The following is a 42,774-nucleotide window of genomic DNA, read 5'->3' on the forward strand; positions in this document are numbered from 1 at the left end:
TAAAAACGCCTTGTCTTTCTCGATATGCTCTAACACTTCCAGCAAAACAAAAACATTGTATTTTTGCAGCATCCGGACGATCGCCTCGTCATATACATTCCCTTCGATGAAAGTAAACGAGGGATTATACCTTTTGGCTTCTTCAAGCATTCCTTTGGAAAAATCGATGCCTAAATATTTTCTGTATCCTTTGTCATATAAAAGCTTTGCGAATCTCCCTGTGCCGCAGCCAATATCAACAATCGTTTCATCTTTGGACTCCGGCAATAGACGTGCAGCTTCTTCATACACCTTTTTCCAAGGGCTTTTTTCAAGCGGAATCAGATGTCGGTCAATAAATTGATCATAAAATTCAGCGGGCATTTCCGTTCCCATGTTTTTCACCTCGAAATCTTTTAAATCATCAGTAATAGAAATATATGTCCGAAAAGAAAATGCGTGCGGGAACAATCCCGCCGGATAAGAAAAATGGATCCATTCATCACCGTTTCCGCTGCTCCAAAAAATCTATTATCGCGTCTGCTATTTCTTGTGCGCGCGCATGATAGGTATGCCGCGAATGAACGAGACGGTAGCCGTTGTCTGTGATACGCTGCCTTTCTTTTTCGTTTTGAAGATAGTATTTTGCCTTATCATAAAAGTCTTCAACTTCACAAGCAATGAAATGGGTGCCGTCTTTAAAACCAAGATCGTAAATATCTTGATTTGGTTCCGCCAGCAACAACGTTCTGCAGGCAGGAGCTTCAAAAAATTTCAACAACGGATAGCGAAGGGTGCTTCCGCACGTGAAAAATATCTTGGCCCTGTTCAGTTCCTGGGCATACTTTTCATTCAAAAAAGCCTGCTTGATTTCTTCTTCATCAGTTATGACATTGCCGGGATGGGGGTGGTGAACAAACCCTTTTTCATGCTTCATGGTCTGCAGTACAGCTTCCCTAAAAAGGTACTTTCCTTTTGGAGGGTATCTTTTGTTTCCTTCATGCACGAGCCCCATGAGCAAATAGTCTATCGTTTTTTTCAACTTCCAGTCCTTGAATATTTCTGGATCAACTGCCCATGGAACCCATCTGAATTTTTCTTCATACTGGGGATATTCATTTAAAAAATGCTCTTTTGTCACTGAAAAAATTAAATCAATTTGGTTTTCTTCGAAATAGCTGCTTCTGATCTGTTGATTAAAATGAGAATCGATCACAAACGCGCCGGTGGGGATGTTTGTATCCTTGAGCCCCCTTATGTTTGGGGATAATGAGAAGCCGTAGGCAATGTCGTAGTGGAAAATGAAATCAGGGCGAAATTGGATTTTGTCCAAAATATCCGGAAGATAGCCGTCTGTATGCCAGTACATGACTTCGGCAAACTCCTCCAGAGATTTCATCATTTTATACTTTACTTCATGTTTGGGCATGGTCTTCCAAAACGTTTTAATCAGAACTAATATTTTCAAGCATCTCCGCATTTCTTTCTCCTCTCAGGAAGTAATCTTTCCCTATTTAATATATGAGGATTAAAAATTGATGTTCAGGCAAGCATGAAAAAGGCGGGGATCTGAAAAATATGCGGAATAAAACGGCAAAACAAAAAGGCGATGCACCTGAGATGCACGCCTTTTTTAATGATTTTCCCGTTCATTGGCGCCGTCCGGATCGATCCATTCCTGCGACCATTTTTCCATTCCTTTAAGGACCGATTCGAGCGCCTGTCCTTTTTCAGTCAGGGAGTATTCGATCCGCACCGGAGTTTCTGGATACACGTGCCGGTGGATGATGCCTTCGTGTTCGAGTTCTTTTAATCTTTCGGATAACAGCCTTCCGCTGATGGGAAGGGAAGATTCTATATGGCAAAACCGCTGCGGGCCGTTAAGAAGCTGGTGAATGATGAATCCATTCCAGCGCTGACTTATCATTTTCATTCCTTTTTCGAATTTCGGACATAAAGATGATAGGCTCATATTTCTCACCTCTCTAGGTCTATTATAACGGTATATCAATGAATGAGCAAAGCTCATAAAATGTCTTGACGTAAGTTTCTTATTTATATATACTAACTTACACAAAGTAAGTAACGAACGAAAAAAGGAGGACACTGCAGACTTCTTATGCGGATGATATGTTGATAGATGGATAAAGTTGGTGTACGTCATTGGTCTTTTAAATAAAAAATAAACTAGAGGAGAAAATAATGAACAACAAATACGAATTAGGTGCATTTATTTTACGTTTGGTTACCGGTCTTACATTTTTGCTTCACGGTCTTTCAAAATTTCAAGGCGGGATTGAAAATACTGTAGGATTTTTCAGCAGTGTCGGAATTCCGGGCTTTCTCGCCTATATCGTAGCGATTATCGAATTGGCCGGAGGGGCTTTAATGATTCTCGGGCTCGGTACGCGTGTGATTGGCCTTTTATTTGCGATTGTCATGCTGGGGGCCATTTTCACTGTTAAGCTATCCGCCGGATTCATGGGAACGGATGGAGGCGCAGGCTATGAATTTGATGTAGCGCTTCTTGCAATGTCTGTATACTTGGGCTTGAGCGGAAGCCGCATGCTGTCTCTTGATGGTTTATTCCGTTCCAAAGGGCAGGAGAAACCAAGGAAAGAAGGAAAAACAGATGACGCAGCAAATCCACCCGGGCACTGAGCTCGGATATGTGAAGCTGAAGGTGAGCAGTCTTGAAAGATCGGTTTCTTTTTACAGGGATGTGATCGGTTTTCAAGTATTAAAACGTGACGGAAAAACGGCGGAGTTCACAGTTGACGGGAAAAATCCGCTTCTGATTATTGAGGAAATTCCAAATGCTGTTGTGCTGCCTGAAAGATCGGCAGCAGGCCTTTATCATTTTGCCATTTTGCTTCCAAATCGCAAGCAGCTCGGCATGGCTGTGAAGCATTTGCTCCGCTCCGGCATTGAACTCGGCCAGGGAGATCACCTTGTCAGCGAGGCGCTTTACTTGTCAGATCCTGATCAAAACGGAATTGAAATCTACCGGGACCGCCCGTGCGAGGGCTGGAAGCGTGATGAACAGGGGAACTACGTGATGGGTACGGAGCCGGTTGATGTCCAAGGTCTTCTTGAAGAAGCCGATGGTCACGAATGGAAAGGTCTTCCCCCTGAAACAAAAATCGGACACGTCCATTTTCATGTCAAGGATTTAAAGCTGGCGAAAGAATTTTACCACTCTGTGCTGGGATTTGATATTACAGGAGATTATCAACACATGTCAGCGCTTTTCGTCTCTGCCGGAGGCTACCATCACCATATCGGCTTAAACATCTGGGCCGGACAACATGCGCCATTTGCTCCACTTAATGCGGCAGGCATGGCATATTACACGGTTCTTCTCCCGAGTCAGGCGGAATTGGACTGCATCGTGAAAAAACTGAAAAGCTCAGGTTATGCCGTTGAGCATCAAGAAAACGCATGGTTTGTTAAAGACCCGGCTTCAGGCATTGATATCAGGTTGACTGCTTGAAAAGGCGAAACTTTAGTTTCGCCTTTTTTTTATGCCATTCAATCAAAGGACAACAATAGCAAAGAATGAGAATAAACAGACATTAATAACAAAGATTCAGGGGCGGCAGCTGTGCTAACATGAATTTGAAAAATTGGAAATGAAACAGGGGTGAAGGTTGATGGCAAAAAGCCTGACTGGCAAGGCGAAACATCCGCCTGTCTGGAATCCGAATGTTGACGGCGGGCGGTTTTGCAATCCCGTTCTTTTCATGGACTACTCAGATCCCGATGTCGTTCGGAAAGGCAGCGACTTTTTTATGGCGGCCTCGAGTTTTTCCTGTTTTCCCGGAATTCCCGTTTTGCACTCGACAGATTTGGTGAATTGGTCTTTGATCAGCCATGTGTTTGACGAGCTCCCCTTCGGCGAATACGAGGCCCCTGCTCACGGCAAAGGAGCATGGGCGCCGAGCATTCGGTACCATAACGGGGAATTCCTGGTGTATTTCGCTACGCCTGATGAGGGAATCTTTATGAGCAAAACATCAGATCCGTTTAAAGGATGGGAGCCTCTCATACATGTCAAAAAGACAAAGGGCTGGATTGATCCTTGTCCATTTTGGGATGACGACGGAAATGCCTATTTGATCCACGCCTATGCCAACAGCAGAATCGGAATCAAGAGCAAGCTGAATCTCTGCCGAATGAAAAAAGACGGAACGGCATTGGAAGACGATGGCGAGATCGTCTTTGACGGTACGCTGAACCACCCTACCATTGAAGGGCCGAAACTGTATAAAAAAGACGGCTATTATTATATCTTTGCCCCGGCTGGAGGGGTGAAGACAGGCTGGCAGACGGTTTTGCGGAGCAAGCAGATTTACGGTCCCTATGAAGATAAGGTTGTCCTCCACCAAGGAAATACAGCGATTAACGGTCCGCACCAGGGAGGCTGGATTGAGCTTGATTCTGAAGAATCATGGTTTATCCACTTTCAAGATCGCGGAGCATTCGGCAGAGTAGTACACCTTCAACCTGTCCGCTGGATCGACGGCTGGCCGTTGATGGGCGAAGACATAGACGGCGACGGGATCGGCGAACCTGTTTTGCAATGGGAAAAGCCGAAGACAAACGCCAAAGAAGTGAAACAGCCCTTTGACCATGCCAATGATGATTTTTCTTCAGATCGCCTTGCGCTTCATTGGCAATGGGAAGCGAATCCGAAGCAAGACTGGTACTCTCTCAGCGCCACTCCCGGCCGGCTTCGCTTGTACAGCCGCGGCATCCCGCATCCGTTCAAACTGAGCCGTCTGCCGAACCTTCTGATGCAGAAATTTTCGGGCCCAAGCTTTACAGCAACAGTCAAATTGTCGCTAAACGCCTTCTCGGACACTATGCTGGCCGGCTTGGCTGTAATGGGAAGGGAATACGCCTATCTCGGCTTTTCGAAATCGGAAAACGGCTATCGGCTTTCTGTATACAAAGGCCGTATGGAAGGTGAGCAGGAAGATGTCAAAACAGAAGAGCACGGTGTACAGGCGGAAACGGTCTATTTGCGCGTGACTGTTGATGAACAGGCGGTGTGCCGTTTCAGCTACAGCATGGATCAGCGTCATTTCACACAGATTGGGGATTCGTTTCAGGCTGTTCCCGGGCGATGGACGGGTGCCAAGGCAGGTGTATATTGCACGGATACCGGAGGAGCAGACGGACAGGACGGCTGGTGCGATATCGATTGGTTCAGGGTCGAACCGGCAGGAGGGGAATGTCATGAATGGTGAACACACATATACGAACCCGGTGTTGACCGGTTTTCACCCAGATCCTTCAATTATCAGAGTCGGGGAAGATTTTTACATGGTGAACTCAACGTTTCAGTATTTCCCGGCAATCGTTATTTCCCACTCTAAAGATTTAGTCCATTGGAAGATCATCGGCCACGGAATTACGGAGAATGACGGATTGGATCTGTCTGATATCAATGATTCACACGGCATTTGGGCGCCCGATATCTCGTATCATGACGGAACCTTCTACATTTTCGCGACACACAGGCTGAACGGACCGACCGTCATCAATGGACGAGAGCTGATCCGCAGACAGATCATGATCAAGTCCAGCCGTCCTGAAGGCCCTTATTCAAAGCCCGTTTTCATTGATGAAGGAAGCGGCATCGATCCGTCTCACTTTGTTGATGACGACGGGAAACACTATATGCTGCTCAGTCCTGCTTGCACGCTCTTTCCTTTAAATGACGAGTGCACAGAAGTTTCCGGCGAGCCGGTTCAGATTTGGGAAGGGACCGGGAGAAGGGCGCCTGAAGGGCCGCATGTGCTGAAAAAAGACGGGTATTACTACGCGATATTGGCGGAAGGAGGCACCGGATATTCCCACTCGATCACGACAGCCCGCTCGACGCATTTGTACGGTCCTTATGAGCCCTGCCCGTATAACCCGATATTAACGCAGACAGACCCGGATGCTCCGATTCAAAGAGCGGGGCACGGCAAGCTCGTTGAAACCCAGAATGGAGAATGGTGGGCGGTGTATCTATGCGGGCGGCCCAATGAGGGAAACTATACAACGGTTGGCAGAGAGACCGCTTTGGATCCCGTCGAATGGAAGGATGACGGCTGGTTTGTCATCAACGGCTTGAACGGCCCGAGTCTGATCCAGCGCGCTCCCAACCTTCCTCCGGTCAAATGGGATGAAAAGACTTTCGACGATTTTGACGATGATACGCTCGGTCTTGACTGGCAGTTTGTCAGAAATCCCGACCATTCAGGCTGGTCTTTGACCGAAAGACCGGGATATCTCAGGCTATGGACAGGTGATTGGGATTTACACGACATCCGCGCAAAAAATACGGTCGTCAGAAGGGAAAAGCACCACCAATACAGCGCCGGCGTGAAACTCGACTTTTCACCTGCGGCGTCCGGCGAGCAAGCGGGGATCGTCTGCTACTACAGCACGCATAATTATTTGAAATGCTGTCTGACCTATGAAGAAGGATTAAAGATCAAGGTCATGGAAAATCGCTCCGGCTTCCAAAAAACGCTTGGGGAAAAACATGCCGAAGCCGGCCCGCTGTATTTAAAAGCCGTCATCAATAAGCAAAAGAGGGATTTTTACTACAGTTATGAAGGGAAGCATTGGCATCACGCAGGCGGTACTTATGATGCCCGTTTCTTAAGCGATGAGGGGTCGCGTGACGCAAAAGGACATACAGGAACGATGGTGGGGGTATTCGCCAATAATGGCGGAAGCGGCAGAAAGGCCGCCGCTGATTTTGACTGGTTCCGTTATACCGCATATTAAATGTCTCTGCTTTTTTTCCTGTATTGAAGCGGCGGGATGCCGACGATTTCTTTAAATACTTTATTAAAGTGGCTGATATGCTTAAAACCGGTATCCGCGGCGATGTCCAATATTTTCTCGTCTGTATCACGAAGCCGTTTTTTCGCTTCGCGGATTCTGATATGCCGGATATACTCCTGAAGATGAAAGCCGGTCACTTTTTTAAACACTCTGCTTAAATATGATGGGCTGATATAAAATTGTCCGGCCAGCCCGTTTAATGTCATCGTTTCTTGAAAGCTGCCATTGATATATGAAGCGATTTCCGAGATTTTTTCATCCATCGGGTGAAGCGGCCGTGTTTGATTGCGTCCGCCGCCCGCAAGGCTCCGGTAAATGGTAAAAAGCAGCTGAAACAATAGCGCCCTCACGACATCTTCGTGTCCTTCTTTTTTCAGCTTGCACTCCTTCTTCATCTCCATCAGCAGGTGTTCGACTGCCGCCTGTTCACGGAGGGAAAATGCGATGAAATTTTGATGTTCCGGAAACGGAAGCAGCCGATAATGGCTGCACTCAAGCAATGGTTCAATGAAATTGTGCGAGAAATTAATCAGGATGCGTTCGAACTCTTGAACTTCCGTGCTTGACGTTCGGTGGAGGTCGTGGGGGTTGATGATGATCATCGAGCCTTTTTCCGCGGTATAGACGCTTTGGTTAATAAAATACGTGCGTTCTCCGCTGAGCAGATAATACAGTTCATAGCCTTCATGAACATGCGGCGCGTTCATCTCGGTAAATCCTTTTCTCTGCATATATTGAATCGAAAAAGAATGCTCGGCTATGAAATATTTAGGATGGAGCATGTCGGGCATTCCTCCTTGAAAACGTTTTCTTATCAAGCGGGAGGGATCATATGAAAAAGTTATGTTGCCTGATCTTGATCTTGGTTTTTTCAGCGGGCTGCACGCAGCAAAAGGCGTCAACAGAAGAGGGCGGGGCGCTTGAAATCGATTGGCTCGTACCGCTCCACACGCCGCAGCCTCCGAAGGAGAAGGCGCTTGATATCATTGAAGACAAAACGAATACAAAGCTGAAGCTCATTTGGGTTCCGGATTCAACAAAAGAAGAGCGGATCAATACAACGCTTGCTGGCGGAAGCATGCCTAAAGTGATGACATTGCCTGATCTTGAAGATTCAGCGGTTGTCAGCGCGCTGCGTTCGGGAATGTTCTGGGAAATCGGTCCGTATTTAAAAGACTATCCGAATTTAAGAACGCTTGATAAAACCATTTTAAAAAATATCTCGGTTGATGGCAAAGTTTACGGGATTTATAGAGAAAGGCCGATGGCCAGACAGGGAGTCGTGATTCGGAAAGATTGGCTCGACAATCTCGGCTTGGAAATGCCGGAAACCGTTGATGACCTTTATAAAATAGCAAAAGCGTTCACAGAACAGGACCCCGATCAAAACGGAAAAGACGATACGATCGGTCTTGCCGACCGCAATGATCTCACCTTCGGAGCGTTTAAAACCTTGGCTTCGTACTTTGGCGCACCGAATGAATGGGGGACCGACGAAGACGAAAATCTGTTTCCTTATTTTAAGCATGAGGCCTATAAAGACACAATGGCATATATGAAAAAGTTTTATGAAGAAGGCCTGATGAACCGGGACTTCGCGGTGACAAGCAAAACGCAGCAGCAGGATTTAGTGATTCAGGGAAAAGCGGGAATCTACATCGGCGCAATGAGCGATGCCATGAACTTGCGTGATCAGGGACTCGCTTTGAATCCCGAATTTCAGCTTGAGATCGCAAACCGGATCAAAGGCCCCGACGGCAAGGAGCGCACATGGGCGCTCGGCGGCCATGGCGGGATGTTCGCCATTTCGAAATCAAGCGTCAAGACTGAAGAAGAGGTCAAAAAAATTCTCGCATTTTTTGACAGAATCGCTGAAGAAGACCTCAACAATTTAATGCTGTATGGAATAGAAGGCGTACACTATGAAAAGAAAGGCGACAGCGGCTATTTTCGAAAACAGGAATACTACCATCTGTGGGAAGCGGAAATTCAGCCGTTAAACCAGCTGATCGGCATCAATAAACAAGCTTTAAAAAGCGCTGAAGATCCACTGCGCGCCAAAAATGAAAAGCTTGAGGAGGACAACCGGGCAATCGCAGTCCAGAATCCGGCCGAACCGCTGTATTCCGCCGCACAGATGGACAGGGGAACAGAATTGAAGAAAATCATCGATGACGCCACATTCAAATTTATTCTCGGGGAAATCAATGAAAAAAGCTTTGACAAGGCAGTCGTAAAATGGGAGAAGCATGGCGGCGGAACGATTATGAAAGAGCTGAATGAAGATCTGAAAAAGGCAAACTAAACAGAAAAACCCTTTCCGTTTTTTCAAAAGGAAAGGGTTTTTCATCATATTTGCTCCAAGTTCATTTTCTTTAAATTCTGCAAAATAAACAATATAATTCCATCAAAGGACGAAAAGGAGGAAGCGATATGCAGACTGCCGTTATATATGCACACCCAAATCCAAACAGTTTCAACGGAGCCATTTTAAATCAAGTCATAAAGGCGCTTGAGGACGGTAAGCATTCTTATGATGTCATCGATTTGTACAAAGACCGGTTTGATCCCGTTCTTTTATTTGATGAAAAGAAGAGGCGCTCTGATATGAAGCGCGACCCGGAAACCGCCGAATATCGAAGAATTGTCAAAAACGCCGACCATCTGATTTTCATTTATCCGCTTTGGTGGGGCGGGATGCCGGCGATCATGAAAGGATTTATTGACCGCGTTTTTGCAGCCGGAGAAGCTTATACATATCAAGGAAAGCTGCCAAAAGGCCTGCTGAAGGCGCCTACGGCTTCGGTTTACTACACGGCTGACGCCCCATCATGGTATTTGCGGTTTTGGCGGCGGGATGCCGACTGGGTGACGGTTAAAGATGTGATGTTGAAGTTTTGCGGCGTACGGCGGGTAAGGCGACTGCTGTTTGCCGGTGTGAAAGACAGCTCCGACGGAAAACGAACGCAATGGCTTGACCGTGTCTACCGGTCTATAGCTCCTGCAGATCGGGGGATCAGCGAATGAAAAAGGATCTGAAATGGCTGGATTGGGCGAAGGAAATTCAAGCCATCGCCCAGGCGGGGCTTGCCTATACAAAAGATGACTTTGATCGTGAACGTTTTGAGCGGCTTCGCGAGTTGAGCTGTGAAATTATCGCCGATTATGCGGAAACCGATTTCTCAAAAGTGAAAGAGCTTTTTGCCGGAGAATCGGGCTATCAAACACCTAAAGTCGATGTGAGAGCCGTGATTTTTAAAGATCATAAGCTCCTCCTTGTCCAGGAAAAAGCAGACGGTAAATGGGCGCTGCCAGGCGGATGGGCAGACATCGGCTTTACGCCGAAAGAAATTGCGGTTAAAGAAACGCTTGAAGAGACAGGTTTGAAAGTCAAGGCGCACAAACTTTTGGCGGTCATTGATAAAAAGCGCCATAACCACCCTCCTTCCGCCTTCCACATCTATAAGCTGTTTATTGCCTGTCAAATTGTCGGAGGCAAGGCGGAAGCGGGGATGGAAACGCAAAACCTTGGTTTTTTCCCATTGGAGAATCTGCCTGAATTATCTGAAGCAAGGAATACGTATGAACAGATCGAATACCTTTTTGGAAAGCATGATGCAGTGTATTGCGACTAGGGGAGGAACAGACAATGGATCAGTTGAAATATCCGATCGGCACTTTTTCAAAACCGCTTGAAGCGGAAGAAAGGGAACGGAAAAAATGGATCGGGGATCTGAAGCAAGCGCCGCATCTCCTGAGTAGCGCGGTGGCGGGACTAAATGAAGAACAGCTTGATACGCCGTACCGGACCGGAGGCTGGACTGTCCGGCAAGTCGTTCACCATCTTGCCGACAGCCATATGAACGGCTATATTCGAAGCAAATTGGCACTGACTGAGGAGGCGCCTTTGATCCGCACGTTTGACGAACAGAATTGGGCCGGACTTACCGATGCCAGAACGCTCGATCCGGCTTTGTCGCTGGCGCTTTTGAACACGCTGCATCTGCGCTGGACCGCTTTTTTTGAATCTTTAACAGAAGCGGATTGAAAAAGCGTACATTTATCCTGACACAGGAGAGGAAATGAAGCTGTATCAAGCGCTCGCTCTCTATGTGTGGCACTCACACCACCATATTGCCCATATTACAGAGCTTCGAAAAAGAATGGGTTGGAACTGAAAAAACGCGCCGCTGCGCGTTTTTTGTTTACCGTTTGTTTTCAGGGGGGATGGTTAACACTAACATAACAGCAGAATCGTTGGTTTTTGCTTTTTCTAGCCGGTAAATTAAGGTAAGATATATGAGTTATCACTCAAAACGTGATGGATTTATCCTGTGATTAGAGAGAAGTGGTTTTTCATGAAAAAAAATGCGCTGGCGATTTTAAGGATTGTAATTCCGGCGGCTGTTCTTTTGTTTGTCTTTTTTCAAGCGAAAAAAGAACTGGCCGGGCTGTCTTTTAAAGCAACATTTTTGATTATCGATCAAATTAATCGGGTTGACCTGTTTATCCTTGTTTTTCTCGGACTTGCCGCCATTTTGGCGATGACATTATACGATTTTGTTCTGGTTCGCTCCCTCGGAATGAAGGTTTCGAAATGGAAGACGATCAAGGTGTCCTGGATCGCTAACTCGCTTAACAATGTTCTCGGGTTCGGCGGATTGTCCGGTGCAGGATTGAGAACGATCCTTTACAAAGAGCATGTTGATGATGTGAAGAAGCTGATCAGGGGGATCGCATGGCTTGCGTCTTCGATTCTTCTCGGGCTGTCTGTCCTCTGCCTTCTCGTCCTTGCCGGGATTCTGCCTGCCGGAGATCTGTTTACAGAAAAAGCGTGGGTGCTGCTGGCTGTTACCGGTACGGCGATAATCGCTCCCGGTGCGGCCATCATTTTAATGATCAAAAAGAGGAGAAGCGCAGGAGCCGAAAAAGGCATGCGGCTTTCGGTCTTCTTTTCGTATTTGGGTGCATCTGTGATCGAGTGGTTTGCCGCTGCAGCGGTTATGTATTATTCCCTTGTAACGATGGGGGTCGATTTAGATGCGAAAACCGTTCTCGGCGTTTTTACAATTGCATCTGTAGCCGGAATGATCAGTCTCGTTCCCGGCGGATTCGGTTCGTTCGACCTGCTTTTTTTGGTGGGGATGAGCAAGCTTGGGGTTGATCAGGAAATCACTCTGACGGCGATTGTGCTTTACAGGCTTGCCTATTCGTTTATCCCTTTTGTATTCGGCCTTATTTTTGCAGCAGCCGATTTGACTGGGAATACAATGAAGAAGCTCGAAGAAAAGCCGATTATTGCCCCGGCAATAGAAACGACCAATATTCTGTTGATTTTACACAGAGCGCTGTTATTCAGACTGCTGAACGGTTCGCTTTCAGTCATCGCGTTTTGCAGCGGAGCGATTGTGATCGCATCCGTGGCGCTGCCGATTGACAGGATTACATTGATACCGAATATTCCGAAGTACATGCTGGTGTTTTTTAACGGCTTGGCCCTCAGTTTCGGCTTGATTTTGCTGATCCTGCCGCTGGAGCTTTATCGGAGGACAAAGAGATCTTATTATATGACGCTGACCGCTTTGGTTCTTGCCTTTCTGTTCACGCTTTTTAAAGGTTTTAATATTAGCGCGGTCTTCATGATTCCTGTGGTATTTGTCCTGTTTGTCCTGCTGAGGGGGCAGTTTACAAGGGAGCGGGCTGTCTACACATTTGGGCAAATCGCATGGGGAGCTTTTATCTTTCTCTTTACTTTGCTGAATTACAATATTATCGCTTCAAACATTTGGGAGGCGCTCGGCCATATTCTCGTAAAAGATTATTTCATTCACAGTGAACGCCATGTCGACTTCGCGACGTTTTTTGCATTATTTTTCGTTCCGCTGTATTTCGTTGTTTTCATCTGGACGTTTAACAGGAAAACGAAAGAGGTCGGTGAAGCTCCTGACCCGGAGAAACTGGAGGCATTCTTAAAAGAAAAAGGCGGAAACGCTTTGAGTCATTTGGGTTTTTTAGGTGACAAGCGGTTTTTTTATTCAAGCGACGGGAATGCGCTGATTCAATTCGCCAAAGTCGGCCAGCGTCTCGTTGTGCTCGGCGACCCGTCCGGCCTGGAAGGCTCGTTTCCGCTCGTGATCAAAGAATTTCTTCATACGGCTGACCAAAAAGGGTATCTTGTCATTTTCTATCAGATCGAACGAGAAGACATGGGGCTCTATCATGATTTCGGATACCGTTTTTTCAAGCTTGGAGAAGAGGCGATTGTCGACCTTGACACCTTTACAATCACCGGAAAAAAGCGGGCCGGGTTAAGGGCGATTCACAACCGCTTTGAACGGGAAGGGTATACATTTCATGTCGAACAGCCGCCGTTTTCGGCAGAATTCCTCAACGAGTTGAGGCAGGTATCTGATGAATGGCTCGGCCGAAAAAAAGAAAAAGGCTTTTCGCTCGGGTTTTTTCATGAAGATTATTTGCAGAAAGCGCCGATTGCCGTTTTAAAAAGCGAAGAAGGCGAGATCGTCGCGTTTATGAATATCATGCCGATGTACCGCGAAGGGGAAATATCCATCGATCTGATGCGCTATTCGAAGAAAGCGCCGAAAGGAATCATGGATGCGCTGTTCATCTATTTATTTCAATGGGGAAAAGAACAGGGCTACACGGCCTTCAATATGGGAATGGCCCCTTTATCGAATGTAGGGACATCGTTTCAGTCATTCTGGACGGAGCGATTAGCCGCTGTGATTTTCAACAATGTCAGCTACATGTACAGTTTTAGCGGACTGCGGTCTTTTAAAGAAAAATATAAACCGGTTTGGCGGGGAAAATATTTAGCCTACCGGAAAAACCGATCTCTCCCGGTGACGATGATCCTTGTGACGAGGCTGATCGGAAGGAGAACGAAGTGAGGCCGTTTTTTAAAACGGTCTTTTTTAGATTGCCATTGTAAGAAGCAATGAAAGGCGGTATACTGCAAATGATTGGAAGGAAAGGATCGAACTCGACAAATGGGGGATCAAAATGAAGCAAATTGAAGTATTAAGATATGATGCATTTTCAAAGACGGCGGGTCTGGGAAACCCGGCGGGCATCGTGCTTGAAGCAGACGGATTGACCGATCGTGAAATGCAGAAGATCGCTGAACAGGCAGGCTATAACGAAACGTCTTTCCTGCTGCCGAGCGAGTCGGCCGACATAAGGATCCGCTACTTTACGCCGGGCCATGAAATGAATCTATGCGGACATGCGACTGTTGCTTCACTTTATGCGCTTCTGGAAAAAGGCGCGATCGAAGCCGGGGCGGAGTTGAAGGTCGAAACAAAAGCGGGTGTTCTTTCCGTGTATACCGCTTCTGACGGCAATCAGCGGTTTTTGGTGACGTTGGAGCAGGCGCCACCGAGTTTTCAGTCATTCACAGGAAGCAGAAGCCAACTGGCGGAAACGCTGGGAATCAGCGAAGCGGACTTTCATGAAGCATTGCCTGTTGTTTACGGCAGCACAGGGATATGGACATTGCTTGTGCCGGTGAGAGATTTGGCCGCAATCCGCAGGATGAAGCCCGTTCAAGCTGAATTCCCCAACATTTTAACCGAAATGCCGCGGGCGTCAGTCCACCCGTTTTGCCTGGAGACGATTCATCGGGATTGCCAGCTTCACGGCAGGCATTTTTCATCGCCTTATTCCGGAACGAGTGAAGATCCTGTCACAGGAACAGCATCAGGAGTGATGGGCGCTTATATGAAAACGTACGGAAAGGAATTCTGTGAAGAGGGCCGGACTGATTTTCTAATCGAACAGGGCCAGGAAATGGGAAAAGACGGAAAAGTGAAAATCGAAGTTGCGGAACAAAACGGCATCATGAAAGTGCGGATGACAGGAACCGCTGTATTTGCTGAAAAGCAGAGCTTCGAGGTGTAAAACAGATACCGCCTTTTTTTAACGAGTGATGATCATTGCAAACGCCAGCGGTAAACATTATAATCAACAATGATAATCATTTTCATTTGAGGGGGCGGCCACATGAACGACACGCTGGAAATTCAAAGTATTCGCGATTGTGTCAGAAATAGAAGAACGATTCGAAAGTTTAAACAGGATCCGGTGGCGAAAGAAGTGGTGCTGGAACTCTTGGAAGATGCGGTTTATGCGCCGAACCACAAGCTGACAGAACCGTGGCGGTTCATTTATATCGGGACGGAAAGCGGGAAAAAAAAGCATGCCGACAATTTAAAAGCGGCGTTTAAAGAGCTCAAGCCGAATATGCAGGAAGAACAAATCAATAAGTTCAGAGAGCATATTCTCAGCGTTCCGGCTTTTCTCTTCGTTATTATGAAAGAAGACGAAAACGAACGGGTCAGAAGAGATGATTTTGCAGCCGTCAGCTGTTTGATCCAGAATCTTCAGCTTCTCGCTTGGGAAAAAGGCATCGGCATGGTATGGAAGAGCGGGGAAGTTCTTTCTCATGAAACATTGCACAGGTTAATGGGGCTGAAGCGCGATGAGCGGGTAGCAGCTCTCTTGCAGATCGGATATCCTGCGGAAATTCCTGAAGCGAAGCACAGGACCCCGGCAGCACAGCTACTGACCGAATTAACTTAAAGAATGAGGCCCGGGAATCCCGGGCCTCGATTATTATTTTGACTGCCGCTTTTCCGCGCGCTTATCAGCCGCCTGCATGCGGGCTTGTGCTTCGCGGTCATCCTGATCGGCGAGTTCAGCAGAATATTCCTCGTATACTCCGTCAGCTTCTCTCTTATACTGATCAGGAACTTGAGGGAGCTTTTGCTTGTTTTTGTCACGGTTTTTGTGGATTGCATTTCTGCCCATATGATCACTCCTCATCAATAATCGGCCGGTCAAGCTTTATTGTTCGCTGATCAGGCTCCCGCTATGCATTACGATTTTTCCCTTGCGGCGCGCTCAGCCCTTTTAAATTCGCGCGAATATCTGACTTCCTGCGTCTTGTTCAGAGAGGATTTAAAATGCTCTCGTTTTTTCTTGTCAGCCATCTTTTCAAGCCTCCTCAAAACCTCAGTTATTCACAGGCTGTCCGTTTCAACGGCATTTATACAAGTTTTAAGCTTCTTTTAACCGGCGGTTTTCCTCTTCGAATGTTCTCATGCTGTACAGCGTGTACATATCTTTCGGAATTTCATAAAGGTGAAATGTATCGCTGCCGGCCCAGTCAAGATCAGTCTTGACGGCATAGGGGAGCTTTTCCGCCGCTTTGAGGGAGCGCATATTTGTTTTTCTGATTTTCATAAAAACGGCTTCGATTTGCTTTTCATAAAAAAGCTCGCAAAAAAACGTGTCTTTCGCCCGTTGATTCAAGCCTTTTCCATGATAAGGTTTGCCGAGCCATGTGCCAAGGAAGCCTTTTTGATCTTCGATTTCATACAAGCTGATGCAGCCGACAGGGTTTTCCCATTCATCAAGTATCGTTCGCGATATCAGCTTTCCCTGTTCTTCCTCTTCGATCATGTTTTTGACATGAAACATATACTCTTCAATCGTCTCCGCTTTATTTCTGACAAAAGGGAAGACATCCGGATGAATCATCAGTTCAAAAAGTGCATAGCAGTCGGTCAGTTCCCGTTTCTTCAGCATGGCAGCCCCTCCTTAGTTTGAGGGCGGCTTTTACAGCAGAACGGGACGCATAAATCCACCCTCGGAATTTTTTAATTTGCGGAAACAGTTGTCCGCGTATCTTGCACATCCATTAAAAAATTCGGGGTGGGAATCGAACCCACTAAAACCAGAGACCTGGTGGCGCACCATTTGCCTTCCCTGTATTGTATGCTGCTAAAAAGATACTTACATTTTACGCAGCTGGGAAAGGAAAAGCTACAAGGCTTTTGTTGGGAAAACAGCTTTTATGTCAAAAGGTGTTGCAGGGCATCTTCCAGTTCGGGATATATGAAATGATAGCCGTTCTGAAGCGCTTTTTTCGGGAGGACGCGCTGCCCTTTCAGCACGAGCATGCTCATTTCTCCGAGGATGCCTTTTATTACAAATTCGGGAACCGGAAGCCAGTGGGGGCGCTTTTCTACTTTCGCGACGGTTTGTCCGAAGGTTTCCATCTGAACGGGATTCGGTGCCGTGACATTGACAGGGCCGGACAGCTGAGGCTGCTCAATCGCTGATAATATCATGCCGACGACGTCTTCGATATGAATCCACGGCACCCATTGCTGCCCTGAGCCGACGCGTCCGCCTGCAAACAATTGATAGGGGAACACCATTTTTGGGAGCGCCCCTCCGTCTTTTCCAAGCACCATGCCAAAACGCATCCAGACGGTGCGGATGCCAAGCGTTTCAATTGGTTCGGCTGCTTTTTCCCACGAAGCTGTCGTTCTGCTTAAAAAATCCTCAGCTGAGACGGGAGATTCCTCTGTGAATGTCTGTTCAAGACTCGTTCCGTAAATGCCGACTGCGCTCGCCTGAATGAAGGTGTTCGGCTTCTTCCGAAGACTTTGTATGATGCGGGCCGACTCCTGCACGGAGCGGAGGCGGCTTGCCGCGATTTCCGCCTTCGTTTTTTCATTCCAACGGCCGAAAAGTGATTTTCCGGCTAAATTGATCCAAACATCGATATCGGTCAGCTCTGTTTCAGGGCGGGTGCCGTTTTTTTGCCAGAGAACGTAAGAAGTGTTTTTTTGTTCGGTTTCAGCCGGTTTTCTTGTTAAAATATAGACGTGATGTCCCCGGGCGGTTAAGGCGTTTGTCAAATGCCTGCCGATAAAACCCGTCCCGCCGGAAATCGCAATCTTCATCATGATTCCTCCCTTTCATGATCATTAACCTTATTGTAAAAGAAGAAAACAAAAGAAGGGAGTTATTTATGCCATATATTACAAAGATTTCTGCCCAGAAAAACAATGAAGAACGGGTCAATATTTTTCTGGATGAAAAGTATGCGTTCAGCGTCGACCTGGACGTGCTCGTCAAGTTTGACCTGCGAAAAGGCAAAGAGCTTGATGAGCTTGATATCATTGAGATTCAGTACGGAGACGACGTTAAAAAAGGGTTCAAAAAAGCGCTCGATTATTTGTCATACCGGATGCGCTCGACAAAGGAAGTCAAAGACCATCTCAAGAAAAAAGACGTCGCAGATTCCGCGATCACAGAAATCCTGCATATGCTTAAAGGTTATAAATATTTGGACGACCGCGAATTTGCGGCTGCATATGTCAGCACCCACAGAAAAACGAGCGGCAAAGGCCCCGATGTCCTATTCAGAGAGCTTAAATTGAAAGGGATCGATGATGAACTGATTCAGGAAGCGCTCAGTTCGTTTTCGTTTTCCGATCAGGTCGAGGCCGCGGTCAAGCATGCGGAAAAAGTGCTGAAAAAAGAAAAAAAGCTGTCCTCCAAAGAGACGAAACAGGCCATCGAACAGCACCTTGTCAGAAAGGGGTTCTCCTTCGATGTCATCTCGGCCGCGCTTCAGGAAACGGATTACGAAAACGACGACAGCGCTGAAAGGGAAGCGCTTGAGAAGCAAGGGGAAAAAGCGATGAAGAGGTGCGGTTATGACGGATCATACGAAACGAAAATGAAGGTCAAACAGCATCTGTTCAGAAAAGGCTTTTCAATCGACATGATTGATCAATTTTTAGATGAAAAGGGATGAGAATATGGAGAAAAGATACAGTGAAATGACTGCACACGAACTGCACCAGGAAATCGCGGGTCTGACCGAAAAGGCAAGAAAAGCGGAACAAATGGGGATTGTGAATGAACTGGCCGTCCACGAACGAAAAATCGCGATGGCGAAAGCTTACCTTCTTGATCCGGCCGATTTTAAAGCCGGCAACGTATACGAAATCGAAGATGGGGGCGACGATTTCCATATCCGTTATTTAAACGGCGTATTCGCCTGGGGATACCGTCTTTCGTCACCTGATCATGAAGAGGCTCTGCCGATTTCTTTATTAAAAGAAAAGGGCTAAGCCAAAAGCTTAAACCCTTTTCGTAAATGTTATCTTGTCCGGATGCGCGTGTTGCGCTGGAGAATGATGAGGTCCTGGGTCTGCTGCGTTTCTCCGTTTACCTGCGCGCGTGCATGCTTTGTGTTTGCCCATGGCTGCGGATAGTTTTGCGTTTTCATCTGGTTAAAATCGTTTGTATACGGTTTGCGATTTGCACACAAAAGAAATCACTCCATCCCAGAAAAGTTTAGCGTTTGCCGGAAGCCCTCATTCTTTCTTGCGGATGAGTATTTGTGCTTCCGTCAGGGCGCTTTGAAGCAAAATCATCTTTGGCCCGGGGCTCGCCTTCAAATTTATTGTTGTTCATGTTCGGAAAGCCTCTTGATTTATTTCGCATCTCTTTTAGGCTCCTCCAATCAAGTCCATAATGTTTGCGTCTTCGGTTCGGAAGACGTAAGGTTAGTATATGAAAAGGACGACGTTTTCAAAAAGAAAGTTTTTTCCTTAGGGAAAGGGGGAAAAGCCAAGTGGAAGAGTACTTTGAAAAGCTGACAAATGCGCTTCTTGAAAAAAATCATATGCTGAGTTACGCACAAGCCAGAACATGGGTTGAACTGCTGTGGGGGGATTTCGAGGCGACATTTGCAAAGGCCGGCCACCCGTACAGAGGAAAAGAGCTGACAGAGCGTGTCGTCAAAGAGTGGATTGAGCACTATGGCAGCAAGTTGCATTTATTTCAAAATGATAAGCCTTTTTACAAGGATCTGTTCTCCGGAGGCCGCGGGCTGCTTCATTAAGCATTTCTTTCGAAAAGAATGATTGGCGTGAAAGCGATTGTCATTGGTTCCGGATTGCCGGTGCCAGCGCCGCATATCAAAAGGAGCCCGGATGGCGCATGAAGGGCGTGAAGGCAAGGCGAGGCCGGAGCGGTAGCTGTCTGTCCGTTGAAGCGAAGACTGGTGTAAGCTTGCCTGATCAATGACCATTACATTGTGTCATTCGCCGATTCCCGGGTTGTCGGGAGGAGCCGCAAGAGGAGCGGGGTCACGGTTTCGACTGCAGCATAACGGCGTGAAGTCATGAAAAAAGCTCTGTCTGCAGCGTTCGGTCTTCCATCATGGAACAGTCGGAGAAATCAAATCCGGTTTTCACCCGATGACAAAGGGCATATTAAGGGGAAGGATTTGATTGCGGCGGCGGACTTTCACCTCCGGTTTGACAAGCGGTCCTTACGAGGTTTTCCCTGCGGCTTCTTTGGCTTTTGGTGAAGAGCAGGGGTTTAATTTGGAAAAATATGATTCAATGCGAAAAATGTCGTAAAATGGGAAAACCATTAGGCTATCGTGTTTGATTCTAAAGCAATATCATTTTTTTACCACTTGTTCATAGATGTCTGATATAATGACAAAATAATCTTGTAGAAAATAGTACAGCGTGCCCACAGTTTTCCTTTTGTTGTGTGGGAAGCGGCTAGATGCAAGTATCCTGCCAAACGGATGCCGGATGCAATTTTATTATGTCCAAAAGAGGTGCCTTTAAGTGAAGAGAGGATTCGTTTCAATCATTATTCCTTCATACAATGAAGCAAGCAATATTAAATTGATTTATGAATCGTTGAGGAACGAATTTCAATCCATTGATTATGATTATGAAATTTATTACATAAATGATGGAAGCACTGATCAAACATTGGAGGAAATTAAAAAGCTAGCCGAAAAAAGCGAGCGTGTGAAATATATTTCGTTTTCACGGAATTTCGGCAAGGAGGCAGCCATCCTTGCCGGTTTTCAGCATGCCCGCGGCGATGCCGTTGTAGTGATGGATGCGGATTTGCAGCACCCGACATACCTCCTGCACGATTTTATTAAAGGGTATGAGGAAGGCTATGATCAAGTGGTCGCCCAGCGCAACAGAAAGGGAGACAACCCTGTGCGCTCCTACTTGTCGTCCCTTTATTACCGCTTTATCAATAATGCCGTGGAAGTCGATTTAAGGGACGGCGTCGGCGATTTTCGTCTTTTAAGCAGAAAAGCCGTCAATGCGATGCTGAAGTTGAGCGAAGGCAACAGGTTCTCAAAAGGGCTGTTTTGCTGGATCGGTTTTGACCAAAAGATTGTTTATTACGAGAACGTCGAAAGGAAAAACGGAAAGTCCAAGTGGTCGTTCCGCCACTTGTTGAACTATGGAATCGACGGGGTTGTGTCGTTCAACAACAGACCGCTGAGAATTTGTTTTTACGCCGGTATTTTTATCCTTTTTCTATCGCTTATTTATATCGCTGCGACATTCATCAGAATCTTAAAATACGGTGTGATCGTTCCCGGCTATTTTACGATTATTTCCGCCGTCCTGTTTCTCGGCGGCATCCAGCTTCTCAGCCTCGGAATCATCGGCGAATACATCGGGCGCATTTATTATGAGACGAAAAAGCGGCCTCATTACTTAATACAGGAGGCAAACATCGCTCATGGAGAAACTCATGAAAATCGTGAATCCTGAATTTATTCGCTTCGCCGTCGTCGGTGCAGTGAATACTTTGAATTACTATGCGGTGTATTTGCTGCTGCATGTTTTGCTTCAGTTGAATTATATGGTTTCTCATATTGCCGCTTTTTTCGTCAGTCTTGTGATTTCTTTTTTCTTGAACTGCTATTTTACATTTAAAATCAAGCCGACGCTGGCAAAGTTTTTGCAATTTCCGCTGACACAGCTGTTTAATTTGACGGTATCTTCTTTGTTCGTCTACACGTTTGTGAATTTTTTCAAGATGAACAGTGAGGCAGCTCCGCTTGCCTCCATGTTTTTAACCGTTCCTCTGACATTTTTAGTGACAGGGAAGATTTTGAAAAAAGACAGGGGAAGAGTATGAAGAAAACAGTTTTTTTATTTGTGATCGCAAGCGTTGCAGTTTCCTTGGCCGCCCATTCCTTTTTTCTGTATGAATGGGCGCATGACCGCTACATGACTGGGAACGGCGACGGACTTGCACAAATGATTATTTTTAAGTCGTTTCTTTTTGAACAATACAAACAAGGGAACTTCTTTTATTCGTATTCTTTCGGTCTCGGAGGCGGGATCTACAGCCAGCTTGGCTATTATTTCACGACGTCTTTTGTCTTCATCGCTTCATCCGCAGCCATTTTTCTGATGCAGCTTTTGCATTTGGCCGGGGATGCGGACCCTTTGTTCTGGGCGCAGGCCTCTGTATTCATCAGTGTCATTAAGCTAAGCCTGATCATTTTAGCGGCAGTGTATGCGTTAAACGGCATGGTGAAAAACAAGCTTGCCGCCTTTACAGGTGCGGTCTTGTACGGTACGTCGGTCATCTATTTCAGGCACACGGTGTTCTGGGAATTTTTCAGTGACGCCATGCTGTGGCTGCCGCTGCTTGTCGCCGGAGCCGAGAAAGTTATCAGGGAAAAGCGGACAGGACTGTTTATTACGGCTTGTTCTTTAACGCTGATCAATAACTTTTATTTTGCCTATATCAACTTGATTTTCATTGCGATCTATATCATCTTCCGCTGGCTGATCCGGCTAGACCCGGAAAAGGAAGCGCCGAGGTGGAAGCAATTCGGGATGTTCGCCGCTTCATGCCTGATTTCTTTCGGAATCAGCGCGGTTTCCTTTGTGCCTGCAGTTTACGGATTTTTAAACAATTTACGGCCGCCGTATGAACAGGCTGTCGCTGTATACGATCTGACGGACAACATTCTGTTTTCCAGCCGCATTGTCTTGCTGCCGGCTGTCTTTATGCTGTTCTTGTTCGCGTTTTCGTTCTATAAAAATAAAACGTTCAGGCTGTTTGCCTCAATCAGTGTGCTGCTTGTGCTTTTGCACTACAGCCCGCTTGCGGCAAGCGCGTTCAATGGCTTCTCCGCTCCGCAGAACCGCTTTGAATACCTGCTCGCTTTTACGATCGGGGGAGCGGCGGCCGCAGGAATGACCGAACTGAAAAACATCAGGCGGAAAGAGATGATATGGTCCATCCTGCTCGCCCTTCTGGTTTATATCGCGGTCATTTGGCGAAAAGGCGTGGATTTATCACTGATGCAAAATTGGAGCATGCTTGTGCTTCTGTTCCTGACAATCGCCATCTTTACGGCGGCGGGGTTTCAATATAAGAAATCGCAGCTTTTTTTGCAAGCCTGCATTTTATTATCGTCCGTTCTCGTGGCGAACACGTATCAGAAATATGTTCTGTCTGAGTCAAGCGGCATTAAAGACGTCACAAAAAGCTATTTGACCAGCAATGAGTACGATGGCGAAGAACAGCGCCGCCTCTTAAACAACATTCGAAAAGACGATGACGGTGACCCGTATACAAGAATCGACTGGATGAACGGCGTGCGCAACAATACTCCGCTGATGCAGGATTTTAACGGCTTCAGCGCCTACTCAAGCATTCTCAATCGCGATCTTCTCCTGTTTTATTGGGAAGACCTGCAAATCGATATGGGAAGGGAAAGCGTCAGCCGCTACGCATCAATGGGCGACCGGGCCAACTTGTACAGCTTGCTGTACGGCAAGTATTACATGACGGAAAAAGAGAATGCCGCCAATGTTCCGTACGGGTTTATCAAAACGGATGAATCAGAGCACTACGCGGTCTATAAAAACAAATACACCATGCCATTTATCCGGACCGCGCGGACAGTATTTACGGAAAAAGATTTAGCGGATGCGCCTGTTTTAGCGCGGGAGCATGCGATGCTTGAAGGAATCGTGCTTGAGAATGGCGATGATGGAAAAGTGCAGCCGCCGGACGTTCCTGATTTGATGAAGCAGACGAAGCTGAAAACCGAAGGGGCGAGCTATCATAACGGCGTCCTCGACGTCACCGCCGAAAATGGCGGCATCGATCTCATTCCCGAAGGCGGGCTCCCGAAAGAAGGCGACTATTATGTCGGATTTTATTTGAAAAGCCTTGCAAAAGACCAATTCTTTAACTTGCGGGTCAATGATTATGTAACATCAAGAAAATCGAACGAGTCGATTTACAAAACAGGTGTTTACGATTTAACGATCAGGGTCCCGAAAACAGATAAAATTTCAATCAGGCTGCCAAAAGGGAAATATCAATTGGACCATTTGAGCCTGCACCAGGAAGACTATCAATTGCTGAAAAAAGCGGCCGCCCAAAAAGCGCCGGCCGCCGACTTGGACTGGCGGAACAATCAAGTGTCCATCAGCTTTGACAATCAAAATGGAGACCGCTACATGGTCCTGCCGGTTCCGTATGAAAAAGGCTGGGAAGTCACTGTAAACGGAAAACCGCAAACCGTCCATAAGGCAAATTACGCGTTTATCGGATTTTCAATAGAAAAAGGGAAAAACGACATCCGGCTCGTTTATTACCCGCCGTACTTCAAAGCTGCCTTGGCCGTGACAGTCATCAGCCTCATCATCGGAATCTGGTACGGCAGAAGGAGAAAAAAGCTTGGCTCTTAAACAGAGCCAAGCTTTAATTTTTTCTGAAGTTTTTCCTCGCTGAAAATCCATCCCGTATAGGAGGTGATTAATTCGAGCGTGTCTCTGTCGATGTGCGCGATCGCCACGAAAGGGTAGTGTCCTTTGCTGCGGTATCGCAGATCGATAAAGCGGACTTCGTAGTGATCCTTATACGTATCGATCTCCCATTTGTAAACCGGTGAGAATGAAAGAAACGCCGAAATGTTCTTATCCTGTTTCGCCGCTTTCATCACGTCCGTATCCGGCACAGGCACCCTGTTGAAGGTGTCAACGATGACGACGTTTCCGTCCATGCTTCGTCCAACGTAAAAAGCCGATTTTGCTTTGACGGCAATTCGCCACTGCCTGAATTTCATCGTAGGCGAAATAATGATTTCTTCAATATCTTCGATTTTTTCACGGAGTTCATGCTTGATGTTCCTCTGCATGAAATACCTCACCAGATAATAACCGGCCAAGACGATGTAAAGAGCCAAAAATGTATAGCCCTGATGCGCGCCTGCCAGCCAAAAGGCGATGGCTATGAGATGGCTGACGAAAATAAACGGATCAAATGTATTAATCAAGCCGAGCGCTACCCATTTCCTTGAAAAAGGTCTGATCGCCTGTGTTCCGTATGCATTAAAAATATCCACGAACACATGAAGCGCGACCGCGGCAAAGGTCCAAAGCCACAGGTGAAGCAGATTGGCTTCGGGATAAAAGAGCATGAGAATGCCCGGAATCATCAGCGACCAGGCGAGAACAGCGGGGATGGAATGGGTGAATCCCCTGTGGTGCCTAATATAAACAGCGTTGTTTTTCAATTTCAAAACGGTATCGATATCCGGAGCCTGAGATCCGGCGATTGTCGCAATCATCACGGCTTGAGCCATTGATGGGTCCATTCCGACAACTGGATCAAGCGTCGCAATGCCTCCGAGTGCAACGCCCATGACAACATGTGTGCCAGTATCCATTGGTGACCTCCCCTAATGGTGCTAGAAAATCATTTTATTTTCCAAAAACAGAACGAACGACGGACCTTGCCTGAAATATTTAACGCTTTTGCTTTCTTCACTTTTAATGTAACATGTTATCGTATATGCATATAGTTTACAACAAAAAGCCGAAGTAACAAAAGATCGGTATGCAAATGTGACGTGCACAGGCAAGGAGAAGTTTCATGATGGATCTGCAAAAGAAATTAGAGCAAAAAAACATCAAACAATTTCAAGAAGATTTAATTTCTTGGTATGAGCAAGAAAAACGGGATCTGCCATGGCGCTCAGACAGCGACCCTTATAAGGTATGGGTGTCAGAAGTGATGCTTCAGCAGACGAGAGTGGATACGGTGATTCCTTACTTCAACAACTTTATCGAAAAATTCCCGACCGTTGAAGCGCTCGCTGAAGCCGACGAAGAAAAAGTGCTTAAAGCCTGGGAAGGACTGGGATACTATTCAAGAGTTCGGAACTTGCAGAGCGCTGTCAGGGAAGTCCACGAACGATACGGAGGAGTGGTTCCTCCTTCAAAAGAGGAATTCGGTAGCTTAAAAGGTGTCGGCCCTTATACAAGAGGCGCGGTGCTAAGCATCGCCTACAATCAGCCGGTACCCGCGGTGGACGGAAATGTCATGCGGGTCATGTCACGGATTCTTTCCGTATGGGATGATATCGCAAAGCCTAAAACCAAAACCCTGTTTGAAAAAATTGTCGAAGCGTTTATTTCTGAAGAAAAACCGTCCGAATTTAACCAGGGGCTGATGGAGCTTGGCGCTGTCATCTGTACGCCGAAATCGCCATCCTGCCTTCTCTGTCCCGTCCGAGAACACTGTTCCGCTTTTGCAGAAGGCTGTGAAAAAGAGCTTCCGGTTAAAAGCAAAAAGAAAAAACCCTCGGTAAAAACTCTTGCAGCCGTTGTCCTGACTGATGAAGAAGGATACATCTATATCCATAAAAGACCGGCATCAGGCCTTTTGGCAAACCTTTGGGAATTCCCGAACACAGAAACGCAGAAAGGGCTGAAGCACGAGCGCGAGCAGCTTGCGGCTTTTTTGAAAGCAGCCGGAATAGAGGCCGAAATCGGTCCGCTTGAAGGAATCGTAGAACACGTGTTTACACACCTTGTCTGGAACATTTCTGTCTTTTTCGGGAAAACGCTCGATCAACCGGATGATTCATACTTTAAAAAGGTCACGAAAGAAGAGCTCGCTGAATATGCCTTCCCGGTTTCGCATCAGAAAATATGGAATATGTATATGAAATAGGCAGCTTGACTGTGCATGCTGCCCGTTAGTCGTACTGGATGGTGGTGCCGTGCGTATAATCGGCTTCCTGGCGGCGCAGTCCGCCTCTTGCTTGAATTTCTTTCACAACCTCCAGGTATTCGGCATGCCCTTCTTCATTAAGGAATGGCATGATTTGCTGGAAGGCGCGGTGAAAATAGAGAAGCTCCGCATCTTTCCACTCGTTTTTCGGCGTGTGGTCGAGCTCGCTCATATCGCGTCCTACGTACATAAGGCGAATGCCTCCTTTTTGATCGTGTTATGAGCTATTTTTTATCAGATTTTTAATCACTATACTAGGAGATGAATGACAAATGGAACAAAGAAAATGTGCCCTTATTACAGGAAGCAGCCGCGGCGTCGGCAAAGCAGCCGCCCTGAGGCTTGCCGAAAACGGCTACAATATCGTCATCAACTATGCAAGAAGCAAAAAAGCGGCCCTTGAGACGGCTGAAGAAATCGAAAAGCTCGGTGTCAAAGCATTGGTCGTCAAGGCGAATGTCGGGCAGCCGGCGAAAATAAAAGATATGTTTCAGCAAATCGAGGAAACCTTCGGCAGACTGGACGTGTTCGTCAACAATGCTGCATCCGGCGTATTACGCCCCGTCATGGAGCTTGAGGAAAGCCATTGGGACTGGACGATGAACATCAATGCGAAAGCTCTGCTATTCTGCGCGCAGGAAGCGGCAAAGCTGATGGAGAAAACGGGAGGCGGCCACATTGTGAGCATCAGTTCGCTCGGTTCGATCCGTTATTTGGAAAACTATACGACAGTCGGCGTTTCAAAAGCTGCGCTTGAATCATTGACAAGATATCTCGCTGTTGAGCTTGCGGCGAAAAACATCATCGTCAATGCGGTTTCCGGAGGCGCGATCGATACAGACGCCCTGAAGCACTTCCCGAACCGCGAAGAACTTTTGGAAGATGCCCGGCAAAATACGCCTGCCGGCCGCATGGTTGAGATTAGCGACATGGTCGATGCGGTGGAATTTTTAACGTCAGGGAAAGCGGATATGATCCGCGGACAGACGATCATTATTGACGGCGGCCGTTCACTGCTCGTGTAAATTTTTCGCGTTCAATGAATAGGATATCATCCTCCTGCACAATCTAATGGTCGTGGAGGTGATATACAATGGCTAACCAACAATCCAAAACAAACGCACAAAAAGTAAGACAACAAAACCAAGCTTCTGCACAAGGTGGTCAGTTCGGCACTGAATTTGCCAGCGAAACTGACGCGCAGCAAGTAAGACAAAATAACCAACAAGCTGAGCAAAAAAAACAGCAAAACAGCTAATCACTGAAACAGGAAAAAGCACTTCACCATCGGATGAGGTGCTTTTTTCTTTTCGTTTTTTGATCCGACAAAACATCCGAATCTTAGCCACAATCAGTCAAAGGACATCCGGCATGTATAGAGAAATGTTAGTTAGGCAATAAATGGAGTAGAGCATAGAATGGAGGATCCCGAATGCCGGAATTTGAAAACTTGGTTCAGGGGCAGATGGAGATTATGGATAAGCTGCTGTATCTGCAAGCGGAGATTGAAAGATGCCAGAAAATTGAAAAAGAATTGGCTGCCCTTGAAAAGAAAGCCCAGCTTTTATCGATCCGGGAAGATATATCCCAGAAGCGGAAAGATCTTGCTCAAATTCAGGATTTATTCCAAAAGCAGACGGAGCAGGTGATTCAGGCTTATCAAAGAATCGAAGCATGAGCCTCTCTTTATCGTTTTTTGAAAAGAGCCATTCCTGTTCGGGAGTGGCTGTTTTATTTTCATTTTTTATTTTCAAACGTTATAATAAATAAAAGAACTGTCGGACAGGCGATGTGACACACTGACTTGTAAGGCTTTTGCAAAGAAAGTAGGGGAGAAAAACATGGGCTTTCCCAAGGAAGGAGAAACCATTCAAATTCATAGCTATAAGCACAATGGACAGATTCATCGGATTTGGAATGAAACAACGATTTTAAAAGCAACGGAATTGTGCATCATCGGCGCCAATGACCGGACAATGGTCACAGAATCTGACGGCCGGACATGGGTGACGCGAGAGCCCGCAATTTGTTATTTCCATGCAAAGCAGTGGTTTAACGTCATCGGCATGCTTCGCGAAGACGGGATTTATTACTATTGCAACATCAGCTCGCCGTTTGCTTTGGACGATGAAGCCATCAAATACATCGACTATGATTTAGACGTGAAAGTCTTTCCGGATATGACGTATCATATTCTTGATGAAGATGAGTACGCGGATCATAAAAAGGCGATGAATTATCCGAAGGAAATCGACGGCATTTTAAGGTACCACTTAAATACGTTGCTGCATTGGATACACCAAAGAAAAGGCCCGTTTGCATCTGAATTTATTGATATTTGGTATGAACGGTATTTGCATTATACAAAATAAACCTGAAAAACCTGTTGAGACCAACAGGTTTTTTGCGGTGTACTCACACATCAAGATATAGAGGGGGGAAGACGTGTGGGGGTAATCAGAAGGTACATGGAATTTGTGAAGCCGTATAAATGGAAAATCGTTTTGACGGTTTTAATCGGTATTATTAAATTTTCTATTCCGCTGGTCATCCCGCTTCTGCTGAAATACGTCGTTGACGACATCATCCAGGGGAGCGGAACCACTGAAGAAAAAACATCCACATTATTCATGGTAATGGCGGTTATGTTCGCCATTTTTTTGGTGCTTCGGCCGCCTGTCGAATACTATCGGCAATATTTCGCACAGTGGACGGCAAGCAAGGTGCTTTATGATATCAGGGACAAGCTGTTTGCACACATTCAAAAGCTGAGCCTCAGGTATTATGCAAACACCCGCGCAGGAGAAATCATTTCAAGGGTCATCAACGATGTCGAGCAGACAAAGGAATTTGTCATCATCGGGTTGATGAACGTATGGCTTGACGTGATGACGATTTTTATCGCCATCGCCATCATGCTGACGATGGATGTGAAGCTGACGCTTATTTCGATCGTGCTGTTTCCGCTTTACGGACTGTCTGTTAAATTCTTCTACGGCAGGCTCAGAAAGCTGACGAGAGAACGTTCCCAGGCGCTGGCCGAGGTGCAGGGCCACCTTCATGAAAGGGTTCAGGGGATGCCTGTCATCAGGAGTTTTGCGATCGAAGATTATGAACAGAAGCAATTTGATCACGAGAACGCGAATTTTCTCGGCAAAGCAATCCGCCATACGGCCTGGAATGCCAAAACGTTTGCCGTCGTCAATACGGTTACAGACCTCGCTCCGCTGATCATCATTACGGTTGCGGGTTACCATGTGATTCACGGGTCCCTTACTGTAGGAACGATGGTGGCGTTTTTCGGATATATTGAACGCCTCTACAACCCGCTGCGCCGCCTGATCAATTCATCGACAACATTGACGCAGTCGATCGCATCGATGGACAGGCTGTTTGAATTTATTGATGAACCGTATGAATTAAAAGATAAACCCAATGCTGTAAAAGCAGAGCGGTTAAAAGGAATTGTTGAATTCAAAAATGTTTCCTTCCAATACGAAAAGTCGGAAGAAATGATTCTGCAGAATCTTTCTTTGAAAGCGGAACGGGGCGAAACGGTCGCACTCGTCGGGATGAGCGGAGGCGGAAAATCAACGCTCGTCAGCCTCATTCCGAGATTCTACGATGTCTCAGCCGGAAGCCTGGAGATCGACGGCATCGATGTGCGCGATTACCAGGCGCAGAGCCTTAGAAACCAAATCGGCATGGTGCTTCAGGATACATTTTTATTCAGCGAATCGGTACGTGAAAACATATCGATCGGAAATCCCGAAGCTTCGATGGAAGACATCATTGAAGCGGCAAAAGCCGCGAATGCCCACGATTTTATTATGGAACTGCCGCAAGGCTATGATACAAAGGTCGGAGAAAGGGGCGTCAAGCTGTCCGGAGGCCAAAAACAGCGGATATCAATCGCCAGGGTGTTCCTGAAGAATCCGCCTCTCTTAATTTTGGATGAAGCGACATCAGCGCTTGACCTTGAAAGCGAGCACTATATTCAGGAAGCGATGGAAAAGCTCGCGAAAGACCGGACGACCTTTATCGTTGCCCACAGATTGTCGACGATTACCCACGCTGACAAAATCGTCGTCATCGAAAACGGACGTGTCGCGGAAGTCGGCACACATGACGAATTAATGAGCCGCGACGGCCACTATAAGCATTTATTTACCATTCAAAAATTAAACTAAAACCGCCAAAAGCCTGACTTTCGTTTGAAGCCGAACGATTGTCAGGCTTTTTCTTTCCATGCAAATTTCGTACATATTTCCTATCCCGTCTAAATACAATTTAAAAAATACAAGCTCCGGAGGTGTATAAGTGACAAAAGAAAAATTGCTTGAAGTATCGGATTTGTCGATTTCGTTTCACCAGAAAAAGTCTGAAACCCCGATTGTGCAAGGCATTTCTTTCGATCTCCATCCCGGAGAAATCATGGGAGTCGTCGGAGAGTCCGGCTGCGGCAAGAGCGTCACCTCTTTGGCTTTAATGGGGCTGAACGCAAACACCCGGACGACGGGCCGGATCAAGTTTCAAAACAAAGATCTTCTCATGCAGTCTGAAAAAGAATGGAGACAGATGCGCGGCAATGACATCGCAATGGTTTTTCAAGAGCCGATGACCTCCCTCAACCCCCTTTTCACAATTGGCGATCAATTAACAGAAGCACTCTCCAGCCATACCAATATTCATAAAAAAGAAGCAAGAAGAAAAGCCGTTCAAATGCTGGAAACCGTCGGCCTGCCGAGGGCGGACCAGCTGATGAAGCAGTATCCCCACGAACTGTCGGGAGGCATGAGGCAGCGGGTCATGATCGCAATGGCATTAATTTGCGAACCGAAGCTGCTGATCGCCGATGAACCGACAACAGCTCTCGACGTCACCATCCAGGCCCAGATTCTGTCCCTGCTGAAAAAGCTCAATGCCGAATTTAACACAGCCATTCTCCTCATTACCCACGACCTTGGCGTCGTTCACAATACATGTGAACGCGTGATGATCATGTATGCCGGCCGGATCGTTGAAGAGGGCGGTGTCACCGCTGTTTTTGACAGTCCGAAACACCCTTATACAAAAGGCTTGTTCGCCTCTATTCCGGCATTCACAGACAAATCCGAGCGGCTGTCTTCGATTGAGGGGCAGGTGCCGAAGCCGGGATCGATTAAAAAAGGCTGTATGTTTGCGCCGCGATGCCCCCATAAACATGAACGCTGCATTGAAGAAGCGCCTGGATTGAACAAGCTGAAGGATGATCATGCTGTAAGCTGCTTTCTCTATGAAGAGGAAGGTGTTTTCACATGAATCGCGAACTGCTGAGCGTTCAAGAGCTGAAAACGTATTACCGCGTGTCCCGTAAGAAAATCGTGAAAGCGGTCGATGATGTTACACTGTCAGTTGAAAAAGGCGAAATCTTAGGGGTTGTCGGGGAATCCGGCTGCGGAAAATCGACCTTAGGAAAATCGATATTGCGGCTGACCGAACCGACTTCGGGAAAGGTGACTTTTCTCGGGCAGGAGATGACAGGCCTTGATGCAAAAGATCTTCGCAATATGAGAAGGCATATACAAATGATTTTTCAAGACCCGTACGCTTCGTTAAATCCGCGCATGAAAATAAAGGATATTTTGGAAGAACCGCTGATCGTTCATCAACTCGGAAAGAAGGCGGAAAGGAGAGAGGTCGTGCGCTCGATGCTTGAAATTGTCGGCCTTGATGCTTCATACGGCGACCGGTGCGCACACCAATTCAGCGGCGGTCAGAGGCAAAGGATCGGCATTGCAAAAGCGCTGATCACTAAGCCAAAACTAATCATTGCCGATGAACCTGTCTCCGCGCTTGATGTATCCGTTCAGGCGCAGATCTTAAATCTGCTGAATGATTTGCAGGAGGCATTCGATTTAACGTTTCTGTTTATTTCTCATGATCTCGCAGTCGTTCGCTATATCAGCGACAGGGTGGCCGTGATGTATTTCGGAAAGATCGTCGAGATGGCGGACGCCGAATCGTTATTTAGAGAGCCGAAACACCCGTATACAGAAACGCTGTTAGCGGCAGTACCGGTCATCGGCAAAGGCGAAGCGGTTCATACGGCACCGGATATTGCCGCGCCCCGCATGAGTGAAAAGGGCTGTCCTTTTTACAGCAGATGCATGAAGCGGGCAGCGGTTTGTCTGGAAGCGGAGCCGCCTCTTGAAGAGACTGCGGACGGGCATTATGTCGCATGCCATTTTACCAATAAGGAGGCAGTACGATGAAAAAGAAAAGCTGGCTGATCTGTTTGGGAATGATTCTGTCTGTTTCCGCTTTTTTAATGGGATGCTCCGGTAACGAAAGCGGAAAAAACGACGGAGAGACGAACGGGGGAAAAGATACGCTGATCATCGGCAGAGGCGGTGATTCAACATCGCTTGATCCGATCACAACGACAGAAGGCGAAGCGTTTAAAGTGACGATCAATATGTTTGAGACCTTGCTGAATTACGGAGAACAAGACACTACGCTGAAGGAAGGCCTCGCGGTCAAATGGGACGCTTCAGATGACGGTTTGACCTACACACTGGAGCTGAGGCAAGGCGTGAAATTCCATGACGGAACGGATTTTAATGCAGAAGCCGTCAAATACAATTTTGAGCGGTGGATGAACGGGGATGAAGAAAAATTTCCTTACTACGGCATGTTCGGAGGCTATAAGAAAGATGAGGGGCATGTCATCAAAGATATAAAAGTGCTCGACGACCATAAGATTCAGTTCATTTTAAAACGCCCGCAAGCGCCGTTTTTAAAGAATCTTGCCATGACTTCATTCGGGATTGCGAGTCCTGCCGCCATCGAAAAATACGGCGAAAAATTCAGGGAGCACCCCGTCGGCACGGGCCCTTACAAATTTGTCGAATGGAAGCCGAACGACCGGATCGTTCTTGAAAAAAATGAAGACTATTGGGATCAAGGTAAACCAAAATTGGAGAAGATCATTTTCAGAGCCATTCCTGAAAACTCAGCCCGCCTAAATGCGTTGAAGACGGGCGAAATCGACCTAATGGACGGCGTCAATCCGTCTGATATCGAAAGCATCAAAGCAGACGCCAATCTGAAAACATTTGAAAGGCCTTCAATGAACGTCGGGTATCTCGGAATGACGACGACAAGAAAACCATTTGACAATAAGCTGGTCCGCCAGGCGCTGAATCATGCTGTTGATAAACAGGCGATTATCGATTCCTTCTACGGAGGCCTCGCCGAATCTGCCAAAAACCCGCTCCCTCCTTCACTTGAAGGATACAACGATCAGATAAAGGAATATCCGTATGATTTAAAAAAGGCAAAAGAACTCTTAAAAGAAGCCGGATTCCCGGACGGGTTTAAAATGAAGCTTTGGGCAATGCCTGTTCCGCGGCCATATATGCCGGACGGTATGAAAATAGCCGAAGTGATTCAATCAAGCTTCGAAAAAATCGGCGTCAAAGCGGAAATCGTCACTTACGACTGGGCGACGTATTTGGATAAGGTGAGCAAAGGGGAAGCTGACGCGTTTTTGATGGGCTGGACCGGAGACAATGGAGATCCGGACAACTTCATTTATACCCTGCTTGATAAAGATAATATCGGCGGTAACAACTATACGTACTTCAGCAATGACGAGCTTCATGACATCTTAATCGAAGCGCAGTCAGACCCTGACCAAAAGAAGAGAAATAAACTGTATCAAGATGCGCAGGAGCTCCTCCATGAAGAATCGCCTTGGATTCCGCTTGTCCATTCCACGCCGATTTTGGCCGGTTCAAAAGATATCGAAGGATATGCTCCGCATCCGACAGGGAGTGAAGTATTGTCCGGCGTAGAGTTTAAATAGGTGGTGACAGCCATTGCTTGCGTACTGTTTAAAACGGACGGGGATGCTGATCCCCGTTCTCATTGGCATGACACTGGTCGTTTTTTCGATCATCCGCTTTATTCCCGGCAACCCCGCCCAGGTTATTCTCGGCCAGAGGGCGACAAAGGAAGCGGTGCAGCAGCTGACCATCCAGCTCGGCCTTGATCAGCCGTGGTATGTGCAATACGCCAGATATATCGGGGATTTGCTGAAAGGGGATCTCGGGACATCAATCCGCACGGGAGCGGCGATTACGCAAGAAATAAAGCCGTATTTGTTCGCCACTCTCGAGCTTGCTTTTTTCGCGATGCTGATCGCAGTGTTTGTCGGTGTGAATGCCGGAATCATCAGCGCGTGGTTTAAGAATTCGGTATTCGACTATATTGCGATGCTGGTTGCTTTAATTGGCGTGTCGATGCCGATTTTTTGGCTTGGTCTGATGGGCCAGTGGTTCTTTTCGATCGAGCTCGGCTGGCTGCCGACAACGGGAAGGGAGAATGTCAGAAATCCGGTCGAAGCCTTTACTTACATTCATACACTGGACACCCTTTTACACGGAAGATTTGATCAGTTTGCAGAAACCATCCGCCATTTAATTCTGCCGGGAACCGCTCTTGCCACCATTCCCGCCGCGATCATTGCGAGAATTACAAGGGCCAGCATGATAGAGGTGCTGCAGTCCGATTATATCCGCACGGCAAAAGCAAAAGGCGTGCATATGTTTTTCGTTATCTATAAGCACGGTTTAAAAAATGCGTTCATTCCGGTGTTGACCGTCATCGGCCTGCAAACCGGACTTTTACTGGGCGGCGCGATTTTAACGGAGACGATTTTTGCCTGGCCCGGCATCGGCCGGTACATTTATGATGCGATCAGCTACCGCGACTACCCGGTTATCCAATCGGGCATTCTCGTGATCGCCTTCATCTTCGTCATGATTAACTTCATTGTTGATCTGCTGTACGCTGTCATCGATCCGAGAATTAAATATTAGGAGGCGGGAAATGTGGTTGTGCTTCAAAATGAACAGCAGAGGGAGGACGTGAAGGTGCGTTCGCCTTTGGCGGAACATATTCGGCGGTTCTTTGAGCATAAACTGGCTGCCGCCGGCACGATTTTAGTCGCGCTGTTTATCCTGCTGGCCATCTTCGCGCCGCTCATCGCACCCTATGGAATAAACGACCAGTCACTGTCAGACAGGCTTGCCGCTCCGTCTGCTGAACACCTTTTTGGAACGGACGATTTTGGCAGGGATATTTTTTCAAGGGTGCTGTACGGCGCGAGGCTGTCTTTATGGGTCGGCTTTTTCTCCTGTCTGGCATCGGCCTTGGCGGGGACGCTGTTAGGGCTGATCGCCGGTTTTTACGGCAGATGGGCTGATGCGTTGATTTCGCGGCTGTTTGATATCATGCTCGCGTTTCCCAGCATTCTGCTGGCGATCGCCATTGTGGCGATTCTCGGGCCTTCCCTTGAAAATGCCCTGATTGCCATCGCCATCATCAACGTTCCGACGTTTGGCAGGCTCGTTCGTTCAAAAGTGCTCAGCATTAGGCAGGAGGAATATGTCTTATCTGCGCGTGCTGTCGGGATGTCCAATATGAGGATGATGTTTAAACACATTCTTCCCAACAGCATGGCCCCGGTTATCGTTCAAGCGACACTGAATATTGGAACGGCGATTATAGAAGCGGCCGCGCTCGGATTTTTAGGGTTGGGGGCGCAGGCGCCGAACCCGGAGTGGGGAAAAATGCTTGCGGATGCCCGGCCTTATTTGGCGCAGGCCCCGTGGACATTATTTTTTCCGGGATTTGCGATCATGCTGACCGTGCTCGGCTTTAATCTGATGGGAGACGGCCTGCGCGACACCCTTGATCCGAAAATGAAGGAAGGAAAATAAAAAAACCGGTTAACGTATTCGTTAACCGGTTTACTCTTCCTCAACTTCAAGCTCACTGTCTTTTTTGTGGTACGTCTGAAAGCTTGTGAGCAAGGTTTCCAAATGTTCAAGCTGTTCTCGGTATTCTACGGTGCTCGCCATAATGGTCAGCATATTGTAGTCCAACAGTTCTTCTTTCAATTTGTCCTGGTTTTTCAGGAATGATTCGGTCAAGTGCTGTTTGTACACGTCTCCTTCTTCGTGAAGGTCGACGTGATCCTGCGTTTTAATCCTGCCGACGAATCTCATTAAAATTCGCTCGTGCCAATGGAGAAGATAATCAAGCTCTTCGACCAGCGTTTCTTGAAATTCTTCAGGCATATGACAAAACTCGTTTTCAAGCCGGTGCAGTTTTTTCAAAGCATCAAGCGCGCGGTTTGATGCAATGATCGCCTGTCTGAACAGCACGAGCTTTCGCTGTTTTACATATGTGGAACGTTTTAAATAGCTTCTTTCTTCTTTGTAAAGCAAGTAAAGGTGATCGACCTTCATCATTTTTTCTTTCAGCTTTTCAATGTCTTCTTTCAGCATGGAGTGTTCCGTTGTCTTCCGCGTCAACAATCTGATCCATTTAATGACTTCATCTGTATTTTCAACAACATGGCTGACGAGCTTCGTTTCATATTTAGGCGGCAGAAAAATCAGGTTGACCAGGAACGCAGACAATACGCCCAAAATAACCGTTCCGGTTCTCACCAAGGCAAACCATAAAAAGTTGTCGCCGGAGCTCTCCAATATGGCAATAACGGTGACGAGAGCGATCGAAATTGTATTCTCGATCTTCAGCTTCAGGTTGATCGTAATGACGATTACCGCCGTCAATCCGATGATGATCGGACTGGGTTCAAAAATAAGTCCAAAAATAATGGCTGTGGCAGCTCCGATTATGTTCGCCTGCACTTGATCGACAATCGTCAAAAATGAACGATAGATCGAAGGCTGTATCGCGAAGATAGCCGCGATTCCCGCGAAGACAGGAGTCGGAAGGCCGAGCCAAGACGCGAGGTAAAGCGCAAGCGTAATGGCAATGCCTGTTTTGAAAATACGGGCACCAAGTTTCATTAGGCTGTACTTGCATCCCTTTCTATAATAAAATTCGTTCTTTACAGAAAATGAATTGTATTGAACATTCCCTCTCTGTTAATTTGCCAAACAATAAAGTAATATACAGCGATCTTCCGAAATATTCAACCCATTTTTAAGAAAAAACAAATCATTGACAAAAAAGAAAAACAAGCCGGTGAAAAGTGCCTGTTCACCGCGTTTACAAAGTGCTCCGCATTTGATAAAAAGAGAGCGGACCCGCTCTCTTTTTATATGCGTTGTTTCAATTGTTTAAATGAGTCATCCACGGCTTTAAGCGTCGCTTTAATGTCCTCTTCCGTGTGCGCGGTGGTGATAAACCATGCTTCATATTTTGAAGGCGCAAGATTAACACCGCGCTCAAGCATCAGTTTGAAAAAGGCAGCGAACATTTCTCCGTCCGTATTTTCGGCTTGCTCATAGTTTTCGACTTTTTCGTTCGTAAAGTATACGGTGAGCGCGCCTTTAAGACGGTTGACAGTGATGTTGATGCCGTGGGTTTCGGCGTGTCCCAGGATACCTTCTTCAAGCATAGCGCCGAGGCGGTCAAGTTTTTCGTATGTGCCTTTTTCTTTCAGCACTTCAAGACAGGCGATACCTGAGAGGATCGAAGCCGGATTCCCCGCCATCGTGCCCGCTTGATAAGCAGGTCCGAGCGGTGCGACTTGTTCCATAATCTCTTTTTTGCCTCCGTATGCGCCGATCGGCAGGCCGCCGCCGATGATTTTGCCGAGCGCCGTCAAATCAGGTTTGACGCCAAGAAGATCCTGGGCGCCGCCGTACATAAAGCGGAAGGCGGTGATAACTTCATCATAGATGACAAGCGCTCCTGCATTATGTGTCAGTTCATTGACCTGTTCGAGAAATCCGCTTTTCGGTTCAACGATCCCGAAGTTTCCAACAATCGGTTCAACGAGAACTGCCGCAATATCGTCCCCCCATTTATCGAGCGCTTCTTTATAGCTGTCGATATCATTGAAAGGAACGGTAATCACCTCGTTGGCGATGCTTTTTGGAACCCCCGCTGAATCAGGTGTGCCGAGCGTTGACGGACCTGAACCGGCCGCCACCAGCACAAGATCGGAATGGCCGTGGTAGCAGCCGGCGAACTTGATGATTTTCGTTCTGCCTGTATAGGCCCGGGCGACGCGAATCGTCGTCATCACGGCTTCCGTTCCTGAATTGACGAATCTCACTTTATCCAAGGCAGGAATCGCTTCTTTAAGCATCTTGGCAAATGTCACTTCATGCTTTGTCGGCGTGCCGTAAAGCACCCCGTTCTCAGCAGCTGTTTGAATCGCTTTTGTGATATGCGGGTGAGCGTGACCCGTAATAATCGGTCCGTAGGCGGCAAGATAGTCTATGTATTTGTTGCCGTCTACATCCCAAAAATAAGCGCCGCTTCCCCTTTCCATCGCGACGGGAGAACCGCCGCCGACCGCTTTGTAAGACCTTGAGGGGCTGTTGACGCCTCCGACTATATGTTGAAGAGCTTCTTCATGAAGCTTTTCAGATTGAGTATGCTGCATAATATCCTCCTCATTTCTGCACCTTTTATCTATTTCTATATTGTAACACGAGGCGGACAGAGCGCAAAAAAGAAGCCGCCGAACATTTGAACAAGACGGCGCTGTTTTTTATAATGGGGGAAAGCAAGCGATTAAACATAACAGGAGGCAAAACAATGACTGTTGAAATTGGACAAAAGGTGCCTGATATTGAACTGCTCGGTGATCACGGAGAAAAAGTAAAGCTGTCGGATTTTGAAGGAAAGTATGTCGTGCTCTATTTTTATCCGAAAGATATGACGCCGGGATGCACAACGGAAGCGTGCGATTTCAGAGACCGACATGAAAGCTTTGCCGAACTTGATACCGTCATCATCGGAGTCAGCCCTGACGACCAGACAAGACATGAGAAATTCAAGCAGAAACACGATCTGCCGTTTCTGCTGCTCGTCGATGATGAACACAAGCTCGCTGAAAGCTTTGACGTATGGAAGCTGAAGAAGAATTTCGGCAAGGAATACATGGGTGTCGAAAGGTCGACATTCCTGATTGATAAAGAAGGCCGCCTTGTGAAAGAGTGGCGGAAAGTAAAGGTAAAAGACCATGTCGCAGAAGCGCTTCAAGCAGTAAAAGAAATCGCCGAAGCGTAAAGCTCTGGGGGAGGCCGGACTGTATGTTAGTTTGGTCTCTTTTTACGCTCATATTCGTCTGTCTGACCGGACATGCTGATCATATCGGCCTTTTTCGCCTTAAAAATAGCTTTTTCACAGGGATTGGAATTGACAAAGATTCTGATCAGGAGTTACACTAATTATAAACGTTATAATGTAAGAATTTTTTTTAGAAGAGAGGTGCATGACGATGGCTGAACATAACCTGAAAGAAGCGTTGGAAGCGTTGAAGGAAACCGGGGTTCGAATTACTCCTCAACGTCATGCCATTCTGGAATTTCTCGTGAATTCTATGTCTCATCCAACTGCAGATGATATATATAAAGCTCTGGAAGGGAAATTTCCAAACATGAGCGTAGCAACGGTTTACAACAATTTGCGGGTTTTTAAGGAATCAGGGCTCGTTAAGGAATTAACGTACGGAGATTCCTCCAGCCGGTTTGACTTCGTGACATCCGAGCATTATCACGCAATTTGCGAACGCTGCGGGAAAATCGTCGACTTTCATTATCCCGGCCTCGACGAAGTGGAGCAGCTGGCTTCACATGTGACAGGATTCAAAGTCAGTCACCATAGACTGGAGATATACGGTTTATGTCAGGAATGCGACAAAAAAGAAAGCCATTAAAAAGAGCTGGCCGCTTTTTTAACGGTCAGCTTATTTTTATTGCAGTATCTACTGAGACTTTCGATTATACGATTCGTTAAACTCTTTTCCTTCGAGGTTTTTATCCAGTGTCAGAGGCTCCCTGCAATGCATGCACATATCGACCCGGCCTAAAATCTTGGTCGGTTTTTCACAGTTTGGACAGACGACTTGAACCGCTTTCGTTGAAAGCATGCCGATCCAAAAATAAACCGCTGTGCTCAACAAGATAGACAATACCCCCAAGATCATAAACACCGACATCAAGAGGATCGAGGACCTAAAGAAGATCCCGACATACATAATAATGAAGCCTATAAATACAAGGCTTAACGCAAACGTTCTGATTTTGTTGATTTTGCTAGAGTATTTTGCCATATCCATCCCCCTGTCTCTAATATAGCATAGAAAAGATGTGTTATTCTTTAATTAAAACGAATCAATTGGAAAATTTCTATAGAGAGTTTTGGGGAAATTGATTATAATAATTCAATGTGTTTTCAAAATAAAGGAGTTTTTATTGGCTCGTAGAAATAGGTAGAAACAAAGAGAGAAGCTTTTAGAGCAACGCATTTACATCGTATTGGAGGAATGGTGATGGAAAATCTTCTCCGTCCGATTTACCAAGAAAGAGCAAGCCGCCCTGACACACTCGCTGTCATGCTGATTGAGAGGAGAAATCAAACCTCATCTGCGACAGATAATTTTGATGCGGCATTGTTGATTATCGTTAATAAGGCTGAAGACCCTGTATTCGTGAAGCATTATGAGTTCGACGGAAAAACGGCTTCTCTTCATATTATTTCTGTTGAACAGCTTCAGGAATGGATTTTGCTCGGAACAAATAGAAGAATCATAGACTGGGTCCTCAATGGAAAGGTGCTTTTCGACCGAAACGAATTTATCGCCAAGCTGATTGAGCAGCTTAATACATTTCCGTTTTCAGAAAGAAAACTAAAAATCGGACTTGAATACGGGAAATTAATCAGAAGATATATAGAAGGGAAATCGTTTTTTGAGGACGGTCAATTTTTGGACGCCTACAATTCCATCGTACACGCCCTCCATCATTTGGCCAGAATCGAAGTGATCGATAAAGGTTTTCACCCAGAAGTTACGGTATGGAACCAAGTCCGCCACATGGAGCCTCAGGTTTATAAATTGTATAAGGAATTAATTGAGAGCAATGAAAGCTTGCAAAAACGGCTGGAGTTATTATTCCTCGCAAGCGATTTTCTCATTCATTCAAAAGCCGAAATCGGGGCCGCACATATTCTCAATGTCATGGATGAAAAAGAGGTTTGGCAATTTGCCGATCTTCTCAAGCATCCGGATCTCAAGTATTTCACGGCAGACCTGGGAGTCATACTGGAGTTCTTGGCTGAAAAGGACTTAGTCGGAGTCAAGCCGATTGAGACAAAGGGCCAAAAGATTTTTCACCGAGGATATTTTATCAAAAAAAGTGTTGACACTAATTTATAACGGTGATATATTATTAAGCGTCGCTGTTAGCGGAACGGTTTTTGAACTGAAAGCAGCAGCGACGAAAAAACAAAAAAACATTTGACACTCCTTGTTGAAAATGTTATACTAATAAAGTCGCTTCGGACAGGAGCGGAAATGATCTTTGAAAACTAAACAAGACAAAACGTACCTGTTAATTCATTAAATAAATCGCACATTTTGTGCGTAGTCATTATCAAACTTCATGGAGAGTTTGATCCTGGCTCAGGACGAACGCTGGCGGCGTGCCTAATACATGCAAGTCGAGCGGACAGATGGGAGCTTGCTCCCTGATGTTAGCGGCGGACGGGTGAGTAACACGTGGGTAACCTGCCTGTAAGACTGGGATAACTCCGGGAAACCGGGGCTAATACCGGATGCTTGATTGAACCGCATGGTTCAATTATAAAAGGTGGCTTTTAGCTACCACTTACAGATGGACCCGCGGCGCATTAGCTAGTTGGTGAGGTAACGGCTCACCAAGGCAACGATGCGTAGCCGACCTGAGAGGGTGATCGGCCACACTGGGACTGAGACACGGCCCAGACTCCTACGGGAGGCAGCAGTAGGGAATCTTCCGCAATGGACGAAAGTCTGACGGAGCAACGCCGCGTGAGTGATGAAGGTTTTCGGATCGTAAAACTCTGTTGTTAGGGAAGAACAAGTACCGTTCGAATAGGGCGGTACCTTGACGGTACCTAACCAGAAAGCCACGGCTAACTACGTGCCAGCAGCCGCGGTAATACGTAGGTGGCAAGCGTTGTCCGGAATTATTGGGCGTAAAGCGCGCGCAGGCGGTTTCTTAAGTCTGATGTGAAAGCCCCCGGCTCAACCGGGGAGGGTCATTGGAAACTGGGGAACTTGAGTGCAGAAGAGGAGAGTGGAATTCCACGTGTAGCGGTGAAATGCGTAGAGATGTGGAGGAACACCAGTGGCGAAGGCGACTCTCTGGTCTGTAACTGACGCTGAGGCGCGAAAGCGTGGGGAGCGAACAGGATTAGATACCCTGGTAGTCC

General features: G+C 46.7%; 45 protein-coding genes, 1 rRNA gene and 1 pseudogene (2 of these 47 only partly in view). 32 read left to right on the forward strand and 15 right to left on the reverse strand.

What is annotated here, in order from left to right; translation table 11 throughout:
• The 3 genes from MHH76_RS04605 to MHH76_RS04615 all read right to left on the reverse strand — a co-directional run.
• Positions 1–375, reverse strand: partial view of a class I SAM-dependent methyltransferase gene (locus tag MHH76_RS04605; protein ID WP_026580631.1) — the 5' portion only. The gene continues 204 nt to the left of window position 1, outside the view; 375 of the gene's 579 nt are visible here — the first part of the coding sequence; the start codon lies at positions 373–375; the stop codon falls past the left edge of the window.
• A 106-nt stretch (positions 376–481) separates the two neighbouring features.
• The gene (locus MHH76_RS04610; RefSeq protein ID WP_026580630.1) at positions 482–1,459 is read right to left on the reverse strand and encodes a glycosyltransferase; all 978 of its coding nucleotides are present in this window, start codon (positions 1,457–1,459) and stop codon (positions 482–484) included.
• A 153-nt stretch (positions 1,460–1,612) separates the two neighbouring features.
• Positions 1,613–1,951, reverse strand: a complete 339-nt coding sequence (locus MHH76_RS04615; protein ID WP_020450605.1) for a winged helix-turn-helix transcriptional regulator — start codon at positions 1,949–1,951, stop codon at positions 1,613–1,615.
• 230 nt (positions 1,952–2,181) lie between these two features.
• On the opposite strand from MHH76_RS04615, the gene MHH76_RS04620 reads away from it, so the two are divergent.
• The 4 genes from MHH76_RS04620 (at position 2,182) to MHH76_RS04635 (ending at position 6,768) form a co-directional block, all read left to right on the forward strand.
• Positions 2,182–2,640 carry a DoxX family protein gene (locus MHH76_RS04620; RefSeq protein ID WP_020450606.1) on the forward strand — a complete coding sequence of 153 codons (459 nt, stop codon included), beginning with the start codon at positions 2,182–2,184 and terminating at the stop codon, positions 2,638–2,640.
• On the forward strand, positions 2,612–3,472 hold the full coding sequence (locus MHH76_RS04625; RefSeq protein ID WP_043054189.1) for a VOC family protein: 861 nt from the start codon (positions 2,612–2,614) through the stop codon (positions 3,470–3,472). Before MHH76_RS04620 ends, MHH76_RS04625 begins: the two co-directional genes overlap by 29 nt.
• A gap of 160 nt (positions 3,473–3,632) precedes the next feature.
• The gene (locus MHH76_RS04630) at positions 3,633–5,231 is read left to right on the forward strand and encodes a glycoside hydrolase 43 family protein (protein WP_020450608.1); all 1,599 of its coding nucleotides are present in this window, start codon (positions 3,633–3,635) and stop codon (positions 5,229–5,231) included.
• Positions 5,221–6,768, forward strand: a complete 1,548-nt coding sequence (locus tag MHH76_RS04635) for a glycoside hydrolase family 43 protein (RefSeq protein ID WP_020450609.1) — start codon at positions 5,221–5,223, stop codon at positions 6,766–6,768. Before MHH76_RS04630 ends, MHH76_RS04635 begins: the two co-directional genes overlap by 11 nt.
• On the opposite strand, the gene MHH76_RS04640 is transcribed toward MHH76_RS04635, so the two are convergent.
• Positions 6,765–7,610, reverse strand: coding sequence for an AraC family transcriptional regulator (locus MHH76_RS04640; protein ID WP_020450610.1), 846 nt, complete (start codon positions 7,608–7,610; stop codon positions 6,765–6,767). The two genes, MHH76_RS04635 and MHH76_RS04640, sit on opposite strands and share 4 nt — an antisense overlap.
• A 50-nt stretch (positions 7,611–7,660) precedes the next feature.
• Here MHH76_RS04640 and MHH76_RS04645 point away from each other — a divergent pair, with 50 nt between their 5' ends.
• The 7 genes and pseudogenes from MHH76_RS04645 to MHH76_RS04675 all read left to right on the forward strand — a co-directional run bounded on the left by MHH76_RS04645 (position 7,661) and on the right by MHH76_RS04675 (position 15,429).
• Positions 7,661–9,133 (forward strand): extracellular solute-binding protein, encoded by a 1,473-nt coding sequence (locus tag MHH76_RS04645; protein ID WP_020450611.1) that lies wholly within the window; start codon positions 7,661–7,663, stop codon positions 9,131–9,133.
• Between the two features lie 128 nt (positions 9,134–9,261).
• A complete protein-coding gene (locus MHH76_RS04650; RefSeq protein ID WP_020450612.1) occupies positions 9,262–9,855 on the forward strand; it encodes an NAD(P)H-dependent oxidoreductase in 594 nt (197 codons plus the stop codon).
• A complete protein-coding gene (locus MHH76_RS04655; RefSeq protein ID WP_020450613.1) occupies positions 9,852–10,463 on the forward strand; it encodes an NUDIX hydrolase in 612 nt (203 codons plus the stop codon). Before MHH76_RS04650 ends, MHH76_RS04655 begins: the two co-directional genes overlap by 4 nt.
• A gap of 14 nt (positions 10,464–10,477) precedes the next feature.
• Positions 10,478–11,006: pseudogene (locus MHH76_RS04660) on the forward strand (YfiT family bacillithiol transferase).
• A 180-nt stretch (positions 11,007–11,186) separates the two neighbouring features.
• Complete coding sequence (gene mprF, locus MHH76_RS04665; RefSeq protein ID WP_035339172.1) at positions 11,187–13,739, forward strand: bifunctional lysylphosphatidylglycerol flippase/synthetase MprF; 2,553 nt, start codon at positions 11,187–11,189, stop codon at positions 13,737–13,739.
• A 112-nt stretch (positions 13,740–13,851) separates the two neighbouring features.
• Positions 13,852–14,748 (forward strand): PhzF family phenazine biosynthesis isomerase, encoded by an 897-nt coding sequence (locus tag MHH76_RS04670; RefSeq protein ID WP_035339170.1) that lies wholly within the window; start codon positions 13,852–13,854, stop codon positions 14,746–14,748.
• Positions 14,749–14,850: 102 nt separating this feature from the next.
• The gene (locus tag MHH76_RS04675; protein ID WP_023856444.1) at positions 14,851–15,429 is read left to right on the forward strand and encodes a nitroreductase; all 579 of its coding nucleotides are present in this window, start codon (positions 14,851–14,853) and stop codon (positions 15,427–15,429) included.
• Between the two features lie 33 nt (positions 15,430–15,462).
• Here MHH76_RS04675 and MHH76_RS04680 read toward each other — a convergent pair whose 3' ends face one another.
• The 4 genes from MHH76_RS04680 to MHH76_RS04695 form a co-directional block, all read right to left on the reverse strand.
• Complete coding sequence (locus tag MHH76_RS04680; protein WP_020450618.1) at positions 15,463–15,657, reverse strand: YfhD family protein; 195 nt, start codon at positions 15,655–15,657, stop codon at positions 15,463–15,465.
• Positions 15,658–15,725: 68 nt separating this feature from the next.
• Positions 15,726–15,839, reverse strand: coding sequence for a YfhE family protein (locus MHH76_RS04685; RefSeq protein WP_023856002.1), 114 nt, complete (start codon positions 15,837–15,839; stop codon positions 15,726–15,728).
• A gap of 67 nt (positions 15,840–15,906) precedes the next feature.
• On the reverse strand, positions 15,907–16,437 hold the full coding sequence (locus tag MHH76_RS04690) for a GNAT family protein (RefSeq protein ID WP_043054191.1): 531 nt from the start codon (positions 16,435–16,437) through the stop codon (positions 15,907–15,909).
• A gap of 266 nt (positions 16,438–16,703) precedes the next feature.
• The gene (locus MHH76_RS04695) at positions 16,704–17,603 is read right to left on the reverse strand and encodes a TIGR01777 family oxidoreductase (RefSeq protein WP_023856001.1); all 900 of its coding nucleotides are present in this window, start codon (positions 17,601–17,603) and stop codon (positions 16,704–16,706) included.
• Positions 17,604–17,671: 68 nt separating this feature from the next.
• Here MHH76_RS04695 and recX point away from each other — a divergent pair, with 68 nt between their 5' ends.
• Together recX and MHH76_RS04705 are read left to right on the forward strand one after the other, a co-directional pair.
• Positions 17,672–18,463 (forward strand): recombination regulator RecX, encoded by a 792-nt coding sequence (recX, locus tag MHH76_RS04700; protein ID WP_020450621.1) that lies wholly within the window; start codon positions 17,672–17,674, stop codon positions 18,461–18,463.
• Between the two features lie 4 nt (positions 18,464–18,467).
• Entirely contained in the window at positions 18,468–18,782 is a 315-nt protein-coding gene (locus MHH76_RS04705) for a YfhH family protein (RefSeq protein ID WP_003179919.1), read from the forward strand.
• A 29-nt stretch (positions 18,783–18,811) separates the two neighbouring features.
• Here the strand turns inward: MHH76_RS04705 and MHH76_RS04710 are convergent, their stop codons facing one another.
• Both MHH76_RS04710 and MHH76_RS04715 read right to left on the reverse strand, forming a co-directional pair.
• Positions 18,812–18,982, reverse strand: a complete 171-nt coding sequence (locus tag MHH76_RS04710) for a YpzG family protein (protein ID WP_003179922.1) — start codon at positions 18,980–18,982, stop codon at positions 18,812–18,814.
• A gap of 26 nt (positions 18,983–19,008) precedes the next feature.
• The gene (locus MHH76_RS04715; RefSeq protein ID WP_003179924.1) at positions 19,009–19,158 is read right to left on the reverse strand and encodes a small, acid-soluble spore protein K; all 150 of its coding nucleotides are present in this window, start codon (positions 19,156–19,158) and stop codon (positions 19,009–19,011) included.
• Positions 19,159–19,288: 130 nt separating this feature from the next.
• On the opposite strand from MHH76_RS04715, the gene MHH76_RS04720 reads away from it, so the two are divergent.
• From MHH76_RS04720 to MHH76_RS04735, 4 genes are all read left to right on the forward strand, one after another.
• Entirely contained in the window at positions 19,289–19,558 is a 270-nt protein-coding gene (locus MHH76_RS04720; RefSeq protein ID WP_043054192.1) for a YfhJ family protein, read from the forward strand.
• 742 nt (positions 19,559–20,300) lie between these two features.
• Positions 20,301–21,260: a glycosyltransferase family 2 protein gene (locus MHH76_RS04725; RefSeq protein ID WP_020450623.1), complete on the forward strand. Its 960-nt coding sequence runs from the start codon at positions 20,301–20,303 to the stop codon at positions 21,258–21,260.
• Positions 21,229–21,630, forward strand: coding sequence for a GtrA family protein (locus tag MHH76_RS04730; protein WP_020450624.1), 402 nt, complete (start codon positions 21,229–21,231; stop codon positions 21,628–21,630). The genes MHH76_RS04725 and MHH76_RS04730 overlap by 32 nt, the downstream gene beginning before the upstream one ends.
• Positions 21,627–24,212, forward strand: coding sequence for a YfhO family protein (locus tag MHH76_RS04735; protein WP_043054193.1), 2,586 nt, complete (start codon positions 21,627–21,629; stop codon positions 24,210–24,212). The genes MHH76_RS04730 and MHH76_RS04735 overlap by 4 nt, the downstream gene beginning before the upstream one ends.
• Here the strand turns inward: MHH76_RS04735 and MHH76_RS04740 are convergent.
• The gene (locus MHH76_RS04740; protein ID WP_020450626.1) at positions 24,209–25,192 is read right to left on the reverse strand and encodes a metal-dependent hydrolase; all 984 of its coding nucleotides are present in this window, start codon (positions 25,190–25,192) and stop codon (positions 24,209–24,211) included. The genes MHH76_RS04735 and MHH76_RS04740 overlap by 4 nt on opposite strands.
• 206 nt (positions 25,193–25,398) lie before the next feature.
• On the opposite strand from MHH76_RS04740, the gene mutY reads away from it, so the two are divergent.
• On the forward strand, positions 25,399–26,481 hold the full coding sequence (gene mutY / locus MHH76_RS04745; RefSeq protein ID WP_043054194.1) for an A/G-specific adenine glycosylase: 1,083 nt from the start codon (positions 25,399–25,401) through the stop codon (positions 26,479–26,481).
• A 25-nt stretch (positions 26,482–26,506) separates the two neighbouring features.
• Here the strand turns inward: mutY and MHH76_RS04750 are convergent, their stop codons facing one another.
• A complete protein-coding gene (locus MHH76_RS04750; protein ID WP_020450628.1) occupies positions 26,507–26,731 on the reverse strand; it encodes a hypothetical protein in 225 nt (74 codons plus the stop codon).
• A gap of 82 nt (positions 26,732–26,813) precedes the next feature.
• Here MHH76_RS04750 and fabL point away from each other — a divergent pair, with 82 nt between their 5' ends.
• From fabL to MHH76_RS04800, 10 genes are all read left to right on the forward strand, one after another.
• Positions 26,814–27,566 (forward strand): enoyl-[acyl-carrier-protein] reductase FabL, encoded by a 753-nt coding sequence (gene fabL, locus MHH76_RS04755; RefSeq protein WP_023855994.1) that lies wholly within the window; start codon positions 26,814–26,816, stop codon positions 27,564–27,566.
• Positions 27,567–27,634: 68 nt separating this feature from the next.
• Entirely contained in the window at positions 27,635–27,799 is a 165-nt protein-coding gene (locus MHH76_RS04760; protein ID WP_003179939.1) for a gamma-type small acid-soluble spore protein, read from the forward strand.
• 174 nt (positions 27,800–27,973) lie between these two features.
• Positions 27,974–28,219 (forward strand): YgaB family protein, encoded by a 246-nt coding sequence (locus MHH76_RS04765; protein WP_003179940.1) that lies wholly within the window; start codon positions 27,974–27,976, stop codon positions 28,217–28,219.
• A 163-nt stretch (positions 28,220–28,382) separates the two neighbouring features.
• The gene (locus MHH76_RS04770; protein WP_003179942.1) at positions 28,383–28,913 is read left to right on the forward strand and encodes a DUF402 domain-containing protein; all 531 of its coding nucleotides are present in this window, start codon (positions 28,383–28,385) and stop codon (positions 28,911–28,913) included.
• 75 nt (positions 28,914–28,988) lie between these two features.
• Positions 28,989–30,731: an ABC transporter ATP-binding protein gene (locus MHH76_RS04775; protein ID WP_020450630.1), complete on the forward strand. Its 1,743-nt coding sequence runs from the start codon at positions 28,989–28,991 to the stop codon at positions 30,729–30,731.
• Between the two features lie 130 nt (positions 30,732–30,861).
• Positions 30,862–31,842 carry an ABC transporter ATP-binding protein gene (locus tag MHH76_RS04780; protein WP_023855992.1) on the forward strand — a complete coding sequence of 327 codons (981 nt, stop codon included), beginning with the start codon at positions 30,862–30,864 and terminating at the stop codon, positions 31,840–31,842.
• Entirely contained in the window at positions 31,839–32,795 is a 957-nt protein-coding gene (locus MHH76_RS04785) for an ABC transporter ATP-binding protein (protein ID WP_043054195.1), read from the forward strand. The genes MHH76_RS04780 and MHH76_RS04785 overlap by 4 nt, the downstream gene beginning before the upstream one ends.
• A complete protein-coding gene (locus MHH76_RS04790; RefSeq protein ID WP_043054196.1) occupies positions 32,792–34,390 on the forward strand; it encodes an ABC transporter substrate-binding protein in 1,599 nt (532 codons plus the stop codon). Before MHH76_RS04785 ends, MHH76_RS04790 begins: the two co-directional genes overlap by 4 nt.
• A 13-nt stretch (positions 34,391–34,403) precedes the next feature.
• Positions 34,404–35,405 (forward strand): ABC transporter permease, encoded by a 1,002-nt coding sequence (locus tag MHH76_RS04795; protein ID WP_020450634.1) that lies wholly within the window; start codon positions 34,404–34,406, stop codon positions 35,403–35,405.
• 12 nt (positions 35,406–35,417) lie between these two features.
• Positions 35,418–36,308, forward strand: coding sequence for an ABC transporter permease (locus MHH76_RS04800; RefSeq protein WP_020450635.1), 891 nt, complete (start codon positions 35,418–35,420; stop codon positions 36,306–36,308).
• A 30-nt stretch (positions 36,309–36,338) separates the two neighbouring features.
• Here MHH76_RS04800 and MHH76_RS04805 read toward each other — a convergent pair whose 3' ends face one another.
• Both MHH76_RS04805 and MHH76_RS04810 read right to left on the reverse strand, forming a co-directional pair.
• Complete coding sequence (locus MHH76_RS04805; protein ID WP_020450637.1) at positions 36,339–37,409, reverse strand: aromatic acid exporter family protein; 1,071 nt, start codon at positions 37,407–37,409, stop codon at positions 36,339–36,341.
• A gap of 251 nt (positions 37,410–37,660) precedes the next feature.
• Complete coding sequence (locus MHH76_RS04810) at positions 37,661–38,959, reverse strand: glutamate-1-semialdehyde 2,1-aminomutase (protein ID WP_026580616.1); 1,299 nt, start codon at positions 38,957–38,959, stop codon at positions 37,661–37,663.
• A gap of 155 nt (positions 38,960–39,114) precedes the next feature.
• Between MHH76_RS04810 and bcp the strand changes: the two genes are divergently transcribed.
• Both bcp and perR read left to right on the forward strand, forming a co-directional pair.
• A complete protein-coding gene (gene bcp, locus MHH76_RS04815; RefSeq protein ID WP_020450639.1) occupies positions 39,115–39,588 on the forward strand; it encodes a thioredoxin-dependent thiol peroxidase in 474 nt (157 codons plus the stop codon).
• 211 nt (positions 39,589–39,799) lie between these two features.
• Positions 39,800–40,237 carry a peroxide-responsive transcriptional repressor PerR gene (gene perR, locus MHH76_RS04820; RefSeq protein WP_003179961.1) on the forward strand — a complete coding sequence of 146 codons (438 nt, stop codon included), beginning with the start codon at positions 39,800–39,802 and terminating at the stop codon, positions 40,235–40,237.
• A gap of 48 nt (positions 40,238–40,285) precedes the next feature.
• Here the strand turns inward: perR and MHH76_RS04825 are convergent, their stop codons facing one another.
• Complete coding sequence (locus tag MHH76_RS04825) at positions 40,286–40,633, reverse strand: YgzB family protein (RefSeq protein WP_020450640.1); 348 nt, start codon at positions 40,631–40,633, stop codon at positions 40,286–40,288.
• Positions 40,634–40,852: 219 nt separating this feature from the next.
• On the opposite strand from MHH76_RS04825, the gene MHH76_RS04830 reads away from it, so the two are divergent.
• On the forward strand, positions 40,853–41,737 hold the full coding sequence (locus MHH76_RS04830; protein WP_020450641.1) for a nucleotidyltransferase-like protein: 885 nt from the start codon (positions 40,853–40,855) through the stop codon (positions 41,735–41,737).
• Positions 41,738–41,960: 223 nt separating this feature from the next.
• Positions 41,961–42,774: ribosomal RNA gene (locus tag MHH76_RS04835) — 16S ribosomal RNA — on the forward strand (it continues 736 nt past the right edge of the window).

The organism is Bacillus sp. FSL L8-0193 (assembly GCF_037976065.1).
GTDB classification, from domain to species: domain Bacteria; phylum Bacillota; class Bacilli; order Bacillales; family Bacillaceae; genus Bacillus; species Bacillus paralicheniformis.

What these genes read in the sequence shown, in the direction of transcription:
- MHH76_RS04610 (WP_026580630.1), bottom strand. Translation starts at nt 1,459, where the DNA reads ATGCGGAGATGCTTGAAAATATTAGTTCTGATTAAAACGTTTTGGAAG.
- MHH76_RS04615 (WP_020450605.1), bottom strand. Translation starts at nt 1,951, where the DNA reads ATGAGCCTATCATCTTTATGTCCGAAATTCGAAAAAGGAATGAAAATG.
- MHH76_RS04620 (WP_020450606.1), top strand. Translation starts at nt 2,182, where the DNA reads ATGAACAACAAATACGAATTAGGTGCATTTATTTTACGTTTGGTTACC.
- MHH76_RS04625 (WP_043054189.1), top strand. Translation starts at nt 2,612, where the DNA reads ATGACGCAGCAAATCCACCCGGGCACTGAGCTCGGATATGTGAAGCTG.
- MHH76_RS04630 (WP_020450608.1), top strand. Translation starts at nt 3,633, where the DNA reads ATGGCAAAAAGCCTGACTGGCAAGGCGAAACATCCGCCTGTCTGGAAT.
- MHH76_RS04635 (WP_020450609.1), top strand. Translation starts at nt 5,221, where the DNA reads ATGAATGGTGAACACACATATACGAACCCGGTGTTGACCGGTTTTCAC.
- MHH76_RS04640 (WP_020450610.1), bottom strand. Translation starts at nt 7,610, where the DNA reads ATGCTCCATCCTAAATATTTCATAGCCGAGCATTCTTTTTCGATTCAA.
- MHH76_RS04645 (WP_020450611.1), top strand. Translation starts at nt 7,661, where the DNA reads ATGAAAAAGTTATGTTGCCTGATCTTGATCTTGGTTTTTTCAGCGGGC.
- MHH76_RS04650 (WP_020450612.1), top strand. Translation starts at nt 9,262, where the DNA reads ATGCAGACTGCCGTTATATATGCACACCCAAATCCAAACAGTTTCAAC.
- MHH76_RS04655 (WP_020450613.1), top strand. Translation starts at nt 9,852, where the DNA reads ATGAAAAAGGATCTGAAATGGCTGGATTGGGCGAAGGAAATTCAAGCC.
- mprF (WP_035339172.1), top strand. Translation starts at nt 11,187, where the DNA reads ATGAAAAAAAATGCGCTGGCGATTTTAAGGATTGTAATTCCGGCGGCT.
- MHH76_RS04670 (WP_035339170.1), top strand. Translation starts at nt 13,852, where the DNA reads ATGAAGCAAATTGAAGTATTAAGATATGATGCATTTTCAAAGACGGCG.
- MHH76_RS04675 (WP_023856444.1), top strand. Translation starts at nt 14,851, where the DNA reads ATGAACGACACGCTGGAAATTCAAAGTATTCGCGATTGTGTCAGAAAT.
- MHH76_RS04680 (WP_020450618.1), bottom strand. Translation starts at nt 15,657, where the DNA reads ATGGGCAGAAATGCAATCCACAAAAACCGTGACAAAAACAAGCAAAAG.
- MHH76_RS04685 (WP_023856002.1), bottom strand. Translation starts at nt 15,839, where the DNA reads ATGGCTGACAAGAAAAAACGAGAGCATTTTAAATCCTCTCTGAACAAG.
- MHH76_RS04690 (WP_043054191.1), bottom strand. Translation starts at nt 16,437, where the DNA reads ATGCTGAAGAAACGGGAACTGACCGACTGCTATGCACTTTTTGAACTG.
- MHH76_RS04695 (WP_023856001.1), bottom strand. Translation starts at nt 17,603, where the DNA reads ATGAAGATTGCGATTTCCGGCGGGACGGGTTTTATCGGCAGGCATTTG.
- recX (WP_020450621.1), top strand. Translation starts at nt 17,672, where the DNA reads ATGCCATATATTACAAAGATTTCTGCCCAGAAAAACAATGAAGAACGG.
- MHH76_RS04705 (WP_003179919.1), top strand. Translation starts at nt 18,468, where the DNA reads ATGGAGAAAAGATACAGTGAAATGACTGCACACGAACTGCACCAGGAA.
- MHH76_RS04715 (WP_003179924.1), bottom strand. Translation starts at nt 19,158, where the DNA reads ATGCGAAATAAATCAAGAGGCTTTCCGAACATGAACAACAATAAATTT.
- MHH76_RS04730 (WP_020450624.1), top strand. Translation starts at nt 21,229, where the DNA reads ATGGAGAAACTCATGAAAATCGTGAATCCTGAATTTATTCGCTTCGCC.
- MHH76_RS04735 (WP_043054193.1), top strand. Translation starts at nt 21,627, where the DNA reads ATGAAGAAAACAGTTTTTTTATTTGTGATCGCAAGCGTTGCAGTTTCC.
- MHH76_RS04740 (WP_020450626.1), bottom strand. Translation starts at nt 25,192, where the DNA reads ATGGATACTGGCACACATGTTGTCATGGGCGTTGCACTCGGAGGCATT.
- mutY (WP_043054194.1), top strand. Translation starts at nt 25,399, where the DNA reads ATGATGGATCTGCAAAAGAAATTAGAGCAAAAAAACATCAAACAATTT.
- MHH76_RS04750 (WP_020450628.1), bottom strand. Translation starts at nt 26,731, where the DNA reads ATGTACGTAGGACGCGATATGAGCGAGCTCGACCACACGCCGAAAAAC.
- fabL (WP_023855994.1), top strand. Translation starts at nt 26,814, where the DNA reads ATGGAACAAAGAAAATGTGCCCTTATTACAGGAAGCAGCCGCGGCGTC.
- MHH76_RS04760 (WP_003179939.1), top strand. Translation starts at nt 27,635, where the DNA reads ATGGCTAACCAACAATCCAAAACAAACGCACAAAAAGTAAGACAACAA.
- MHH76_RS04765 (WP_003179940.1), top strand. Translation starts at nt 27,974, where the DNA reads ATGCCGGAATTTGAAAACTTGGTTCAGGGGCAGATGGAGATTATGGAT.
- MHH76_RS04770 (WP_003179942.1), top strand. Translation starts at nt 28,383, where the DNA reads ATGGGCTTTCCCAAGGAAGGAGAAACCATTCAAATTCATAGCTATAAG.
- MHH76_RS04785 (WP_043054195.1), top strand. Translation starts at nt 31,839, where the DNA reads ATGAATCGCGAACTGCTGAGCGTTCAAGAGCTGAAAACGTATTACCGC.
- MHH76_RS04790 (WP_043054196.1), top strand. Translation starts at nt 32,792, where the DNA reads ATGAAAAAGAAAAGCTGGCTGATCTGTTTGGGAATGATTCTGTCTGTT.
- MHH76_RS04805 (WP_020450637.1), bottom strand. Translation starts at nt 37,409, where the DNA reads ATGAAACTTGGTGCCCGTATTTTCAAAACAGGCATTGCCATTACGCTT.
- MHH76_RS04810 (WP_026580616.1), bottom strand. Translation starts at nt 38,959, where the DNA reads ATGCAGCATACTCAATCTGAAAAGCTTCATGAAGAAGCTCTTCAACAT.
- bcp (WP_020450639.1), top strand. Translation starts at nt 39,115, where the DNA reads ATGACTGTTGAAATTGGACAAAAGGTGCCTGATATTGAACTGCTCGGT.
- perR (WP_003179961.1), top strand. Translation starts at nt 39,800, where the DNA reads ATGGCTGAACATAACCTGAAAGAAGCGTTGGAAGCGTTGAAGGAAACC.
- MHH76_RS04825 (WP_020450640.1), bottom strand. Translation starts at nt 40,633, where the DNA reads ATGGCAAAATACTCTAGCAAAATCAACAAAATCAGAACGTTTGCGTTA.
- MHH76_RS04830 (WP_020450641.1), top strand. Translation starts at nt 40,853, where the DNA reads ATGGAAAATCTTCTCCGTCCGATTTACCAAGAAAGAGCAAGCCGCCCT.